Below are 55,666 nucleotides of genomic sequence, written 5' to 3'. Positions count from 1 at the left end.
CTGGCGCATATTCGGCGATGAAGAGGATGCGAGGCTTTTCGCCTGAGTTCGGCTTCAAGATCTGCGGGGCGAGCAGCGGTTTCATATGGTCGATAATTCCTAGTTATCGTCGAAATCCCCCCGTGGCCTTGAACAAAGCCTCTCGCAACCCTTGATCTGAGACATGTGTGTAGATCTCCGTCGTGGAGATACTTTGGTGCCCCAGCAGCTTTTGTACGTAGCGGATATCCATTCCAGCTTCAAGCCACTGCGTCGCACATGTGTGCCTCAACATGTGAGGCGTGACATGACGGACAATGCCTGCTGTTTTGCAAAGCCCTCTTAGCTCCTTCCGGATATTCACCGCGGAAACCGGCTTTCCTCTAGCAGACACTAACAGTCGATCGCTGGACGTCTGCACAGAACGTCGACATGCAAGATACTTTTCCACTTTGCGATACAGCGGTTTCTGCAAAAGATAGACGAGCCGCTGCCTATCGCCCTTACCTTGAACAAGCAAAGATTCGTTTGCAAGAGAGATGTCGCGAAGACAAATAGTCACGAGCTCGCCGACTCTGATGCCTGTATCGAGCAACAGGTGTATGGCGGTTTTGCTTCGGATCGTATTGAAGTCATCCGTGGTCGAACGCAGAACCAGCGCTTTTCTGAGGCACTCACGATCGCTTCGATCGAGTGCCCTCGGAAGACGCTTCGGCAGCCTTATTCGTTCACTAAGCGTATGGAACGGATCGTCACCAATAATCCTTTCTCTCACAGCCCATACGAACAGTAGCTTCAGGCTCGCCAGTCGGCGTTTTACAGTCGTCTCCTTCAAATGACGCTGCAGCCGCATGTGCTCGATGTACCCACGTAGATGCTCCGCCCGAATATCCTCCAGTTTTCTACGTTGACCAAGGTATCGATGTGCGTCATCGAGATCGCTGCCATACGCTCGTAATGTGTTCTGCGACAAATTAACAACCAGCCCGCAATGGCGCAGGAAGTTTCTTTTTGCTTCAGTCAAGGTCATAGGTGCCTCACGGTCAGATTGATGTCCTGGCGCTTTTTGAGCGCCAAAACGTGGCCCGACAACCTGTCGCATAGCTGTTTCTCAAATCCAGTTGAGGAAGAAAGAGGTCGTGCAAGCCAGCCGCGGTTTTCAGTGCCGGCGGCAATGGTAGCTATATGAACGCGGAAGACTCGGCGAGCGAGGCCGATGGCTCTAGCTCCCGGAAAGGTCGGCCCCCAGGAACGCTCGCCCGCCCTCACAAACGTTGAAGGATCAGGACTACGCTGACCGATCGCTGATCGATTAACTGCTCGATGCAAAGCAACCCGGACTTCGGCCCGTTCTACCGGCTCGACCTTCGCCATACAAAGGAACGTCCCAGCTCCGATGGCACACTCCGCGTATATGTCAGTTAATCAATTTGACTTATCGATGTTTGCATACGGAATAGCACCGCATTCTGAAATTTCGTCAATCAACGCAACCCATGCTCTACAATAAAACCGAGTTGCGGCAATTGTTCGAATCTAAAGCAGTCGATACGGAATACGCTTAAAGCTGTCTTTTCGCGAAACAAATCATTGATACCCCGAAAACCTTTGTGTTGATATCAATTCCCTTTGCACATCGACGGATTCGACATGACGACTCGAACACTCATTACGGGCGCCGCCGGGCTTATTGGCTCGCATCTCTGCGACCGCCTCGTTGCTGACGGACACGACGTGACCGCCCTCGACAACTTCTTTACGGGCAGCGAGAAAAATATCGCCCATCTTCTCGGAAACAAGCGTTTCAGGATGGTCCACCATGATGTGTCGCTCCCACTCGAGATCGACCGCGTCGACGAGATATATAACCTTGCATGTCCAGCCTCGCCGGGTCACTACCAGCGCGATCCGGTGCAGACGGTAAAGTCGAACGTCATGGGCGCGGTCAACATGCTTGACCTCGCGCGACGCATGAATGCGACCATCTTGCAGGCGTCGACGAGCGAGGTGTACGGCGATCCGACCGTTCATCCGCAAGCGGAGTCCTATTGTGGAAACGTTAATCCGATCGGTCCACGGGCCTGTTACGACGAGGGTAAGCGTTGTGCCGAGACTTTATTTTTCGATTATCACCGTCGATATGGCACACACATCAAGGTACCGCGCATTTTCAACACCTACGGCCCGCGCATGAGCCTTAACGATGGACGCGTCGTTTCGAACTTTATTGTGCAGGCGCTAAAAGATGACGACATCACGATTTATGGAAACGGTGGACAGACGCGTGCCTTCTGTTACGTGGACGATCTGATCGATGCCTTCGTGCTGTTGATGAAAACACCGGCAGATGTGACGGGCCCGGTGAACATCGGGAATCCAGATGAAGTGTCCGTGAAGACACTCGCCGAATGTATTGTCCGGATGACTGGATCCCGCTCCAGGCTGGTGTACACCGGTCTGCCTGCCGATGATCCCATGCAGCGCTGCCCCGATGTCTCTTTTGCGCGCAATATCATCGGGTGGGTACCGAAGGTATCGCTTGAAGATGGACTCGCCAGAACAATCGAGCACTTCAGGAAGACGCTATCCGTCCGGCTCTCACCCATCGTGGAGCAACCATCCGTCGCCCGGATGCGCGCCGGCTCGCACGCGACTCTTCGGGTCTGCAATTGACCCAAGCGGCAAGGTAATCAGACTTGTCGCTCCACTTGATTGACCACCCGGCGTCCTTTCTTTCGAAGGATGGCAACCTCTTGAGCGCAATGCCGCATCCCACCGCGCGGACCGTGTACCATCGAGCGGCCCGCAACGACCCGCGACCTGTCTGGCTATCGTTAGGGCCTCAGCCGCCACAGGCGCGTATGACTTCAACCGGAAACGCGTGCGAGTGCGGCGCTTCAATCACGCTCGCCACTCTCCTCGAGTGGCAACCCAACTCGGAAACCACGATGACCATCAAAATCAAGCTCTGGGGGTTCAACGGATCAACCTATGTGCGGACCGTGCGGATGTTGCTCGCCGAGAAGCAATTCACGGACTACGACCAGGTCCCCGTCAACGTATTGAAGGGTGAGCCGCGCGAAGACGAGCATCTGGCACGCCACTCGTTCGGCAAGGTCCCCGTCGTCGACGTGGACGGGTTTCGGATCATCGAGACGACGGCGATCATGCGCTATCTCGACACCGTGTTGCCCGGCCCGTCGCTCACCCCCGCGACGCCGAAGGATCGAGCCCGCATGGATATGGTGACCAGCATTGTTGACGCCTATGGCTATGATGCGCTGTTGGGCGTCGCCGGATACTACCTGTTCCCGGATTTCATCGGCGGCCAGCACGACGACGTGCTCAAAGCCGCGCTGGAAAGGAGTCGCCTCGTCCTGAACGAGATCATGCGTCTCAAAGGCGAAGCGCCGTATCTCGCCGGTAACGCGTTGAGCATCGCCGATCTTTACCTCGCGCCTATCATGGCCTACGTGGCGCTTACGCCGCATCGCGATGAAATGCTGGCGTTGGCTGGTGTCGGCGAATGGTGGGAGCGCGTCATCGCCCAGGAAAGCTTCCGGTCGACCGCCCCTTGATCAAGCGCCGCGTCTGAAAGGTGACGAATTCGGCGAGTACCCGCAAAAACGCGGCTCGCCGTACACGGTCGTTGCACTACTCGCCCTGCTCACGCGATGCATGCCGCGACGCCTTCTGTATGGCGTCGAGCAATTGCGCGGCGTCAAACGGTTTGCGTAACGCCGTCCACTCGAATCCAGCCGCCTCATCCTTTGAAATCGTATTTCCAGAGGCGAAGATAACGCCGATGCCGGCCCTTAAGCGAACCGCACGGCGGGCCAGTTCAGTTCCGGATACGCCCGGCAGCGCGAGGTCGGTCAACAGGACATCGAAGGATTGCTGCTGCAGCATGTCGAGTGCGGCCTGAGGGTCGTCGGCTCGGGTGGGTGTGTGCCCGTGTATCGTCAACAATTCGCAGACCGCCTCGAGCGAGTCGGCGTCGTCATCCACGACCAGAATCCGGCGCCGTTCATGCAACGGTGCCGCCTGGCCGCCGTGCTTCCGTGATGCGAGGAGGCCTGGTTTGCCATCGTCAGACGGGGGCTCTTCGCCCGGTCCGAGCATCTGACGTATTTTGACGGCGAGCTGCTCGCGGCTGTACGGCTTGCTCAGCAGTTCCACCCCAGGATCAAGCCGGCCACCGTGAACGATTGCATTCTGCGTATAGCCCGATGTGAAAAGCACCTTGAGGTGCGGCTGCAAGCGGGTGGCCTGGCGCGCCATCTCCGGACTGCGAACGGGACCGGGCATAACGACATCGGTGAACATGAGATCGATACGCACGCCGCTGGCAATCACAGCGAGTGCCTGTTGCGCATCGTTGGCTTTCAATACGGTGTAACCGAGCGTTGCAAGCATATCGATGACCGTCGACTGCACCTGGGGCTCATCCTCCACGACCAGGATCGTTTCGTTGCCACGCCGGACCTCGCCGGAGATCGCCGGAAGCAGGTCGTCCGCCGCCTCCGTCGAACGCGGTAGATAGATTTTCACGGTGGTCCCGTGACCCACTTCGCTGTAGATCCTGATATGGCCGCCACTCTGCTTGACGAACCCGTAGGCCATGCTCAGGCCGAGCCCTGTGCCCTCTCCCTCCGGTTTGGTGCTGAAGAACGGATCGAACGCGCGCGCCAGCACTTCCTGGGTCATGCCCGTGCCGGTGTCTGTCACCGCCACCAGCACGTATTGACCGGGCGGAACGTCGGGCACCGTCGCCACATATCCATCGTCGAGCATCGCGTTGGCGAGTTCGAGCGTCAGCTTGCCGCCATCGGGCATCGCATCGCGCGCGTTGATTGCGAGGTTCAGTATCACGTTCTCGAGCTGGTGCGGATCGATCATCGTGTTCCAGAGGCCGCCCGCCACGACCGTCTCGATCTCGACGGGTTCGCCCAACGCCCGGCGCAGCAGGTCGTCGATGCCACGCAGAAGACGCGCCGGATTGATGACCACCGGTTGCAGCGGCTGCTGGCGGCCAAATGCCAGCAGATGGGCCGCCAGCCTTGCACCCCGTTCGACCGCATCAATCGCCTTGCCGAGCCGGTCGCGCGTCCACGGGTCACGGCCGTGCCGGCCTTCGAGCAGCTCCAGGTTGCCGCGCATCACCTGCAGCACATTGTTGAAATCGTGTGCGACGCCGCCCGTCAGTTTGCCGAGCGCTTCCATCTTCTGCGACTGAACCAGCGCAATGCGCGTTTGCTCAAGCAGTTCGCCCGCCTTGCGACGCTCCGTGATATCGCGCGTCACCTTGGCGAAACCCACCAGTTCACCTTCGTTGCGGATTGCATCGATAACGACGTGGGCCCAGAACCGGCTGCCGTCGCGCCGCACGCGCCAGCCCTCTGCTTCGAACCGTCCCTCGCGTCTGGCGATCTCCAGTCCGCGCATCGGTACGCCTGAGGCGATGTCTTCGGGTGTGTAGAAACGTGAGAAGTGCGAACCGACGATCTGCTCTTCGGTGTATCCCTTGATGCGCCGGGCGCCCGCATTCCAGTTCGTCACATAGCCCTCGGGAGAGAGCATGAAAATCGCATAGTCGACCACGCCTTGCACGAGCAGCCGGAAGCGCCATTCGCTTTCGAGTACCGCGTCGTGCGCGGCCTTCGTGTCGCTGACGTCGCGGACCACTTTTCCAAAACCGAGCAGACGGCCGTCAGGGTCGCGCAGCGGAGTCATCACGACGTTCGCCCAGAATGGCTCACCGCTTTTGCGCAAGCGCCATCCTTCCGTGACATGGCGGCCTGCTTCGATCGCCGCGGCAAGGGCCGCTTCCGGTGCGCCGGCGCGCCGGTCGGCTTCGGGGTATAGCACGGAGAACGTCTGACCGATAATTTCTTCGCCCCGGTAACCATGGATCAGTTCACCGCCCCGGTTCCATGTCAGGATCCGTCCGTCTGGCGCGAGCGCAAAGATCGCGTAATCCTGCGTGGACTCGGCCCACAGGGCGAGCCATCCGGATGTGAAGTTGCCTGATCCTTCTTCGGTTTCGTTCATCATGATTCCGGCAATTCCCGGGAGGCCCACAACGGGTGCATCTCTGACGGGACAGATGAGGATCGGTTTCGATTGTGCGGACCGCTCTCGCCACACAAAACTTTACCGGAACGCAACGCGGCGCGGACCGGAACGCACTTTGCGCCCTTGTTGTACGCTCGATGCCGCAAAAATGGAAGCATCGAGCCCATGCTGGACACGTACCCGATACGTTGTGCATTTGCAGGAAGAGCCAGACCATCCGCAACGTCAGGATCGTGGTCCCGGTGTTGATGACGGCTGGCATCCGGCTCAATAGCGGACCACGTCGCGGTATGCTCGCAGCACCTGAAAGCAATGAAACTTTCGCTGTACAAAAACACAGAAACGGGTACGATGGGGGCGTCAGTCTTACTCAACCCTTCCCTCGACACGGGCGTCGCGTACTGCGTGGCGACGCCACTGCCGCAATGCAGCGCACCGCCTGCATGCCGGACCAGTCCAAACGATGTTGCGAGATCGTGGCCACAAAGGTAATCCATGATAGCCAGCGTCCACGTTTATCAAGGGCTGGAAGTTCATCCGCTCGTTTATCCGCGTCAGGCGACGAAGCCCGGGTTCGCTCATAGTTACGACGAAGGCTTCGATGCTGCCGTTCGTATCAAGGAACCCGATGCCGCTGACGGAGAGGGACGCAGCCGCGTCTTCGTGGTCGCCACGGGCGCGCCGTTCTGGTCATCAGGTGATGCGCGGCGTGCTTCGACCGCTTACGCCGAGCATCTGATCGATACCTGCCCACCCGGCAGAACCATCTGGGACTGCGACTAGCTGGCTCCTCGGTGCGTGCGCTTGCCCGGCAAGACGGCAGGAAGCGTTCGCGTCCGGCATCAGGCGGCGAGCCAGGTCGTGGCGCGTCTGAAGGCCGGATCAGGCATGTGAGCGGTCGTTGCGCTGCGCCACGTGACAGTGTGCCGGCAACCGGTATGGAGAAAGCAGATGCGCTTCAATTCCTCGATTTTCCAGATTGACGCGACCCCGCGCCGGGCGGATGGCGAATACATGGCTCACGCAAGAATCAGCTGTAATCGCGACGGCGAAGCTCGGCAGGATATTTACGTGAGTGGCGATCTGGCGGGCTTCGATATGCGCGAGGACGCCATCAGGTTCGCAACCGACTGGGCAATGGAATGGCTCGAACGACGCTACGGTTAGTGTGGAGCCGTCCACCCACCGTTATGCCAAAGCTTCGTGATGACGCTGGCGGGATGCCGCCAGTGCGATCGGATAACCGATCTATGGACATGACCGAAGGCGCACGGCGCACCCCGTACTACCTGGTCCTGCGCGCAGGACACGAATGCTACGTGCTCGACGTCAGGCGCGATCTGATCCGTCGGGGCGCCAGCCAGCTGTTAAAGGTTTTCGCGCGCCGACACAGCGTTGCACGGCCGCTCGATGAAGACGTCTGGGACGCGTTCTCGAGCATGCATGAGTTTTCGGCCGAGGAACGAGCGACGCGGTGCATGTTTTCATTGGTCGCCGGCAGGGAAACGCCACGTCAGCTCGACCTGTTGACCATGCTTTGAAGCAACGCATCGAAGCAACGCGCAATGATGTTCCTCGGGCCGATCCCGGCATGCGCTGCTACGCGAACAAATAGTGCAACGCACGCAGCGCGTACTGAAATCAGATTGAGACGCGGCGGTGAGCGGGCGAGATGATGCAGTGCACGCGGTCTAGCCGCGGGTGTCAATCCAGTTGCGCGCCCAACGGCTCGAATATCTGAGGGCTTCGTCTTCGCTCGCGAAGTAGTCGAGCGAATAAAATTCGTAAAGCGTAGACGCTACCTCAGCATTGAATCGCTCGAGCATCAGGTTCGAGGAAAAACAGCCATCAGGCATGCGATGGGCAGATGGACAGACCGCGTACCCGCGATACTGTCGGTCGACAGAAACGTTCATTGAAAGATGATAGTGATGTAGAAATTCGCGAGCCAACCGATCCGACCGCACAGTTAAACCGTGCACACGCCTGGATGGGCTTCGCGATTGGCGCGGACGGGGTCCGCGCCGCGACAGGTCTCCGCGGACCAGCCGATGCTGCCTGCCTGGAGAGGAGTATTCAGTACGGCCAGCGCAGGAGTCGCGACTTAAAGCGGCTTGATATTGGCGGCCTGCGGGCCTTTCGGACCGCGCTTCGTTTCGAAGCTGACCTTCTGGTTTTCGGTCAGCGTTTTGTGCCCTTGAGCCTGGATTTCCGAAAAGTGCGCAAATAGATCCGGTCCGCCCTCATCAGGAGTAATGAAGCCGAATCCTTTCTCTTCGTTGAACCACTTGACCGTGCCGGTGCTCATAATAAACCTCTCAAAATGACAAATAAGATGCCCGTTCCACGTGGCGACGGGGAAGCATCAAGAGAGGAATAGGGATAGTGAACACCGCGGGCCTGGCGCACATCGGCCAAGCCAATTGAACTTCCTGAGTACTTCAGCGACCAACAATACGCGGTTAGCGGGAGCCGGTCAATCAGTTTCTCCGGAAAGGGAACGGTAAAAACTTCATCGAGCGTTCTTCAGAGCGCGGATCGGACGCGTACAATAAGGAATTCGAATTTCCTGGCGTTCTGGTCCCATATCCCGCACGTCGAATGAACCCATAGCGTGCGCAGAACGATCTGCGATACCCTCAGCCCTGTGGCGCAGGCCAATAACGGGCATAAACAGAAGAATCCTTGCTGCAACGTTTGCCGGTCTGGCGCTCCGTTCAGCTTCATCAACCTCGACGGAAAGAAGGGCGCGCCGTTCGAGGTCTTCATGGATCCATCGCGCAACGGCAACGGGTAGACGGCACTCAACTTGCTCTCTACCTGATTGTCCGGATCGCAACCAGGAAACTGAATGACTACCGTAATCCCCAAGCCGAACGAACCGGTGGAGGTCGCGCTGCGGCGTTTTCGACGTTCTATTGAAAACACGGGCCTGCTGAAGGAACTGCGCGCGCGGTTAACGTACGAAACACCGAGTGCCGAGCGCAAGCGAAAGAAGGCCGCAGCCGTGGCAAGATTGCGCAAGCAGATACGGCGGTCCCTGCCGCCGAAAAAGCTGTACTGACAGAACAGCGACGGCAGCGTTCTGGCGGGCGAAGCGATGCGGACCGCCTGCCAGAAGCCGCGCCGGGCGGCCAAAACAGAAAAGGAGCAAGCATGAACAAACAAGACCTCATCAATCAGGTTTCAGCATCAACCAGCGAAAGCAAGACGAGTATTGCGCAGACCATCGACGCGATTCTCGATGCCGTCACGCAGGCGGTAACGCGCGGCGACACAGTTCAACTGATCGGCTTCGGCACGTTCTCGTCAGGCGAGCGCGCCGAACGCACGGGACGCAACCCGGCGACGGGCGCGGAAATGAAAATTCCGGCGGCGAAGACGGTTAAATTCTCAGCGGGAAAGGCGTTCAAGGATGCCGTCAATTCGTGACTCCCGCACTCAATGACGCTTTGTCGCAGTGCGTCGCATCTATCGGTTAGATGCGGAAAAGATTTAACCGGTTGCTGGCCCGCGGCGTCGCGACTGCGCAATTGACTGATGCGCGCCCCGCGTTAAAGTGAGCGCGCTCGCCGATATCGACGCTGCGCGCATGCACGCGATCAACGGCGCATGTTCGCCGTATCCGGGTCAAGCCGTCGGCCATTCACGAGTTCATCCGGTGCGAGGCAGTCGCTCATGCGCGCGTGGGTTGGCACATCGATCGGGCCTGCCACGCGTGCGCGACTGCCACGCTCACACGCTACCCGCGTCAGCATCATCAGCTTCGGCTGGTCCCAGCAGTACGTCAATCGCGGCCTGCCCAGCCACTTCGGCAATCAGGTAGGCCCATCGGCGCGTAAACGGGCCATTGCGGAGCGAGATCACTCGTCCCGTCTCTCCCGCGATGTTACGGTTCTCGCAGTCCTTTATCTGAAAGCGGACGTCGTACAGGTCTTTGGCAGATAGACTCAGTTCGACGTGAATCTCAAAGCCGCGATAGGAAATCATCCGGTACACGAGGCGCTCCGTTTGAATTGATGGCGCAATGCATTTTTCGACGGACGCCTGAAGGACGCTTAAGGGACAAGGGTCGAACAGATCCTGAGCGTGCAACTACTGGACCCGGACGCGACATTAGATGCCCGTCGGAATCAAAACACCGGACTCACTATCCTGTTGAAACGACGCGCAATTTGCATGCAGCCGTGGTCACTGTCGAGCGAGGCTGCCGCCGGATCTTCGAATAGCCCTGCCCCCAGCGCGCTACGAGAACTACGAGAAGCACATCGGGCTTGCCGGCTGACTTTTCCGGCTCGTCTACAACGATCAGGCTGAGGCGGTCGACAGATCGTCCCCGGACAACCATGCAACCAACGCGAATTTCTGCGACAGAATACCTTCGCAGGCGAGCTTCGTTTCAAAGAAACCACTCGATTCCGCAGTCGCGATACATGACGTGTAGATGTCGATTTCCTGAAGCGTCAGCGCACGCACGCTAGCCAGTTCATCAGGTTCATCATCGCCTGGCCGATCGGACTGCGCAGGCTGCATGTCTGCCGGAAGATTTGCATTGCCCAAGCGGGAGATGTGCCCTTCGCCTTCGATACGGTGCATGCAATCGACCAGCAGTCGTTGCTGATCGAGCGTCTGCTTCAGGCAGGCGTCGATCGTACTGGCGAGGGCAGCATGACGGACATGCCGATTGCCAAATCGCTCCAGTAAGCGCTCCACTTTCCGCGCCAGCGCATACGCGTCGCCGAGCAGATGGAGCAGATCTTGCCGTTGGTCAGTCATAGGGATGGGGCGAACAGTCGTCGCTTCGCGTCAGACGTCATGAAGCGAAGCCCTTGCCATCGCCAAACCACCTGACGATACCGTGATCCATCCAACTTCAGCTGGAGATGTGCTGACACTCCAGACGGAAACAGACGATGACGGCCAAGGAGAACGAGAACAACGCAACAAACAGTGTGCGAGAAGCGGTTGATGGATGAGTATCAAGCGGACTTCTCAGACTTCCTCGTTCAACATACGCACCACCTGGTACAGGGTCAAGCTATTTCTGGTAACACCTTGCGCCGTCAAAACCGGACAATCCGTTGCCTGATACGGTTGCCTGACACGCTCGTTCGCGTGACGCGAAAACGTGGGCAATTCGACAGGTCGACCGGCAAGCGGTGTATCGAATGTTCGCGGATGCAAGGCCGAAAGAAAACGGGCATTCAAGTATTCGCGTGTATAGTGGTGTGCATGGTGCGCTATGCCTGTTTGGCGCACCTAACGGAGATGAATATGCCTGAAAACACGTGGTACAGGATGCCGATGATTGGCCGGTTGATCGGCAACCGCAAATGCGACGTGGAAATGCGCAAGGACGAGTACGGTGTGATTGCCCGTTTTATTCCTGAAGGCGACCGTCCCGTGCAACTGGAAGGTTCGTTTGCAGATGAAAGAACCGCATATGGAGCGATAATCGCCGAGGCCGGTCGCTATTTTGACGGCGACTATCCGCGCACTCCGCTTGAAGACTATCCTCACTCCCCGCTTTCCTGGACCGTGCCCCGTTGACGTACATGCGCCGCGATATCCGCGGTCAGCCGTTCTGTCGCGTACGATCCCACGGATCAACCACGTCGTCCCGCACCAGTCCCGCGCTGTAGCACCCCGTTGCCTCCCGTTTGCTTTTAGCACGCACCGCGCATTGATGCGGCATTAGGCTATGCGAGCGCTTTTTCAGCGTACGCACGCATGTGCAAACGGCCGTATGCGGCCGAACCCGCAGCCCGTACTTTGACGGTTGTGTGCACAACGTTGTCGTCGAGCACCTTTTGCACGGTCGGCATACCGCCTGCGGGCTGGAAAGCAGCCGCGTCGCCCGACGCGGATACGTTGGAAAAGGCTGTGGGATAATTGCGCGTTTGCCCGGAATGCGGCTCGACAGAATGTCCGCACGGGCCAGCGGGTTTCCGTCTCCGGCCCGCTTCCTTTCCGCGACCTTTCTTCAATCAACACAATGCCCGCATACCGTTCCAAAACCTCGACCGCCGGCCGCAACATGGCAGGCGCGCGCTCGCTGTGGCGCGCGACCGGCATGAAGGACGAAGACTTCTCCAAGCCGATTATCGCGGTGGTCAATTCGTTTACCCAATTCGTGCCTGGACACGTGCACCTGAAAGACCTCGGCCAGCTCGTCGCGCGCGAGATCGAGGCCGCGGGTGGCGTCGCCAAGGAATTCAACACGATCGCGGTCGATGACGGCATTGCGATGGGCCACGACGGCATGCTGTATTCGCTGCCGAGCCGCGACATCATCGCGGACTCGGTGGAATACATGGTCAATGCGCACTGCGCCGACGCAATGGTGTGCATCTCGAACTGCGACAAGATCACGCCCGGCATGCTGATCGCCGCGATGCGGCTCAACATTCCGGTCATCTTCGTCTCCGGCGGCCCGATGGAAGCCGGCAAGACGCGCCTCGCGAATCCCGCCACAAAGGCCATCGAGATCAGGAAGGTCGATCTGATCGACGCGATGGTGATCGCCGCGGATCAAGCCTATTCCGACGCCGACGTGGCCGAAGTGGAACGCTCCGCGTGCCCGACCTGCGGTTCGTGCTCGGGCATGTTCACCGCCAATTCGATGAACTGCCTGACCGAAGCGCTCGGCCTGTCGCTACCCGGCAATGGCACGATCGTGGCGACGCATGCGGACCGCGAACAGCTGTTCAAGCGCGCCGGCCACCACATCGTCGAACTCGCCCGCCGCTACTACGAGCAGGAAGACGAACGCGTATTGCCGCGCTCGGTCGGCTTCAAGGCGTTCGAAAATGCGATGACGCTGGACATCGCCATGGGCGGCTCCACCAATACGATCCTGCATCTGCTGGCCATTGCACGCGAAGCGGAAATCGACTTCACGATGGCCGACATCGACCGGCTGTCGCGCGTCGTGCCGCAGTTGTGCAAGGTAGCGCCGAACACCAACAAGTACCACATCGAGGATGTGCATCGCGCGGGCGGCATCATGGCGATCCTCGGCGAGCTGGACCGCGCCGGCAAGCTGCACACGGATGTGCCCACCGTGCACGCGCCGACGCTCAAGGACGCGCTGGATCAGTGGGACATCGTCCGCACGCGGGACGAAGCCGTCAAAACCCTGTACCTGGCGGGCCCCGCCGGCATTCCGACACAAGTGGCGTTCAGCCAGAACACGCGTTGGCCGAGCCTCGACCTCGACCGCGCGGAAGGCTGCATCCGCTCTTACGAGCATGCGTTCTCCAAGGAAGGCGGCCTTGCGGTGCTGACCGGCAACATCGCGCTCGACGGCTGTGTGGTAAAGACCGCGGGCGTGGACGAAAGCATCCACGTGTTCGAGGGCACGGCACACGTCACCGAATCGCAGGACGAAGCCGTCGAGAACATTCTCAACGACAAGGTGAAAGCCGGCGATGTGGTGATCGTCCGCTATGAAGGTCCGCGCGGCGGCCCCGGCATGCAGGAGATGCTCTACCCGACGAGCTATATCAAGTCGAAGGGCCTCGGCAAAGCGTGCGCGCTGCTGACGGACGGCCGCTTCTCCGGCGGCACGTCCGGTCTGTCGATCGGTCATTGCTCGCCTGAGGCGGCGGCCGGCGGCGCGATCGGTCTCGTGCGCAATGGCGACCGAATCCGTATCGACATTCCGAACCGCTCGATCAACGTGCTGCTGTCCGACGAGGAATTGCAGCGCCGCCGCGAAGAACAGAACGCGAAGGGATGGAAGCCGGCGCAAGCGCGGCCGCGCAAGGTGTCGGGGGCATTGAAGGCCTACGCGAAACTGGTCATGTCGGCCGACAAGGGCGCAGTGCGCGACCTTTCGCTGCTCGACGACTGACGCTGTGGCGGGCCCGGCGGCCCGCTATCCGCACTTTGAAGCCGCTGCGCGCAGCGGCTTTTTCTATTTCCGAACATTGAATGCGGCGTTGCCTCGCGCTTCGTCCGGCAACATGGTTCGTCGGACTAGCGCGAGCTTCCGTGGAAGTACGATTTCACACCTCGAATCACATGCGAAGCCGGTTCACACGTCGAACACCTGGCGGTTCGCGGTCACGAACGCCTCGAGTGACTGCGGCGCCTTCCCTGTAATCTGTTCGATCACATCGTTCGTGCCGGCAAAAATGCCGTTCTGGTAATCGATCGCAACTTCAATGAAGTGCTGGATCGTGAAGGCGGGCAAGCCGTACTTCTCCACCTGCGCGGCATATTCGTCCATGCTCGTCGGGCTATAAACGATCTTGCGGCCGAGTACTTTGCTGACGATGTCGGCAATCTCCGGCTGACTCAGTTCGGTGGCGCCGTACAGCGGATAGATCTTGCCGATATGCGCGGCGGGCTTCGCAAGCAACGCGGCAATCACACGTGCCTGGTCCGGGGCCGAGATCGGCGCGTGGCGGCCGTTACCGAACGGAAGCGTGATCTTTCCTTCCTTCACGATCGTGTCGCGCACCCACGGAGCAATCAGCCATTCCGCAAAGAACGTCGGGCGAATATGGATGGTTCGCACCCCAGACCACTCGAGCACACGTTCCGAGATCCAGTGGTCTCGGGCGGCGTGGCTTTTCGAGTCTTCGCGTGCGGAAATCTGCGACATGTTGACGACGACCTCGAGCTTCGCGCGACGCGCGGCGTCCGCGAAGTACGCGGTCGCCTGGATCAACCCGGGGCGCACCGGATAGCACAGGTAGGCGCCCGACACGCCGTCGGTCGCGCGAATCGCATCGTCGTGGTCAAGCAGGTTGCCCACGACGACTTCCGCGCCAAGTTTGCGCAGCGCCTCGCTTCGCGCATCGTCGCGATGGACCAGCGCGCGAACCGCATGGCCATCGTCCAGCAGATTTCGAACCGTATGCACGCCCGTCTTGCCGGCTGCGGCGGTAACCAGAAATTTACGTTGTTGCATGATGTCGATACTCCCTCTCAAGTGATTCGCACTCGGCCCGAGTGCCGGGTTTCCCTATCGATGCCTGGTATCTTTTTGTGCATATACACAGTTTCAAATGAAGCGACATAGCCCGTGTCAAACCGTTCGTGTCGCCTAAAGCGTGTTGAGATGCTCTTTTACCAGCTGCAGAATGCGCATCGAAGCATCGCGGTCCACGATGATCCGCGACATCGTGACGGCCCCGATCATCGCGGCGAGCGCGAACGCGGCCTCGGCGCGCGCCGCTTCCGACTGTGGATCATCGAGGCGCTTCGCCAGAACCTCGATCAGTTCGTCAAAGCCTTCAGACGCCACAGCGCGCGTGCTTTCGTCGGCGCGTGCCAACTCGCTTCCCATGGCTGCGAACGGGCAACCGCCGGTGGACGTGTCGCGGTGAAAAGTCGACACATAGTGGTCGGCGATCGCCCGAAAGCCGTCTTTGCCCTCTTTTTCGCCCGCCGCATTTTCCAGAGAAGCGACGATCCTCGTCACGCCTTCGGCGCATGCCTCGGCAATCAACTGGTCTTTAGACTCGAAGTGCCGATAAAACCCGCCGCGCGTCAGTCCAGCCTTGGACATCAGGTCGTTCAGCCCTGTCGCATGGATGCCGTTGAGCCGAAACTCGCGAGCCGCCACATCGATGATGCGCCGACGCGTTTCAACCGTTTCCACCTTCGACTTCTTCATGGCTTCCGGCACCCCATGCCTACACGCTTGTTTAGATGATAGTCTGAATCTAAACGAAGATCAAGGACGCGCTGCGCCGCAATCGATAGGCAGGCGGCGTGCCTGGTGCAAGGCGAGATTACGATTGGACAACGCAAGCGCTAACGCGAACGGCAGCGCGTAACGCAGCGGATGAACGTCTTACGCCTCCACGCTGCTAAAATCCGTCGAAACACGCGGGGGAGACAGTGGGATATCTAGCCGTTCTGGTAGTGGGATTGATGGCCGGCGTACTGAGCGGCGTGATCGGCACCGGCTCGTCTATCCTGCTAATGCCGGTGCTGGTCATTCTCTACGGCCCGCAGCAAGCGGTCCCGATCATGGCCATCGCTGCCATCCTGGGCAACCTTGGAAAGGTGCTGTCATGGTGGCGCGAGATCGACTGGAAGGCATGCGCCGCCTACTGCGTGACGGCCATACCCGGTGCGATGCTAGGCGTGCGCACGCTGCTTGCGTTGCCGCCGCGCGTGATCGATATCGCACTCGGCGTCTTCTTCGTCGCGATGATCCCGGCGCGCCGCTGGCTTGCACGGCGACCCATCCGCTTTTCATTGATTCATCTGTCGTTCATCGGTGCGTTCGTCGGCTTTTTGACGGGCATCGTCGTCTCGACCGGACCGATTACCGTGCCGGTGTTCATCGGATATGGACTCGTCAAGGGCGCGTTTCTCGCAACCGAAGCTGCAGGCTCGCTGGCCGTGTATGGCGCCAAGGTATCGGTCTTCGAGCACTTCGGCGCGCTGCCTGTAAGCGTGATTGTCAATGGACTGATCACCGGCACATCGATCATGCTCGGAACGTTTGCGGCTCGGCGCGTCGTGACGCGGATGTCGCCGAACACCTTCAGGCTGGTGGTGGATGGATTGATGCTTTCGTCGGGGTTGTCGCTTCTGTTCGCTGCAAGCCGCTGAAACGGCTCGCCGCCGCGCGGACCTATCCGCCCTCGCGGGTACATCACAATTGTCGAAAACAATCGTGCTAGTGACGCGCGCAATAGCGCGGGCCTTTACGCCGTTAGCCTGATCACGAACCGACCGTATTCCGTTAGTGCCCGAGCGTCTCTATAGCGAATAAAGCTCGCTTCTAGGATGTTCTATGTGAGCATCGATCGCCCAACCCGTCCAACCATCCGGGACGTCGTCAACGCCCTCAAGCCACTGACCGACATCCCGCGCCCCGGCACCGACAACGACAACACGCGCGGTTGATAAACCTTCCGACATCCAGCGTAGCGAGCCTCGCGCGACTCAGATAGAACGCGATCGTTTTTCCCGAAAACGCTCGCAAACCGCGACCGCATCGCGTCTTTCGCCCGACAACCCTTTCGCACCGTAAGCAAATCTTCAAACAATCAACGGTGCAAATAATATTGATTCGCATTATCATGCCGCCTCCAACACATCCGAAAGGTTGTAAGGATTTTGTTGCCTCGAGGCCGCGCTGCGAGGGGAACGCAATAAACACGGGAACAGGAAATGATCGAACGCGGACTGAGCCGCCACGCACTGGCTCGGACGAAAACACGTTGGGCGAGCGTCGTACTCGCGACGAGCCTGATCGGCACTGCCGCTCAGGCTGCGGACCTGACGACGCCGGAAACCGACACGCGCAAGCAGGACGCTGAGCCGGCGGCGGATGCCGCGGACACGAATCAGCTCGCGCCCGTGAAGGTGACCAGCGACAAAACGAAGGGCTTCGCACCGGCATCGGTCGAAACCGGACCGTACAAGGGCATGGATGCGCTCGACGTGCCTGCCACGATCAACGTCGTGACGCGCGACGTGATGGACGCGCAAGGCGACACCGGACTCTACGACGCGCTGCGCAACGTCCCCGGCGTCGTGCGTCAGCAGTTGAACGGCCTTGCGTACGACAACCTGTCGGTGCGCGGCATTGCGCTCGACAACCGCTCGAGCTTTCTGATCGACGGCGTATTGCCGATCGACAACAACATCTGGATGCCGATGGAAGACAAGGAGCGCGTCGAAGTGCTGAAAGGCGCCTCCGCGCTGTACTACGGTTTCACGGTGCCGGCCGGCATCGTCAACATGGTGATGAAGCGCGCGGGCAGCGAGCCCGTGACGAGCCTCACCGCGCTCGGCGATTCGAACGGCTCGATCGGCGCAGCCGTGGACATCGCGCGGCGCTTCGGCCCGGACGATCAGTTCGGTATCCGCGTGAACGCGATGGACGAGCACGTCGAGACGCCAATCGACGGCGACCGCGGCTATCGCAAGTTCATCAGCGCGGCGCTCGACTGGAAAGTCACGAACCGGCTGAAGCTGCAATACGACCTCGAGCATATCGAAACGAGCGTGGTCGAACAGGCCGGCATCGCGCCGCTCGCAGCGGGGAAAAACGGCCTGATTGCGCTGCCTGCGCTGCCCGATCCGTCGAAGCTGCTGGTCAGCAACGCGCATCCGACCAACGCGACCGCAACCTCGCAACTGGTGCGCGCCGACTACGCGATATCGGACAACTGGAGCGCGAACTTCACGCTTGGCCAGTCGATCACGCGACGCGACCGCTGGGCATGGGTATTCCAGAAGTACAACGTGGCGACCGGCGCGGGCAGCTTGCAGGCCAGCGAGCAGAATGGTCAGATGTACGAAAACAAGAACGTGCGGCTCGAAGTGGTCGGCGCGTTCCATACCGCGTCGATCGCTCATACACTGACCGTCGGCCTCACGCAGGACTGGCTGTTCCAGCCGGACTTCACGACTTTCTTCTTTACCGCGCCGCAGAACCTCTACAACCCGATCCCGGTGAATACGCTCACGCCGAGCGGCTCGCCGAAAGCGTTCTTCGCGCAGCATATCCGCAACGGCGGCGCGTATGCGTTCGACCAGATCGACCTCACGTCGCGCCTGCAGGTCGTGGCGGGCGTACGCCGTTCGGAATACATCGCCTCGCAGGCAGGCACGCCGAATCAGGACATCAGCCGCACGTCGCCGTCGGGCAGCATCAGCTATCGCATCACACCGAATACGAGCGTGTATGCGAGTTACGTCGAAGCGCTCGAATCGGCCGGCAGCGCGCCGGCCACCGCGGCCAACGCAAACCAGATCCTGCCGGCAGCGGTGAGCCATCAGGAGGAAGTCGGCGTGCGCACGCGCCTCGCCGATCGCGCGCTGGTGTCGCTCGCGCTCTTCAACCTGCGCCAGCCCGCCGCCGAAACCAACGCGGACAACGTCTATCTGCTCGACGGCAATGCGCGCTATCGCGGCATCGAATTCTCGGTGCAAGGCGACGTGACGAAGGACGTGTCGCTGATCGCGTCGGCCGTGTACCTCGACGCGACGCAGGTCGATTCGTCCGACCCGACGCTGATCGGCAAGACGCCGGAAAACACGCCGCACGTGACGGCGAGCCTGTTCGCCGAGTATCGCGTGCCGGTGCTCGCAGGTCTCTCGGTCAACGGCGGCGTGTATTACGTCGGACCGCGGCCGGTGAATAGCGCCGACCAGGCGAGCATCGGCGGCTACACGCTGCTCACCGCCGGGCTGCGCTATACGCGGCGTGTCTACGGCAAACGTGTGTCGTTCCAGGCCAATCTGGAGAACGCGGCCAACCGCCGCTACTGGAGCGCGGCCGGATCGAATCAGCTCGGCGTCGGTCTCGGCCGCACGCTCGAACTCGAGTCGACGCTCGAGTTCTGAACAAGGGGAAACCTCAAATGAATACTTCGACCACCACCACGCGCATCGCATCGCAGACCGAAGTGAACGTGTCGCGCAACGCGGGCAACACGACACGCTCGCGGCGCAGCCAGTTCCTCAAGTGGCTGCGCAAGATCCACGGCTGGGTCGGACTGTGGGGCGCGGTGATGGGGCTGCTGTTCGGCGTCACCGGCTTTCTGCAGAATCATCGCGCGACGATGAAGATCAACGCAGGCGGCCCGGTCGTGTCGTCCGTGCAATTGCCGGTCGCAGCGGACGCGTTCCACTCGCCGCGCGACTTCTCGAACTGGGTGCATGACACGCTGAAGCTCGAGCGGCCCGCGGCGCGCGTGCAACGTGAAAAGGCGCAGCCGGTCACGTGGGGCGATCAGTCGGTGATGCAACCGGAGCACTGGACTGTGCGTTACGTCACGCCGCGCTATCTGCTCGATGCGGACTACTGGAAGGGTGGCACCTTCGTGCACGTGGAGCGGCGCGAACAGGGCGTCGTCGGCGTACTCGAAGCGCTGCATCGCTCGCAGGGCGCCAATATCGGCTGGATATTGCTGGCGGATTCGATCGCCGGCAGCCTGATCCTGCTGTCGCTGACCGGCGTGATTCTGTGGACCGAACTGAACCGCAAACGCGCGATCGGCGCATCCATTTTTATCGTCTCGATGCTGACGATTATCGTGTTGGCGCTTGATTCGATCGGTTAATGCTCGATCTCGAAAGAATCGCCGTTACGCGCCGGCCCCGACTGCGATCGAGAAACCATCGCGGCTTCGGGCGTCCTTCAGCCAGCGCATCACGGAAGGCATCGCCGGCTCCGCGTCCAGCACCTCCGGGAAGCGCTCGGCAAGCTCATACCAGCGGTGCGTCGCGAGCGCGACCACGATATCCGCAAGCGTGAAGCGCTCGAGCACAATAAACGTGCGCGCTTGCAGATGTCCATCGAGAACGCGCAGCAACCGCGCGGCTTCCTTGAACGCCGCGCGAATTGCGGCATAGTCGCGCTGCGGCTCCGGTGTGCGCGTGAGACCCAGAAAAGTGATGCGCAGCCTCGCCCACAACGTGCCCAGTTGCCAGTCCATCCAGCGCTCGACTTCCGAGCGCTCGCCCGCCTCCGACGGAAGCAATGCGCTGCCGCCCGCGCGCGTCGCCGCCACGTAGCGCAAGATCGTGTTCGACTCCCAGATCGCCCGTTCGCCGTCGACCAGCGTCGGCACGAGGCCATTCGGGTTCATCGCGAGAAACGCCGGCGTGTCGATGACGCCGAATTCCAGTCCCGCATCGATGCGCCGATAGTCGCGTCCATCGACAAGACCCAGTTCCGCCAGGCTCCAGACCACCTTCTGTACGTTGATCGAACTGCGTCTTCCGTAAAGCTGCATCCTCACACTCCGTCGTTTAAAGATTCCTGTGCTGGCCACCCCGTTCACGCGCCCCGGCGCCAGACAGAATATTGAATGGATCGATACTTCGGCCGCGCGAAAGGCGCGCCGACCGCGCTGCGCGCGAGGCCCAGATTATCCACGCAGACGACGCCGCGCGCAGCAGCGGTGAGCGCGTCATCGCGCCGGCACACGCCGATCGCGGCCGAAACAGAACCGCGGGAGCGCCGCCCGACGCGGCAACGAGACGCGCAATGGTACCCAACCAGACATACACGTCAGGGCTATCAGGTGGACGTCGAAAACGATCGGCACACAGGAATATCTATTTCATCCGGGTGTTCTTTCAACTGAAACCCTTTTAAAAAGCGCTGGTTCCCGCGGGACGCACCCAACGGATGGAACAGCCGCCTTCTCTTATCTGGTGAGTGTTATGACACAGCGTTCCCCTCGCATCGGCATGATCGGCAGCGGCGCGATCGGCGGCTACTTCGGCTATCACCTCGCTCGCGCGGGATTCGACGTCCACTTTCTGCTGCGCAGCGAATACGACGCGGTCGCGAGCCGCGGTCTTGCGATTGTCGGCAAGAAGTTCGCCGATGCGGCGCCCATCGCCGTCAACGCCTACCGCAGCATCGACGAGATGCCGAAGTGCGACTGGCTGATGTTAGGCGCCAAGGCGACCAGCAACGACGCACTGGCGCCGCTCATCGCGCGTGCGGCGGCGGACGGCGCGAAAGTCATCTGCATGCAGAACGGGCTTGGTGTCGAAGATGCGCTGCGCCCGATGCTGCCCGAGTCCGTCCATCTGCTCGGAGGGCTGGGCTGGATCGGCGTGCACCGCGAAGCGCCGGGCGTCGTCAGGCATATCGCGCTCGGCGATATCCATCTCGGCTACCACTCCGGACCGCAAGACGGCCAGTCGCCGCAAAGCATCCTCGACGAGGGCGTGGCCATATTCACGGCATCCGGCGTCGGCTCGCAGGCGATTCCGAATCTCGTCTCAGCGCGCTGGAGAAAGCTGGTCTGGAACGTGCCGTACAACGGCCTCTCCGCGTTGCTGAAAGTGAACACCAAAGTCCTCTCCGAGGATCCGGACAGCCGTGAGCTGGTGATCTCGATCATGGAAGAAGTCCGGCAAGGCGCCGCTGCGTGCGGCTGTCCGTTGCCCAAAGGTCTGTCACAAGAACTGGTGGAATTGACTGTGACATCAATAGGCGACTATCTGCCGAGCATGTACTTCGACGCGATGCTGCACCGGCCAATGGAACTCGACGTGATGTACGCGGAACCGCTTGCCGCCGCACGCGCAGGCGGATGCGTGCTGCCGCGCATCGATGCGCTGTATCACGCATTGCGTGTGCTCGACAGGCAGAGCGACGCGAACGCCGTTGCGGCGGCGTAGTTGCAGCGTAGCGGCCGCGTCGGCGAGCGTGCCCCGGTCCTGTGCAGAGCTGACGGCCCGCATGCACGCCCGCGGGCCGCAAGGCCGCATGCGCCGCATGCGACACGAAATGCCGGCCTCCGCCAGCATCGCCGGATGCGGGCCGCGCGCTAACTTTCCGCTCATAGTCCGGCCCTACGATACCCACCAACGACGCTCGACAATCCCGACCGGCCAAGGCCGCCGTCGACGTCGCAGCGATCGCCTCGCCTCGGCCGCGATCGACATTCACACAGCGACGTACGACTGAAACCCGACTGGAGACTTCGATGATTGCCTACCTTCTGATCAAGCTGAGCGACTGGATCGAACACGCGGAGCAGGATCGCCGCGACGCCTACATCGCGATGGCGAAAGACCTGGCGGAGATCGAACGCAGGATGGTTCACCTCGACGCGAACGCGTGAACGCATACGGTTCGAAAAAAGATAGCAATGCGATATAGTCGCCGTCGTCTTAGCGGAGTAGCCTGCTTCGCCGTATCAGGCGAAGCGTCGTCGTCAACATAATTGGCAGACTTGCCATGGCGTCGGCAGCCGTTTCCGCGGCCTGGCGAGACCTATGACGTTTCCCTTCTTTCATGGCGTCGAATGCGTCGGCCGGAAACTCAACCTGACCCAGACAGCTACCGGCACCATCCTCGCGGCGTTCGGAACGGCGCTGCCCGAAAGCGTCGTCACGCTGGTAGCGGTGCGCGGTTTTAGCCGGTGTCCCTGCCGCGCATCACACTCATCTTCCTGGACGCTTTACCTCATACTGCGACGGGCAAGATACGCAAACTGGAGTTAAGGCAGCAGTTTTGCCATTACCTCGTGTGCAAATCCGCCAGCGGCGGTTAACTTTGCGTCTGGCTTCATCTCGCCGCCACGTTTTCCGGTAGCGCAAGCATCGACTCCATCGGTGGCTTCGTTCTGCAGGACGCCATTGCGTTTCCCGATGCAATTGACGAACGCTCAATTCTCCTGACCAGCAGAAAATAGCTCGTGCCGATGAGGACACCCCCAGCGGCCTGATCATGGAGAATGCAATGAATGGATGGAGATTGAACCGAAGCGTCTATCAGCGCCTCGCTCGCGCGGTGCTCGTGAGCGTCGGCATGTTCACCGCCGGCGCGCTGCAGGCGGCGCCGCTGCACGGCTATGGCGCGGACGCGACGCATACTTCGGTTTCGGGGCTGTCTTCAGGCGCATTCATGGCCGCACAGTTCGACGTCGCGTGGTCGAAACATCTGGTGGGCGCCGGCATCGTCGCAGGCGGTCCGTTCTACTGCGCGGGCCTGTTCCCGCTTGCGAATCCCGCCAGCGCCGCGCAGACCCACTGCATGAATCCGACCGGCGACACCGGGCCGCGCGCGCAAGACGCTCTGGCGGCGGCCCGCAAGTTCGCAGACGAGCGACGCATCGACGACGTGAGCGGGCTCGCCTCGCAGCGTATTTATGTTTTCAGCGGCACCCAGGACCATGTCGTCGCGACCCGTGTGGTTGCGCAGGTACCGCTCTTCTACAAGCTCGCCGGCGCGCCCGACGATCACATCCGGTATGTCGATAACGTGGCGGCAGGTCATGGGCTCATCACGAATGACAGCGCAAATACCGGATGCGCACAATCACAGGCGCCGTTCATCAATAATTGCGGCTTCGAACAATCGCAGGACATCCTGCGCTGGATTTACGGTACGTTGAACGCACCGGCGGTTGCGCCCAGCGGCAACCTGCTGAGTTTCGATCAGCGCCCGTTCGACCCCGACGACAAGGCTTCCCTGGGTCCGACCGGCTATGTCTATGTGCCGACCGGCTGCGCGCAGGCGGGCAGCGCGTGCCGCATTCACGTCGCATTTCACGGCTGCCTGCAGAACGCGCAGAAGATCGGCGATCTCTACGCGCGCAGAACCGGCTACAACGAAATCGCGGAGAGCAATCACATCATCATTCTTTATCCGCAGGCCGCAACGTCGACGAAGAATCCGCTCGGCTGTTGGGATTTCTGGGGCTACACGAGCGCCGACCCGCAGAAGCCCGACTTCTACTCGAAAAACGCACCGCAGATTGCCGCTGTGATGCGCATGGTCAAGCGCCTTTCCGATCCCGCGCACTGAACGACCAAAAGAAAATGCTCGTTACGCCCAAACGGGCACTGTCACTCGATGACAGAACAGGTTGCCCGGAAAAGTTTATTCACCGAGACCGGATGACCTTTCCGTCGGCAACCTCTGGCGAGCGCATCAACACATGAGCGCGGGCAAACCGTCGACCAGCACCACTGTGAACACGATACCGAGCACGGCGCCCAGCAGGCGTTGCGAATTGCACTTGAGCACTGAGTTGCACGGTAATGCATCGAGAAGAAGCGCACCGGCGAGTGCCATCGGGATGGCTATGATGAAATCACAAACTGTGAAGTAGGACATGATCGTCTCCTTCAGCAATACTTATCGTCTGGCCCGATAGGCCGTGCATGTATTTAGAATGCTTTGGCGAAAAACGACTTCGCCATGTGGCCGGGAGCCGGGAAAAGTAGGGAAATGGTCGATACGGACTTCAAGGTCCTGGGAGCGAAAGAGCTTCTGGCAAACGTCAACCATGTCGCACGGCGACGCTCATCCAAAGGAGGACGAGTGAAGACCACCTGGTCAGGCGCCTGAGCGCCTGAGTCATCTGCACTTCGTCATTCGACGGCGGGAAAATCGATCACTGTGTCATTGATCCGGTTTGCCAGATTGGTAAACGTGATGACGGCGACGGCTAATGCGATTTCCATGAGCTGTCGTTCCGTGTAGCCCGCGTCTCGCACAAGATCGACTTCTGCTGCGTCGACGGTACCTCTGGTCTTGATCAGCAAACGCACGAAGCGCACCAATGCGTCACGTTTAGCGTCGCCGGTTGCATCGCCCGCGCGAATCTTGCGCATGGTTTCCGGCGTCAGGCCGGCCATCTTGCCGACCACCGTGTGGCCGGCGACACAGTAATCGCATCCGCCAAGCTCGCTGACGATCAGCTTGACCGTTTCCTGGTCGGCGCGCGGCAGACTGCCCTTCGACAGTACCCGGTCAGCGCCGAGAATAGCGGTGAGCGCTGCCGGTGCATGCGTACCGATCATTGCAAAGGAGTTGGGAACGCGGCCGACGGACTTCTTGATGGCGGCGAACAGTTCAGCAGATTCGCCGGTGGCGGCTTCGGGCTGGATTGAGGAAAGGCGTGGCATGATGAATTCCTGGTTGCGATTGCCGTCGGCGACGGCATGAGTAGACTTTAGTTTTCCGCCGCGCCGATGTTGAAGTTCGCCCTATTCAATTTCATGCTCAAACGGCTCATATGGATCGGGCCTCGCTCGCAGTCCTGCTGATCGCACAAAAGGATTCCGCCTCTGAGATCGGGCACAGCGGTTGCGCTCGCTTATGTTGAACACAACGACGTTGGTGATCAACCTTTTGGACTTCAAACTACATCCGAGGCCTATTCATGAAACTCCTAGCCACCCAAAGCGGACTCCCTCGCGTATCGTGGGGCTCCGTGATCGCGGGCGTCATTCTCTCGCTGATCACCTACCTCATCCTGAGCGTACTCGGCACGGCGATCGGAATGACCGCTCTCGCGCCTCTTTCGCGACCCAATCCACTGCAGGGATTCGGCTTTAGCTCGGGCGCCTATCTGATCGTGATGACGGTCATTGCGGTTTTTGTCGGCTCCTACTTCGCGGGCCGGTGTGCCCCGATGCTCGGATGGCTGCACGGGTTGCTGGCCTGGGCGGTCATGATTCTGATGGTCCTTTACGGCGCCACATCTCTGCTCGGCAGCGCGGTGAGCGTCGCCGGAAACGTAGCATCGGCGGGCGCAGTCGCCGGCGCGACCATGGAGCGATCGGGTGCCGCAGATACGACTGCAAGCATATTGGCGCAACGCGTGCAGGGCGCGATCGCGTCGGCCACTGCCGAAGCGTCAAGCCCGCAGGCGCAGACCGACGCACGTCAGGCAGCCGATACCGCAGCGCGCAATGTCGCGCGCGCTTCCTGGTTTTCGTTTGCGGCCCTCATCGTGGGCGTGATCATTGCCATCGTGTCGGGACATGCGGGCTTTCGCCACCAGCCTCCGTTCGAGGAAGCCGCGGGCGTCTCGACCGGTAACATCCCGCCTGGACGCGATACGACTCGCGGGGCGATTCCGGGCCGCACCGTCTCTTGAGATGCCTCATCGATCGTCTGCCGCTCCGGAAGCAGTGAACCGCTGACCGCATATCGGTCGCGGAGTGCGCAAGACGTTCAATATGTCGTGCCTGCCGCGGTGGCCGGTCGAAGGATAATGCCGCCGGCGAGGACGCCGGATCACGAAAAGCGCATAGGGCATTCGCGCAGATCAGACGGCGCCGGGCGCCGACGTTTGGAGAACAACATGGCATTGCGCACGATTACTCACATCACGTGTCCATGCGGACACGAAGGGTCGATCGTCGAGAGCACATACGACGATTCCCGATCGCACTGGTATCTGGCGACGCTGCGAGGACTGTCGCACAACGGACGTTATGACGGGCTCGACGCCCTCTTTTCCGAAACCACACCGTCGTGCCCGACGTGCGGGCGCTCATTGGGACCGGAGCATACGACGCGACACGAGCCGCACAATTTAACCAGTGCGACCGTCTCCTGAACGGAACGGTGAAATTCCTTTTGGGTAAGCTGTCTGTCTGGTTCATGCTCAGGTTTGATTACGTGCAAATAATAAGGACCGTGCTGAGCCGGCAAATCGCGCTCCGAAGACAGCATTCGCCGACGTGAAGTCGCGCGAAGCATACAGCGGTGTGGCCGCAGTATCCGGCCGGACGCTCGAAGAAATGGTTGTTGCGCCAAAGGAGTAGTACAGTCAGCTGAATGCCGTGCTTTAAAAGCGATTCGCTCATTGCAATAACAATTCCGCATGCAACGTTTTGCGTAACCGTTACACTGAGATAAAACAGCGTACGCCACCTTTCCACATGAACGATTCAAGTAGCCCCACATTCACACGGCCGAAGCCTGTGGCCGCGCGTATCGTTGCCATTGGTGGGTCTGCCGGCGCTTTGCACGCGCTCGCACAGTTCTTCGCGGCAGCGTCGGAGGTGCCGCACAACGTCGCTTTTGTGGTCGTGGTTCATCTGTCGCCGGACTCCGAAAGCCATCTGGCCGAATTGCTCGCGGGCGCCACCTCTTTTGCGGTGTCGGCCATCGAAGACAACGCACCCATCGTCGGCGCGCATGTCTATGTCATTCCGCCGAAAGTCTCCGTGACGGTTTCGCAGGGCGTGTTCAAACTGACGCCCGCGGTCGGGCGGCCCGAGGTCCCGATGCCGATAGACCGGCTGTTTGCGTCACTGGCAGCCGACCAGCACGAGCGCGCAATCGGGATCGTGCTCACCGGAGCCAACGCCGACGGCTCCGCGGGCCTGCGCGCCATCAAGGCCGAGGGTGGCATGGTGATGGCGCAGGATCCTGAAACGGCCGAGCACAGCACGATGCCGAGGCAGGCCATCGCCACAGGGCTGGTCGACTATGTGCTGCCTGTCGAGCAGATGGCGACGGCACTCGTCGACTACATCGACGGCTCGAAGAACGTAATCTTGTCCGAATCCGATGCTGGCGGGCATTCGCCCGACCTCGAACCGGTGCTCAGAGCGCTGGCGGCCGCGGGCTCGGAATTCAGGGGCTACAAGCGGGGCACACTGGAACGTCGCATCGCCCGCCGTATGGCCGTGAATCGGGTCAGCAGTCTCGACGCCTACTGCGACATACTCAGAGAACATGCCGAAGAAGCCGAGGCGCTGAGCCTCGACATGATGATCGGCGTGACGGAATTTTTCCGCGACCCCGAGGCGTGGCAGATGCTCTCCGAGCGTGTCCTCGCCAGCCTGCTGGCGGAGCCCGAAGGTGACCAGCCGCTGCGCGTGTGGGTGCCGGGGTGCGCGACCGGCGAAGAAGCCTACTCGATGGCGATGTTGCTCAGCGAGGAGATCGAGCGACGCAAGGTATCGCGCAAGTTCATGATCGTTGCGTCCGACGTCAATCGCACCGCGCTGGCACGGGCCCGCGCGGGCGTCTATGCTCCGGGCGTTGCACTGCCGCTCGGCGACGCGCGCCTTCAGCGCTTTTTCCATGTGCACAGCGACGGATATCAGGTCCGGCAGGATCTGCGCGAGACGATTCTCTTCACGCCACAAAACCTGATTGCGGACCCACCCTTCTCCCGGGTCGATCTCATCAGTTGCCGGAACCTGCTGATTTACCTCGAACCGGAAGCGCAGCAGCGCGTGTTCGAGCTGTTCCATTTTTCGCTGAACCCGAAGCGGTATCTGTTTCTCGGCCGTTCGGAGAGCACCGATCCGGATTCCATCCAGTTCGAGGAAATATCCAAGGCCTGGCGCATCTACCGGCGCAGTCCGGCCGCCGCTAGCGGTATTCCCGGTCACCGCTTCCCGGCACGCGCGGTTCGCCGCGAGGAATTCCAGCCGGCCGGCCGCACGGGCGCCCGAAACAAGGGATACGCGGAACTCGTCAACGCAACCCTGCTCGCCGAGCAGCACGCCGCGTCCATCCTGGTCAATCCGGCGCACCAGGTCCTGTACATAAGCGGCGCCGCGGACGAGTACCTCGGGCAGCCCGCGGGTGAGCCGACAGGCAATATTCTCGACATGGCGCGCGAAGGTCTGCGGCTGAAGCTGCGAATCGCGCTGCGCCGGGCTGTCGAGAACGACAACACGGCGCCGGTCAGCGAGATTGTGTCGAACGGCGGCGCCCCTGCCGTCAGGATTACCGTGACGCGGCCTTTCGACACGACACACTCCGGCAAGGCATTGCTCGTTATCTTTGTCCGCTTGCCCGTCGTCGATCGTCCGGGCTCGCTTGCCCCCACCGGCGCCGACTCGGACCTCTGGCACCTCGAGAGCGAACTTCGCACGACGCAGGCAACACTTGGCAGCACGATCGAGGAACTGGAGGAAAGCAATAGCGAATTGAGGGTGTCGAACGAAGAAATCCTGTCGATGAACGAGGAGCTGCGCTCGGCCAACGAAGAGCTCGAAACGTCGAAAGAAGAATTGCAGGCAGTCAACGAGCAGTTGAACCAGGTGAATTCACAGCTCGAACAGAAAGTCGACGAGCTGGAGGCGCTGACCGGGGATGTGACGAATCTCCTCGCCAGTACCGAAATCGCGACGCTGCTTCTCGATCAGCAGGGCCTCATCAAGCGATTCACCCCCAGTGCGGGCAGGACCTTTGGCCTCGCCGCTGCCGATACCGGGCGTGCCATTGCGGACGTACTCGGCGCGCCACTGGGCGATGCGCTGATGCCCGACGTGGAGCAGGTGCTTTCCGGTGCGACCGCCTATGCAGAGAGGGAAATCGAGACTCCTGCCGGGCAATGGTATGTGCGCCGCATCACGCCCTATGTGGCGGCTCATGGCAAGCCGGCCGCCGGCGCGGTCCTGACATGGACGGACATCACTCACGTCAAGCGTTCGGACGAGCGCGCCCGACATCTTGCAGCAGTCGTTCAGGATTCAAACGACGCCGTCACCGTATTCGACCGGGACGGTCGTTTCCTCGCGTGGAACCGCGCGGCCACGACGATATACGGATACAGCGAGGCGCAAGCCCTGCGGATGTCGGTTTCCGACCTGGTGCCGCCTGGCGCCAGACAGGACCACCTCGACTTCATCCAGCAAGCGTTACACAACGAAGCGTTGCATTCGTACGAGACGCAGCGAGTCGCCAAAGACGGGCGCGTGGTGGACATCTGGCTGACGATGTCGATCCTGAGGGATGACCGTGGAACCCTGGTGGGCGTCGTGTCGACCGAGCGCGACCTCACTGAGCGCAGCATGAGCAATGCCTACCTTCGCGAGCGGGCCGAGCAACTGGCACTCGCCGACCGGCGCAAGAACGAGTTTCTGGCAATGCTTGGCCACGAGCTGCGCAATCCGCTTGCGGCGCTGCTGTCGGCTGCGGACCTGCTCACGTCGAAAGCGGCTGGAGAGTCGAAAAAAACATGGGCCGCCGAAGTCGTGGAGCGACAGGGCAAGGCCATGATGCACCTGGTGAATGAGATGCTCGACATCACGCGTATCACGAGCGGCAGCATCGAACTGAACCGTCAGGCCGTCACGCTGAAGGCAGTCGTCCAGAGCGCGATCGAGGTCTGCCAGCCGATTGTCGATGAACGTCGGCACAGCCTGTCTGTCCTGCTTCCGGACGAGCCCGTCTTCCTGTACGCGGATGCGACCCGCCTGTCGCAGGTGATCGAGAACATCGTCATCAATGCGGCGAAGTTCACTGCGCCTCGCGGATCGATCACGTTGCGTGCCTCCGTTGCGGCGGATCGGCTCGCGCTCAGCGTCAAGGACAACGGACGCGGCATCCCACCCGCGATGCTCGGCAGCCTGTTCGACATGTTCGTTCAGGGGCCGCCATCCGGCGGCCAGCGTAACAGCGGTTTGGGCGTGGGACTGTCCGTGGTCAGGCGTCTGGTGGAATTGCACGGCGGCTCGGTCAGGGCGCTCAGCGACGGCAAGACCGGCAGCGAGTTTATTGTCGACCTGCCGATTGGCGCGCCCCCTCATGCCACGAACGGCGGCGATGCAGCGTCACCCGTGACCGCCTCCGCTCCGGCACGGGTTCTTGTCATCGATGACAACACTGACGCGGCAGCAGCGCTCGCCATGCTGCTCGCGATCAGAGGGCACGAGGTCGAGACACGTCCTGACGGAATGTCAGGCATCGCTGCGGTGGCGCACTTCAAGCCGACCGTCGTCCTGCTAGACATCGGTTTGCCCGACGTCGATGGTTATGAGGTCGCACGGCAACTGCGCGCATCGGCGGACGGTCGTGACGTGACACTCGTCGCGGTCACCGGATATGGTCTGCCCGCGGATCGCATCCGCTCCGCCGAAGCGGGATTCGACCATCACCTGACGAAGCCGGTCAATCCCGAAGAGCTGGCCCGGCTGATGAGTGTGCGGACGGGATGACAAACACGACGCGCGGGTCCGACACCTGGGCCGGACGGGTATCGATTGCGCCCAGGTCTCGCGCCAACGATTCGCGTGAATCGGATGAAACCGGAGTACTTCGCATGGCCCGTCCCGGTGTCACCGGCGTTCGACAACCCAGACCTCTATCGCTTTACCGTTGCCCGCCGCTACTCTGCGGATAGATTCCCTGATACTTCCCGAATGCATACGGCCCATACTGCACCGCCGGAAACACCTTATCCGACGAGCCGATATCGAGCGGCACCACCCAGGTGTCATAGTCGGGCTGAAAGAAGAACGGCAGCGAGATTCTTTCCTCGCTCGTGCTCACCCGATGCCGGGTTGCCACATAGCGGTCGCGTGTCCAGTACTGAAGCATGTCGCCAATGTTGCACACGTACGCACCCGGCAATGTCGGCGCATCGATCCAGTGTCCCGCGCGCGTCAGAATTTCGAGCCCCGGGTAGTCCGCCAGCAAGATCGTCAGGCAACCGTAGTCGGTGTGCGCCCCGCAGCTGTGGTCGCCGATTTCCGTCTGCGCCAACGGACCCTGCCGCGGCAACGCGGCCGCCATTCGCGCCAGTTCGTCAGGGGCCGGATAATGCGCGGTACGGAACTGCCAGAACGGGCGATCGTTGAACGCAAGCCGGAAGAAATCCTCCCGTAACCCAAGGCTGATCGCGATGCCGCGCATCAGATCGAAGCCGAGACCGATCATCTGCTCGATGTACTGCGTGATGGCCGCGCGATAGCCGGGCAGCGCGGGCCACAGGTTCGGTCCGTGCATCGGCTTGCCGGCGCGCACATCCGGATGGTCCGCGGCGAATTCGACGCTGAACTCCATCAGTTCATACGCATTGCGCTTGCCGTCCGCAAGCTCCGATAGCACCGGCGCATAACCGCGAAAACAGTCGCTGTAGTGCTCCAGTGACAGCATCATTTTCTGTTCGACCGGCAACGCGAAAAAAGACTTCGCATGCTGAAAGGCCGCGTCGATCACCGGTTGCGGCACACCGTGACCGACCACGCAAAAGAAGCCGGTGTCACTGCACGCGCGCTCGAGCTGCGCGGCGATGCGCCGGCTGCCGGCGGCATCCCCGCGCCTGAGCGCACCGATGTCGATGATCGGGATATACGTATCGTCCATTGCCGTGCTCCCTGGGATAAACGGGACATGCGCCGTTAAAAGGCGGCCGGATGCGAATCGCGTGTCGGCACGTCTGCCGTGTTGTGCGGCGGCGGTCGCAGAGGTGCGCTGGACTGCCGCGCTCGCTCGCGTGCCGGCTTGCGCACGCGTTGTCGCGTCGGAAGCCCAACGCCCATCACGCGTGCAAGGCGATCAGCCGGCAGAAATACGCCCGTGAGCACTAACCATGCGGCGAGCGCCGCATACCACCGCACATCGGTCGCCACCCGTTCCGATTCGGCAAAACGCGGATCGAGCAGCGCCCGGCTCAAGCTCGCGGGTGTCGTCAGACGTAAATACTCGAAGCCTGTCTGACCGGAAAGCGACTGCAAATAGGGGTCGCGCAATTGCGATAATTCTTCGTGACTCGGTGCGCCAGCCTGTGCGCCCGACAGTTCATTCGTCTGCACGACGTCACTCGCGCTCCAGAAGCCATCCGGATTGCCTTCGCTGTCGGACTTCGGAATGCGCTGCGGCTGGTCGCCGCCCACGCCGATCAACCACCCTTTCACCGCGCCGGGCGTGACGCCCAGTATCGACGTCTCGGATGCAGGGCGCGGCGGCGCTTCCTGTCCGTCGGTGATAAAGACCACCGCGGTGTGCTCGCCAATCTGTCTGGCCTGCTGGATGGCCGAATAGATTCCTCCGGTGGCAATACGGCTGGCGTTCGCCCAGCGCATGCGGCCGTCGATGCCGTCGAGCGACGCGAGCAGCGCATCGTAGTGTTCGCAGACTTCGATCGGCTGCAACAGCAACAGCGCGCGCGAACCGGTGAAAACGCTCCAACCCACCCTCGAGCCGCACGGCATGCGGCGCACTGCGTCGCGCGTCGCCGCAAGCGCATAGCGCAGACGGCTGATGTGTTCACCGTTCAGTGTCATGTCCTCGACGTTCATGCTTTGCGTGATGTCGAACGTCACGACATAGGTGAAGCGCTGATGCATCAATGCCAGCTTCGGCATCCACAGCGCGGCGCCCAATAACACGAGGACCGCGACCAGCGCCCACTGCGTCTTGCCGAATGATTGCAGCCCAACCAGCAGTCGCCGTACGGTCCGGTTCACGGCAGATCCCCTGATGGAAAGTCGCGCACATTGACGCTGCGGCGCATGACCGGCGTTCTGTCGCTATCGTCGAACGCGTCTGCGGTTTCGGGCTGCAGCCACAACGCGCGCTCCAGGTTGTAGCGCGCGCCCCAGTCGCCGGGATCCGCGCGCAGCAGGTCGCGATAACGCGCCTTGGCGAGCTCGATCAGCGGCCCCGACTTGATCGCATCGTGTGTGCCCGCCGCGATGGCTTCGCGCAGATACAGATTGGCGAGATTGAACTGCGCGGCACGGCTGATATCGTCGCGGCTGGCGTTGCTGATCAGTTCGTTATAGAGCTTCGTGGCTTCATTGTCCGCCCCCGCCTTCGACAACGCCGCGGCGCGCGCCAGTCTGATCCGCGCGGACTGACCCGTATGCGCCGGGTTGCGCGCGGCATCGGCCGAGGCGCTGACGCGCGCGATCGTCGCGTTGGTTCGCAGTGCGTCCGCCAGACGCCAGCCCTGAAATGCCGCCCATGCCACGCAGCCCAGAGCGAGTATCGCGAAGCCCCGGTGCACCGTGCGCCGCCTCATATCCATCTCCGCATCAGCGCAAGCCTTAGCGCAAGCAGCAGTGCGCTGCACAGCAGCGCGGCTGCGAAGCACGGCGTGCTGCGGCTGCGCGCCGGCATGCGCTCGGTATACGCCATCGGGAAGTTCTGTTGTGCGCCGATGTCGGTCATGGCCGCCGCGATCGCGCCGGCGTCGTCGACCTGATAAAGCCGGTACGGTGTTTTCAACGACAGAAAATAGCGATGCAATTCAGTTTCCTCGGATGACTCGTCCTGCGGCTTGATCGCGTTCAGATCAGTACTGTTTGCGCTGCTGCGCAAGTAGACGAAATACAGCGTGATGTGGTTACGAGCAAGGCCGTCCGCGATGCGCCTGCGCATCTGCGCGTCCAGACGTGCGCCGCCGTCGGAGATCAGCACGATCACGCGGCTGCCTTTGTAGTCGCCCTCGCTGAACTGTCCGATCGCGGCTTGCAGGCCCCGGTCGAGACGGGTGTCCTGCATCCCGCGGCCGATCCCGGTGCTCGCGATCGCACTTTGGATCGCGCCTTTGTCGCGAGTGAGCGGCAGCGAAAGCAACGAACTCGTCCCGAACATCATCAACGCGACCCGGTCGCCGCCGCGCTTCGCGATAAACCGTGCCAACACATCGCGCGCCTCCTGATTCTTCGACAGACCTTCGGACAACGCGCCCGCCGCCAGGACGCCCGGCGGCGGAACAATCGCGTCCATGCTGGAGCTGCGATCCATCAACAGGACGATCTCGGCGCCACGCGCGATGTGCACGACCTGTCTTTCGGCCTGCCGCGGCTCGGCGAGGCCGATGACGATCGACAGCAACGCCGATACCGCGAGCACCCGCAGCGCGATACGCGCGGCGCGGCCGAGCCGGTCGGTCGGCAACCATGCGACCGCCGGAAACACCAGCGTGTCGCTGCGACGCTCCAGCAGCGGCAACAGCGCCAGCGGCAGCAGCGCGAGCATCCAGGGGGAGGCAAAGTCGAACGGAGCAGTCATCGGTTATGGCGTCTCTCCGCGTGGCGTAGATCCCGGCACAGTTCGAGCAACGCATAGCGTTCGCTGACCGCGGCGGGCGCAAAGAAGCGCTGTTCCGACTGCGCGTAGAAACATTCGACGCGCTCGCTCAACGGCCTGAGATACGGCGCCCGTTCGAACAGCGGCTCGAGCGATCCCGCGTGTACGGTCTGCCCTGCGGTCCGGTTGAGCGCGTGGTGCACGTGGCGCCAGGCCTGCGGCTCGTCGTCGACCCGTGCCGCGTCGAGCCGTGCCAGTTCGGCGTAGGCGCGGGCAAACGGCAAGCGGTGGGCGTCGCGGCGATTGCGCCACAGCCACCATCCACACCATGCACACAAGACCAGTGCGACTGCCGCAAGCGACATGAGCAGTTGTTGCCGCAGACGCAGCGTCGGTAACGGAGCGGCTGCGCGGTCAGGCTGCAGGTCGCCGAGGTCGCCCTTCTCGACTGGCCGCTGCGGCGTGATCGGCGCGATGCTGACGGGCCACGCGGCAACCGTGAGCAACGGGCCCGCTGCGGAATGCGCACGCAACGTCAACGCGGGCAATGCGATGACCGTGAGCGCCGGCGGCGCGTTGATCACCTGATACTCGAGCGACAGCCAGCGCTGACCGTTTGCATCGGTTTCGATCTTCGCCGCGCGGCGCTCCAGCCACGCGCCGGTCCGTTCGAGCGGCGGCAGCGTCGCCGGCTCGAACGGGTCGCCATCGGCACGCAGCGCGATGCGCTGGGTCATCACATCGCCGATCAGATAGCCGAAGCCGCGCGGCTGCTCGATGGTGGCGGCGACGCGCTCCACTGCGTCGGCGGACGCGCACAGCAACGCCGCCGCGATAATCAGCGCGGCGCACCGGCCCGGGCGGCTTCGACAGCCCCGCATCACACGAACACCTCGAAAAAATAGCGCGACAGCGCCTGTGGATCGAATGCACCGATCAGATAGAAAGGCCGCACACCGTGCGCGGCACAGAGTGCGTCGATCTCGGCCCGCCGCCGCGCAATCGCCGCATGCCACTGCGCGCGAACCTTGGGCCTCATCCATAGCGCGTGCCGCTGCGGCGATTCCGCGTCACGCAGCATCAACAACGCGTCGCGAGCGGGCGCTTCGACTTCGACCGGATCCCATACGACCACCGGCACGATATGCGCGGGAGCGAGGTGATCGAAAGAGGCACGCAGCGTGTCGAGAGGCCAATGAAAATCCGACACCACGAACACCAGGCCTTGCCGGCCGCCCAACCGCTGCGCCGCATCGCGCAAGCCGGTTGCGCCGTCGGCAGAATGCGCCCGGTTCGTTCCGTTCGGCTGGTTTGCCGTCGCCTTGGTGCGGCGCCGCGCGCTGTCGCAGCAGGTGCGCAGCATCGCGCGCATCGCCGCGCCGACGCCCCGATGATGCCGCGGCGGCAGCAGCAGATCGTCGCGCAAAGCGGTATCGAAGCCGAGCATGCCGACCGGATCGCCGACCCGAAACGCGCTGCGACCCAGCGAATCGAGAAAGTCGCCGATCACCTCGAGTTTCGGGCGGTGCGAACCGAAGTTCATCGAAGCCGACACGTCGACGACCGCCTGCACGGTCACCGCAGCATGCTGGCGATGCATGCGCACCAGCCAGTCGCGGCTCGTGTGCCGCAAACTCGCACGCAGGTCGAGACGTCGTACGTCGGGGTGATCGAACAGGCGCGCGTGCGCAGCGAACATCTGACCGTCGCCGACGCTCGAACCCCGATGCGAACCCGGACGGTAGCCGCCGATTCGCGACGGCATCCGATAGTGGAATTCGTGGATCACGCTCATCGTTTCGTCCTACGGCGTAGCGACGCGCTGCATGATGCCTTGCACCAGCGCCTGCGCGAGTTCCGCACGGCGCAGCTCATAGATCGGCGTGAAAAACACCCGATGCGCGAGTGCCGCCGGCAGCACGCCATGGATATCCGCGGGCACCAGATAATGGCGCCCGGCTATCCATGCCGCCACCCGCGCCGCGCGCAGCAGTGCGCTCACGCCGCGCGGGCTCGCGCCCGCCAGCACCAGCCGCTCCATATCGACGTCGTCGAGCTGGATATCGTAATGGGCCGGACGCTCGGTCGCGTCCCACACTTCCTGCACATAGCGTTCGATCGCTTCGCTCGCGCTCACGTAGCGCTGGATCGATGCCGCGACCGTGTTCAGTTCGCGCCACGGGAGCAGACCCTTGGCAACCTGTTCGAGCACCTCATCGACGTCATGGAAGGCCGGGTCGAATACCAGCCGCTTGCGCACCGCGAGATCCGTCGGGGTCGGCATATTCAGTTCGAACATAAAGCGATCGCGCGCGGCGGAAGCGAGTTCGAAAGTCTCTTCTTTTTCGACCTTGTTGCGGTCGGCAAACACCGTCATGTGCGGAAAGTGATATTCGCGGTTGAACGCCGAAACGGACCGCTCGGCCATCGCCCTCAGCAACAGCGATTGAACCTGAGGCCGCGCCCGATTGATCTCGTTGAAGAAGAACGTGGAGAGCTTTTCGCCGTGCCGCAGCAGCGGGCCGGGGTCGATGCGCGGCGCGCCTTGCGCATCCACATAGGTGTGGTAGACGAGATCGCCGGGCATCAGGTCGATGGTTCCTTCGACCCGTTCGAATTCGCCGCCGATCGCGCGCGCGAACGCGCGCAGAATCGTGGTCTTGCCGACGCCGACATCGCCTTCGAGCAGCACATGGCCGCGCGCAAACAGCGCGATAGTGATCAGGCGGATCACGGGCTGCTGCCCGATCACCGCCGCTGCGACGCTGTTCTCCAGTTCCAGTGCGTTGCTGCGCCAGTCCTGCAACGCTTCTTCAGAAAGCATCTGGCTTCTCCGACAAACTGCGGTTGGGACGCTGGCGTCGCGGCTTACGCGGCGAGGTGCTTCGCAATGCGCGGCGCGGTAAACACCGCGCCGAACGCGAAGCGCATCACGGGGCCGAAACTCGTTGCCGCGATCGGGCCGACAAAGTACAGCCCGCGCCGCGACGATTCAAAGTGAGCCGACAGGCGCGGTGTTTGCCCGATCATGGCGAGGTCGTCCACGAGATGCGCGCCAAGGAACGGCAAACGGCGCACGTCGCTGCGATACCCGGTTGCCGCGATGACGTGATCCGCATTCACCGTGCGCCGCTCGCCGTCACTGCCGCGCAACAGGAGTTCGACCTGGCTGTCGTTCGCATGGGCCTGCTCGATCTGGTAGCCGAGCATCTGCCGCACGGCCTCCGCGCGTTCGCGCATGAACCATCCAACTGACGGACCCAGAAAATCGCGCACCGTGCGCAGCCTGAAATCGTCCGGCAGATATCGATAAAGCCTGGGCCATACGTCGGTGCACGCGCGTTGTTTCCATCCGGGGCCGACACCGGACATCGGCCTTGCGATCCGTTTCAGCATCGGCCGGGCGAGCGGTTCTTCGAAATTGAACTTGACGCTCGGGCGCCGTGCAATCAATTGCACGCTTGCGCCGGCGTCTTCCAGCAGCACCGCCAGATCGAATGCCGACGCGCCGGCGCCGAGCACGATCACGCGCTGGCCTTTGAAGCGGTCCAACTCATGATGTTCGGCGCTATGCGTGAGCCGCTGCGGCGGCAAATGGGCCAGCACCTCGGGCAAATGCCGGAAGTAGTCGATACCGACTGCGACGACGACCTTGCGTGCGGTGAACGTCTCGCCATTGGCGAGCTGCAACAGGAAGCCGGCGTCGCACGGTTCAATCGCGGCCACCTGCACGTTTTCCAGTTCCGGCGCGAACCGCTGCTGGAAGGCGAGGCCGAATGCGGAGAATGTGTCGAGCCGCACCGGCAGGCCGACGTCGTGATACGGAATGCCTTCTTGCCGGCAATAGTGACGCAGCGTGAAGGATCGTTCAGGATCGCTGATCGTCGAAGAAAATCCTGCGGACTTCAGCATCATGCCTTGCGGCATGTGTCTGCGCCAGATCTGCATCGGATTGCCGAAAATCCGCATCGACTTGCCGCAGCCGCGCAGATGCGCCGCGATCGACAGACCAAACGGCCCTGCGCCGACAATCGCGATATCTACGTTCCGTTGCATGCATCACTCCGGGGTCGTGAGAGGCGTGCCGGCGAGACCCGGCGAGCGGTCGGGCTCGCGGTCCACGGCGCCGGACGGGTCGTAGCGATAGCCGGACGCGAACGTGAATGGCTGTCCGGCGCGAGCCGCGGCGAGAAAGCGCTCGACGGTCGGCGACGCGAGGCCTGTGGCGCCGTTGCGGATGGCCGTGGCGGACACCTGGTCCGAGCGCACCACCGCATACGGGTAGACCCAGCCGCTGTCGTCGAACAGATTCCTGACCCACATGCCGCCGGTATCGCTGCCATGCAAGCCGTGGAGCGGCTGCCCGGCATGCCGGCGCCGGACCTCGCGCAACACGCCGATAAACCCGTCGCGCTCGTAGATTTCCGGCAAATCCAGCACGTCGACACGCCCCGTGAGACCCGCATCGTCGCACGCGGCTCTGAGCAGTTCCTTGCGGACCTCGTATTCGTAGAAGCAGTTGCCGGTCGGAAAGTAGTTCTTGCCCGGATCGGCGAGCGCGGTGCGGTGGTACACGCGCATCCCGGCATCGCGCGAAATTCCGATCTCACCGCGTTCGAGCGCCTGACGATGCAGCTTGGGGACGGTCGTGCAATGCACGTAGATCTTGTCGAGCCGGCGCTTATCCAGCGCATCGCGGATGATGCGCAGGTGCGAGTTGTGCGCCGGGTTGAACGAGCCAAAAAACACGCCGACGCCGGCATGCGGATGCCACCACGAACGCAGGTCGGCCAGCGCTCCGATGACCAAGTCCAGCACGTACGCGGTCGCGCAGAGCGCGGCCGCGTAGGCGCTTTGCGGTTCGACCACGCACGCCGCAACGAGCCACGCGGACATCGCAATCGCCAGCACGAGGTTGGTCTTGCGTTCGCCGACGCCGCGGTACGCGCACCGGAACGCCAGCGCATGCAGCCCGCCGGCGGCGCCGCATAGCAGGCAGAACATCGGCACATCGGTCCAGGGCCGTCCCGTGGCCGCGCCCACGAAGGTCGATACGACGAGCACCAGCGGCGCGTTCAGAACCAGTCGGGCAAGCCGGCCCGGTACGACGCGTGCAACGCGCGAGCCGATCGCGTCTTCAATCTGGATCATCCGGGCAACGCTTGCGGGTATGAGCGCCGCACACGCGGCAAGGCCGAAACTCGACGCGAGCATCACCTCGGTCAGCGCCGCGCCATTCGCCCAAACAACGGCAATCGGAACCGCCACAGCCAGCCACGCATAGAGGCGCGACTTGCTGCGAATCACGATGCTCGCGCGCAATACGTTCGCCGTTTTCATGAGACGGCTCCCTGCCGGCATAGGCCGCGGACCATTTCGATATGCAGAATCCGGTCTTCGATATAAGGCTCGCCGTTCGAGACGAAGCCGAACGATCGATAGAAGTTTTCCAGGTAGAGCTGCGACGAAATCTTGATCGGCGTATTGCCCCTGATCTCGTCCAGATGATCGAGAACGCGTGTCACCAGCTCCCGGCCGATGCCCACGCGACGATGCGCAGGATGGACCACCACGCGGCCGAAACTGAAGAAGCCCGGTTCGAACAGATCTTTCGGCAGCGTGCGCGAATACGCAATGAGCTGGCCGTCGGCAAAGCCCGTCAGATGCCGGCAGTGCGGATCGCGTCCATCGGCATCCAGGTACGGCACGTCCTGTTCGACGACAAAAATGCTTTCCCGCAAATTCAGCGCTGCGTACAGATGGTCGACCGGCAATTGCGCGAAGCTCGACCAGGCCCACGTCACGCTGGAGGTCCGAGACGGTTCGTCGTGAGGCGCCGTCTGCTGACCGGACGTAGCGCGCGACGCGAGCACCGGATGGGCGGCGCTGACCCGACCGAGGTCGTCACGGGCGCCGGACATGATCGGACTCAGCGCTATACAACAGGTTGGCCGTTGCGCCGTAGTGAGCGACGGCGGTGCATTGAAACGCGAGATTGACGACTGCCCGGCGACTGCCCGCATGCACCAGCGGCGACACGCGATGCAGATTCACATCCGCGCGCAGCAGGTAGGCGTCGCCGGCCTGATGATAGTGCCGGTCGACCAGTCCGTTCTCTTCGGCCCATGAGATCAGATCGTCGATCGCCTGATCCGGCTTGCGGTTCTTGCGGCGGCACAGGTCGGTCCAGTTCGCCACCACCTCGAGCGCGCCGCCGTCGTTTTCGCCTGGAATCTCGGCGAATATCACAAGCGCGTACGGCGGATCATCCAGATGCCAGCCGTGCGTGTCATCCTGGTGGTGCAGGAAATTCGCCACCATATATTCTTCCGGATGCGTACACGAATAGACGGTGCGGCCGACGATATTCTCCACGCAGCGGCGCAGTGCGTAGTGGTGGTAAAGGCTGTATAAAAACGGCGAGTGCGCCTTGATCATGGAACCGCTCAGCACCGACAGGCTGCGAGGCGTCGCATAACCCGGCATGATGAAGTCGCGGCGTCTGGATAGACGTGCCAATTCGTCGAGTTCGTTTTTTATCAATTGCAGCGCGGCGGCGGAAATGAATCCCGGCAGTTTCACGTAGCCGAATCTCAAAAACTGCTCGCGCATGTGCTGCTGGGCGTTCCAGTCATAGTCCAGAGGCGTGACGAGGTCATACAACGCTGCGGCCCAGTTCATCGTCGCGCTTTCGCGAGCGAGGCGATTTCCGGGCGAGCCGGCTTCGGAACGATCCACGGGGTAGCCTCCCATCGCGTTGCGGGGATAATGTCTGGCTTTTCGGATACGACAGCGGAACTAGGCGGCGAGGTGCGGAAACTGGTTTGTAAACTTGGACAGCAAGTCCTGCGCCAATTATGTTGATATGGATTGGATGACCGGATGTTATGCGTAGTAGCCTTGATTCAGGGTGAACCGGGGATATCCGGATTGAATTATTCGTACTGGATAATATCGCAGAGTGTCACTATCGCATTACACAGTGTCCAGACATTCGGATTATGAACTGAACACCGGATAATCGATCCGTTAATGCTGCGTTGCGAAATTCAACTAAACACGAGAAAATCCGAATTTTTTCGTCTTAAAGAAAATCAGTATGCCGGCTGAATTCACGGCGCGTTTTAAAATGCGGATCAATTCAAATTCCGGTAAATGCACCGGGTATTTAAAAGTTTTTCCAAGGGACGATATTCCGTTCCCCTGCCGTAGCGCGCCGCGTCGCGCGGCAACGACACCGCGTGACACCTGTATGTTTGTACAGTATCCTATGCGACAGCCTGAACGTGACATCGAACGTGAGCTGTTGCAGTCACCCCGAAAGGTCGTGTGCCGTGAACGCCCCATTCGCACCGCCGCCGGTGGCGTTCGCGCCGCCCGCGTCTCATCCGATGCCGGAAATCGCCGCCTTCGTCGCGAGCCTGAAAAGCGCGTTCGGCGCGGCCGTTATCGACGATGCGATCCGGCGCGGCAAAGCCGGCGAGCCCACATTTCACGCTCGCGAAAACGGCCGGTCGATCGGCACCGCGAGTGCGGCCCCGTACAATGCATGGCGCGCCGACAGCACGACGTTACGCGACAGGCACTTCTGCGCCGGATGCGACGGGTCATGCGTCGGCCAGAGCTTGAGCTGCCGGTCAACCGGTCAGCGCAATGGAGATTGACATGCTGCGACCTCTGATGTTCGCCACCACGTTGTTCGCCGCGGCTTTGCTCGCCGTGGCGCCCGCTGCTTTCGCCGGCGAACGCATCATCGAGATCTGGAACCCGCCTGAAGCACGGCAAGGCGCTCATCTGATCGGCAAGACCGCAAGGCCGCCGCATCACCGGAAGGTGCTCGCGCATCGCAGCGCACCGGCGCCGCGCGCCCATCAAACCGCGCAACAGCCTTCGCCGGCGGCGGCCCATTCGGCGATGAACCAGGCGGCAAACGAGGCCGCCGACCGGCCCACCAACCGTGCCACCGACCGGGCCGCGGATCAGACCGCAGCCCAACCGGCCGCAGACGCCGCGAGCCATGCAAGCGCCGCTGTCGTGGACGCGGGCCGGCTCAAACACAACGAAGTCCCGCCGCCGAAGCACGACATCAGCCGCTTCGACGACATTCCGCGCATTGTCACGCCGGAGGGCAACGTGCTGCGCGTCAGCACCGACAGCGTGACGGCGCAGGTCACGCACTAATGCAAGCGCGGTATTACAAGGGCTATTCGATCTGGGGACACGCAATCCTCCAGCCGGACGGCTACGCGGCAAGCGGCACGATCACTTCCGGCACGAAGGTCGTCGAAGCGTCCGGCATCCTCGCGCACTTCAGTACGGAACTCGAAGCGGAAACCATGGGCCTCGACTGGGCCAAAGCATGGGTCGATAGCCGCAGCTGATGCGATCGACGGCGCGGGTCATCGCACCGCATGCGGCGGCGCTCACGCCGTCGGCAATGGTCCACAACAACTGAGCCGCTGCAGGCCACGCGTATGTCGCAATCGACAGCGACGTTATTGCTCATGCTGTCGTTTGTGCCGCCAGCAATTGGGTCAATCGCGCGGACGGAACAGACCGTCGATCTGAGCGCCGCCGGGCGTATCGGGGAAACCGTCGAAACGGCCTTCAGCGAGCGCCTGCGCGGTATGCATCACGCCAGCCCATGCGGCGCGCGCCAACGCGCCGCCGATACTCACGCGCCGCACGCCGAGCGCCTCGACCTCCTGCAGCGTGAATGCGGCATTCCAGCCGATCAGCAGATTCACAGGCTTCGGCGCGACCGCCGCGACCACCGCCTCGATCTGCTCGCGCGTGCGGATGGCCGGTACATACAGACAATCGGCGCCGGCCGCCGCATACGCTTTGATACGAGCCAGCGCGTCGCCAAGATCCGGCACGCCGGCGAAGAAGTTCTCGGCGCGGCCGACCAGCAGGGTATCGCCGCCCGCCTGATCGATCGCGCGACGCGCGGCGGCGACACGCTCGACGGCCACGTCGATTGGAAAGAGCGGTGCATCCGGGCGCCCGGTCGAATCTTCGATCGACAGACCCGCGACGCCGGTTTCGACCGCCAGCGCAACGCTTTGCGCGACCTCGTCGGGATGCGCGCCGAAGCCGTTTTCGAAGTCCGCATTGACCGGTAGATCGGTGGCTTCGACCATCTCGCGCAGATGCGCCAGAATCGCTTCGCGCGGCAGGTTGTTATCCGGGCGCCCGGTCGACCACGCGAAGGCCGCACTGGAGGTCGCGAGCGCCTTGAAGCCGAGCGTTTGCAGGTAGCGTGCGCCGCCGGCATCCCAGGGGTTCGGCAGGATGAAGCAGCCGGATGCGTGCAGCGCACGGAAAGCAGCGCGCTTTTCTGCGGTAGTGACGGGCATCGGATGTCTCCTTCGGCTAGAGAAAGGAGGGAAGCGGACGCTTCCCGGGACATCGGCGCGGACCGCTCATAGCGCGTCGACGCAATAACGGCGCCGCACGCGCCTGCAATGAGCCGCGCGCGCGGTCAGATAAGCGAAGGCTGCGTGACCCTCGATTCGATTGCGATCAAGGTCGCCTTGGCTTGCATCCCGCCCGCAAAACCGGTCAGGTCGCCGGACGCGCCGATCACGCGATGGCATGGCGCGATAATCGAAATCGGATTGCGCCCGTTCGCCGCGCCGACCGCACGGCACGCGCTCGCCTGGCCGATCTGCTCGGCAATCTCGCGGTAGCTGCGCGTTTCGCCGAACGGAATGGTCAGGAGCGCGTTCCACACTTTCTTCTGGAATTCGGTGCCGACGAACTCGGTCGCGATGTCGAACGTGGTCCGCTCACCGGCGAAATATTCAGACAACTGGCGCGCGGTGTCGACGAGCACCGGGTGGTTAGCGGCCTCGTGCATCTCGCCGAGCTTCACGCGGCCCGGACGGTCGTTCTCCCACAGAATCGCCACCAGCCGGTCGCCGCGCGCGACCAGTTTCAACTGGCCGACCGGCGACCCGACGATCTTGTATGCGTACGACATCCCGTCCTCCTTTCCTGCGGATCATGCGCGTCAACCTGTGAAGGATAAGCGCAATCCTGCCGGAACGTTACACGTCGACGTGAAATGTCGCGACGACCTCCTCCATCTTCAGCGCCTGCTCTTTCAACGACGCGCTCGCCGCGGCCGCCTGCTCGACGAGCGCCGCATTCTGCTGCGTCGTGCGGTCGAGCTGCGTGATCGCGATGTTGACCTGCTCGATGCCTTCGCCCTGTTGCAGCGATGCACCGGCAATCTCGTTGACGATCGCATCGACATTCGTCACCGCGTCGATCACGCTGCGAATCGCCGACTGAGCGTCGTGGAAAAGCCGCGTGCCGCCTTCGACACTCGCCGACGACCGTTCGATCATCTCCTTCACGTCCTTCGCCGCGGTCGCGGTGCGATGCGCGAGCGTGCGCACCTCGCCGGCGACCACCGCGAAACCTTTGCCCTGCTCGCCCGCGCGCGCCGCTTCGACGGCCGCATTCAGCGCGAGGATGTTGGTCTGAAACGCGATCCCTTCGATGGTCGAGATCATCGCGGCCATATCGGCCGAGCGCTTACCGATCTCGTTCATCACACCGACCGCGTGCGCAATCACTTCGCCGCTCGCGGACGCGCGGCTCGATGCTTCGCGGCTCAACACACCGGCCTGCTTCGCGTTCTCCGCGTTGTGCCGCACGGTCGCGGTCAACTGTTCCATGCTCGCCGCGGTCTCTTCGAGCGATGCGGCCTGCTCCTCGGTGCGCCGCGACAGATCGAGATTGCCGGAGGCGATTTCCTGGCTGCCGGTCAGCACCGATTCGGCACTGGCACGGGTCGTCATGATCGTGCGGTTGAGCGACGCGAGCAGCTCATTCAGGCGCAGCCGGATCGACGCGAGCTCGTCGCGGCCGCTCACATCGAGCCGGCCGCGCAAGTCGCCCGCGCTCGCCTGCGTCATGCGGCCCGCGATGTCGTTCACATCGGCGCCGGTACGGCGCGCAAATGCGACGAACAGATACAGCGCGACCCCGACCGACACGACGCTCAGCAACGCCAGCACCGCGATATGCACAGCCTGCGCATGCGCACGCTCGGCCAGTAGCGATTCCAGCAGCGCGGAGAGTTGGCCATGCGCACGGTACACCGCATCCACCGCACGCGTGCCGGACGCGAAGTACGCGTTCGAGTCGGGCGCCGGCGCATCCGGATCCGACGCAAGGCCGGCCACGATCTTGCCGAATGCGTCGAAGTCGTCGAAATTCAGGTTTTGCACGCGCGTTGCGCCATCGCCTTCACCGAGGGCGTTCTGCACGCGCTTCAGGTCGCGGCGCACGGTGTCGATCTGGTCGCGCAGAAACGCGGCATGCACGCCGAGTGCGCTGCGGTCCGCCGCGCCCAATTGTCCCTCGCCCGCCTGGCTCAGCGCCGCCGCGCCTTTGCCGCGCGCGATCGCAGCCATCTCCGCCGCGCTCGGCAGCGACAGCACCACCGAATTCGCCAGATAGTACGTTGCCGCTTGCGGATCGAGCGCAAGCTGCGATGCGTCCGCGAGGTCCGCGGTGAACGCGAAGATCGCATGCACGAGCGCCGTGTGCGCATCGAAGACGTCCTTCACCGGTCCCGTCAGCGGCATCTGCGCGAGCTGCGCGTATTGCGCGGACAACGCGTCCGTTTGCGCGGTGAGATCGAATCTTTTGGTCGTCGCGGCCTCGTCGCGCAGCGTGGCGACCAGCCGTTGCGCGTCGGCGTTCGCCGCGTCGAACGCGGGCCGGATCGACGGATTGCCGGCCATCAGCGACGCGCTCGCGCCGCGGCGTTTCTGCACCGCCTTCAGCAAGGCCTGACTCGTCTCCAGCAAGCGAACGCCATCGAGCTCATCGCGCGTCGAGATATAGAAACTCGCTTCGTCGCTCAAGATCGCATACAGGCAGACCGACAGCGGCAGTAAAAACAGCAATGCCAGCACCGCCAGCTTGCGCGACATCTTCAACCGGCCCATCAGGGCCATTCCCGGAGCAAACAAACGCATCGTGTACATCCTGTCTTTCAAGTTCGAGTGACGCCGGCAAGGCGCGCGAAGAGCGTCTTCGGCGCGTCGCCGTCATCCGCTATTTACGGCGAGCGGACCGTGAACTGAAACGATGCGAAGTGGATTTTTCGGCAAGCACCACGCCGGGGCGACGCGCGCATTACGTTGGTGCGACATGCGCTATCGAGGCCCATAAAAAGCGCTCAAATGGGGCGTCGAACCTGGGTCAAGCAGTTCACGCCGTGTCGCACCAGCGCGCCCAGGCGCTGCGATAAGCGGTCTCGATCTGCGCGGCGAAACGCGCGCCGTCCATCAGCGGCGACGCGCTGATGCGCGCGCGCAAGCCTTCGCGCAAGCGCGCAATGCGCGGTCTGTCGTGCGCGAGCCGCACCGCGATATCGACGAATTGCGCATCGCTGTGCGCAGCGAGTTCGCTCAAACCCAGGTTCATCGACTGGCTCAAGCCCGCACGGCCGACCGCGGTCGCACCGACCCGCGTTACCACCGGCACGCCCATCCAGCACGCGTCGAGGCTGGTCGTATGGCCGTTGTACGGGAAAGTGTCGAGCCCGATATCGATCTGGTGATAGGTGCGCAAGTAATCGGCGCGCGACTGGAACGGCACGAAGCGCACGCGCTCACTGTCGACGCCGTGCGACGCGAGCCGCTCGATGAGCCGCGCGCGGGCCGAGCCGTGCGGCGCCATCAGGAGCAGGCGCGCGTCGCCGGTTTCGTGCAGTACGCCGCGCCACAGTTGCAGTGCATGGTCGGTGAGCTTGCATGGGTTGTTGAGGCAGCCGAACGTGACGTAGCCGTTTTGCAGCATAGGGAGTGCGTCGACGGCCAATGACCCAGCGCTTGCGTCGCTTGCATCGATCAGCGGGTCGTAGCACCAGAACGAATCCGCGAGACGGATCGACTGCTCGCTGTAGTGATGATCGGTGCCGGGCGGGTCGAGCCATGGGTCGGTCAACCGGTAGTCGATCGCGCCGATGCCGGTCGTACCCGGATACGCGAGCCACGCAATCTGCACCGGTGCCGGCTTGCGCGCAAACAGCAACGGACGCGCATCCGCCATATGCATCGTCAGATCGACCAGAATATCGATGCGGTCGTCGCGAATCTGTTGTGCGAGCCGCTCGTCGTCGAGCGCGCGTACGTCGCGCCAACCGTCGGCATGGCTCGCCAGACGCGTCGTGATGTCGTCGGGACGCGCGACGCTTGCGTAGCAGTAGATTTCGAAGCGCGCATGATCGTGATGCGACAGCAGCGGCATCATGAAAAGCGCCTGGCAATGGTTGCGGAAATCCGGCGACACATAGCCGATACGCAGACGCCGCGTGCGGTCGTGCAGACCGGGCTGCGCGTGCGGCCGGCGCGCTTCGCGGTAGCGCGCTTCGTGTCGCGCGGACCAGCGGCGGCATTCGTCGAGCGGCGTCTGCGCATCTTCGGCGCTGAAGGTCAGCGAATACGCGAGATTGCTGTGCGCGACGACATTCTCCGGATCGCAGCGCAGCGCTTCGCGATAGCATGCGATGCCATCATCGATACGACCTGCGTCCTTCAATACTGTCGCGAGATTGTTGTACGTGACCGAGTGATGCGGATCGATCTCGAGTGCGCGCTGCAAACGCGTTTCGGCTTCATCGATGCGGCCAAGCGTGCGCATCAGCATAGCCGCGTTGTTATGCGCGGCAACCAGGTCCGGGCGCAGCGCGATTGCCTGGTCGAATGCAGCGGCGGCGCCTGCCGTGTCGTTCAGTTCCTTGAGCACGTTGCCGAGATTGTTATACGCATCCGCATGGGCGGGGTCGCGCGCGACCGCGCGTTGGTAGCATCCCGACGCCTCATGTGTTTTGCCGAGTGCGTGCAGCGCGATGCCGAGGTTATAGGCGGCTTCGGGAAAATCGGCATCGAGTTCCAGCACGCGCGCAAGCAGCGCGGCGGCCGTCGTGAAATCGCGGCGCTCGAGCAGCGCGACGCCGAGATTCAGTAACGCATAGGGTGAAGCGGGCGCCGCGCGCACGGCTGCGTCGAGCAGTGGAATGGCGGTGTCGACGCGTCCGCGTATCTGCAACAGCGCGCCGAGGTTGGTCAGCGCGTTTGCGTTGTGCGGCTGGATCTCGAGCGCGCGGCGGTAGGCGTTTTCCGCGGCGTCGTGCGCATCTTGCTGCTTGTAGCAATTGCCGAGGTTGATGAATGCATCGACGTGCGCCGGTTCGAGTTCGACCGCGCGTGTATAAGCGTCGATCGCGCGAGGATAGTCCGCCAGCGACTGCAACGCATTGCCGATTGCGAGCAGCAGATCGGCGGACGGCGCGTCGAGCGCCAGCACGCGCTCGTATGCACGCAGTGCATCGGCAAAGCGTTGCGCGGCCGCGAGCGCATGGCCGCGCGCGAAATGCAGGCGCGCGACATCGGGCGCGCGTGCGATTGCATCGTCGAGGCACGCAAGCGCGGCATCGTACGCGCCGCATTGCAGTTCGAGTATGCCCAGACGCAGCAGGATATCCACGTCGTCCGGCCGGCTCACGAGCCCATGCTGATAAAGCGCACGCGCGGCGGGCAAATCGCCGGCGAGATGCCGCTCCTTCGCTGTCGCCAGCGTCTGATCGACCGTCATCCTCCACCCCGTTTATCGCGCGCGACGTGCACGCAGGCCTGTTCGTCAGTCGGTGCCGTCACCGGTCCTGGCCCGATCGATTCGCCCGCGATCCGCATCATTCGCATGCGGCAATCACGCGTCGAAGCCATGGCCCATTCGAGACGAACCGCGATGGTAGGTGACCGGCGCGCGTCGTAGGTTATAGAAGATGACAGGGGCTTACGGGTCGCGAAAAAAGCGGAAAGGCCGCCGTAAACGCATTCGTATCCTGGCCGCCGGTAAGCGGGCTGCCGCCGGTCTACGGTTCAATCGCCCCGCGCCATCCAGGTCCGGATATCCGCCGTCTGCCCCGCGGCATGACCGAACCATTCAGCCAGAAAATCGACGAACGCGCCGACCTTCGCGGACACGTTGAGCCGCTCGCCGTACACCGCGTGCACATCGGCGCCCGGCAGCGACCAGTCCGGCAGCACCACTTGCAACGCGCCCGAGCGCAAATGCGGATAGACGTCCCACTCCGAGCGCATCAGCACGCCATGACCGTCCAGCGCCCAGACCAATGCGGTCTCGCCGTCGTTGCTGCTCAGCGCACCGCGCACTTTGATGGTTTCCTGCTTGCGGCCGCGCGTCAGATGCCATGTGCCATAGGCGGCGTCGTTTTCGCGCAGCACGATGCACTGATGCGCGTGCAGATCGCGCGGCGCGAGCGGCAGGCCGGCCCGCTCGAGATACGCCGGCGATGCGCACAGGAAGCGCCGGTTCGGCGCGATCCTGCGCGCAACGAGCCGCGAGTCGGGCACGTCGCCGAACCAGATGCCGACGTCGTACGCCTCGTCCGCGAGACGGATCGACCGATCGGTGAGCGTCAATTGCACTTCGACTTCCGCGTAACGCCGCGCAAACGCGGACACCGCGGGCGCGATATGACGCCGTCCGAAGCCGAAGGTCGCATTCACGCGCAGCAGCCCCTTCGGCACCGCGCGCGCGCTCGACACCATCCGGTCGAGTTCCTCGAATTCGAGCAGCAGCCGCGAACCATGCGACAGATACAGCTCGCCTTCCTGCGTGACGCTGATGCGTCGCGTCGTGCGATTCAGCAGGCGCACGCCCAGACGCGCTTCCATTCGTGCGAGCCGCGCGGTGACCGCGGGCGGCGTCACGCCGAGTTCGCGCGCAAGCGCGGACAGGCTGCCGTGCTTGACGAGCTGCACGAAAAACGCGAGATCGGAAATGGTGTCCACGTGCCGGCCTCCGCTGCCGCCCACTTATAAAACGAAGTTAAAAATAGATTAAAAGAGAATGCATTATATGCACCAACCATCTCTATAGACTGTTCCCGTAACGAAGCTGTCTGATCTTTCGGGAATTCTTCCAGCCTCGTCGACCTATCCCCCTCTCGACTCTCGGCCCCACACCATCGGAGGAGATGTGCCGCGCACGTTGTATCAGAAGCTCGTCGAGTCGCACACCGTGACCCGCCTCGACGCGGAGCACGTCCTGCTTTACGCGGACCTGCACATCATGAATGAATACACCAGCCCGCAGGCGTTCAACGGCCTCGTCGAGCGCGGTGTCGGCGTACTGCGGCCGCAGCAGCAGATGAGCGTCGTCGATCACGTGATTCCCACCAAACCGGATCCGGTCGGCAAGCGTGTGATCGCCATCGATGCGGCCGCGCGCCAGGCCGCGAACTTCACGCGCAACTGCACGCGCTACGGCATCAAACTGTTCGACGTGAACGATCCGTTACAAGGCATCGAGCACGTCGTCGCGCCCGAATCCGGACTGATCCGCCCAGGCATGGTAGTGCTGTGCGGCGACAGCCACACCACCACCTACGGCGCGTTCGGCGCACTCGGCTTCGGCATCGGCACATCGGAAATCGAACATGTGCTCGCAACGCAGACGCTGTCGTACCGCCTCGCGCGCACGATGCGAATTCATATTGACGGCGATCTGCCTGCCGGCACGACCTCGAAAGACCTTGTGCTGCGCGTGATCGCGAAGATCAGTGCGCAAGGCGCGCGCGGCTACGCGGTGGAGTACACCGGCGCCGCGATTCGCGCGATGTCGATCGAAGCGCGCATGACGTTATGCAATATGACCGTCGAAGCCGGCGCACGCGCCTCGCTGGTCGAACCGGACGACATCACCTTCGCGTATCTGCGCGCGCATCGCGGCAATCTGAGCGAAGCGCACATGGAAAACGCGATCGCGACATGGCGCACGCTGCGCACGGACCCGGACGCGCGGTTCGACAGCACCATCACGATCGCCGCCGCCGAGGTCGCGCCGTATGTGACGTGGGGCACGAGCCCCGACCAGGCGATACCGGTCGACGGCGTGATTCCCGCACCGGCCGACGGCGTCGATCACATCCAAAGCGCGGCCACCGCGCGGGCGCTCGACTACATCGGTCTCGCGGCGGGCGCGCGCATCGAAGGCACGCCGATCGACCGCGTCTTTATCGGCTCGTGCACGAACGGCCGCATCGAAGATTTGCGCGCGGTCGCCGCGATGCTGCGCGAAGGCATGCATGTCGCGCCGAACGTGCGCGCGATGATCGTGCCGGGCTCGGGCGCGGTGCGTCAGCAGGCGGAACGGGAAGGCTTGTCCGAAGTCTTTATCAAGGCGGGCTTCGAATGGCGCCAGCCCGGCTGTTCGATGTGCCTCGCGATGAACGACGATGTATTGCGCCCCGGCGAACGCTGCGCGTCGACCACCAACCGCAACTTCGAAGGCCGCCAGGGCCGCGACAGCCGCACGCATCTGATGAGTCCCGCGATGGCGGCCGCCGCGGCAATTTCCGGCCGCATCACCGATATCCGCAACTGGGAGCACCACGATGCCTGATTTCTCGCGCATAGAGGGCGTCGCGGCGCCGTTGCCGATCGCGAATCTCGACACCGACCAGATCATGCCGAAGCAGTTTCTGCTCGGCACCGATAAATCCGGCCTCGCCGCGGGCCTGCTGTACGACCTGCGTTTTCATCCGGACGGCAGCAAGCGTGCCGATTTCGTGCTGAACACGCCCGCGTACAGCGGCGCGAAGGTGCTGATCGGCGGCCCGAACTTCGGCTGCGGCTCGAGCCGCGAGCACGCGGTGTGGGGCCTGCTGCAAAGCGGTATCGAAGCGGTGCTCGCACCGAGCTACGGCGAGATCTTCTACTACAACGCGGCGAACAACCGGCTGCTGGCGATCGTGCTGCAGCCGCAAGAGATCGACGAGATCACGGTTGAAGTGTCGAACCCGGCGGCGAGCCGCATCGAGATCGACGTCGCCGCGCAACGCGTGCGCACCGCGTCGAGCCGCACCTACGCGTTCCGGATGGACGAGCGCCACCGGCAGATGTTCCTCGAAGGCCTCGACGTGCTCGGCGCATCGCTGAAACTGCTGCCGCAAATCGAAGCGTTCGAAAAGCGCCATCGCGCGGAAAACCCGTGGGCGATCGTGCTGCCGTTGCCGGAAAACGCGACGTGAGTCACCTGAGCGGCAGCCCGCTGTCTACCTGCTAGAAACCACATGGAGAACACCGCAATGAAACCTCTGATTGGCTTGATGCTCGGCGACGTCACCGGGATCGGCCCGGAGCTGGTCGTCAAACTGCTGTCGCTGCCCGAGACGCGTAAAAAGGCGAATGTCGTGATCATCGGCGACGAGCGCGTGCTCGAACTCGGCATGAAGGACGCCGGCCAGCGCATTCCGTACGCGAAGATCGCCAGCCTGAAGGACGCGGCGCACGATGCGGCCGCGGTGCCGCTGATCGACCTGCACAACGTCGATCCGGCGCTCTACCCGCGCGGCGAGTTGAATGCCGAATCAGGCCGCCTCACCGGCGAAACGCTCAAATACATGACGGACCTCGCGCTCGCAGGCGAACTCGACGGCATCTGCTTTGCGCCGCTGAACAAGGCCGCGCTGCATCGCGGCGGCTGGAACTTCCACGACGAGCATCAGATGTTCGCCGCATGGACAAAGCACGAAGGCTACTTCGGCGAAGTCAACATCATTCCGCAGTTCTCGACCTTCCGCGTGACCTCGCACGTCGCACTGCGCCAGGCCGTCGACATGGTCAAGCCGGATCGCATCGAAGGCGCGCTCACGCTCGCGCACGACACGATGCGCGCATTCGGCAAGACCGCGCCGCGTATCGGCGTCGCCGCGCTCAATCCGCATGGCGGCGAGAACGGCCTGTTCGGCGATGAAGAGATCAAGATCATTCGCCCGACGCTCGAGGCGCTGCGCGCCAGGGGTCTCGCAAGCGAAGGCCCGTTTCCGTCGGACACCGTATTTATCAAGGCACGCCGCGGCGACTTCGACGCGGTCGTGATCATGTACCACGACCAGGGGCAAATCGCGACCAAGCTGCTCGGCTTTTCACAGGGCGTCACGCTGACGGGCGGCCTGAAGACCGTCTATGCGACGCCCGCGCATGGCGTCGCCTACGACATCGTGGGTCAAGGCAGCGCGGACGTCGGCGCGACCGCCGCCGCCTTCGACGTCGCGACGCGCACCGCCACCGCCCGCAAAGCCGCGCGCGAAGCCGTCGCGCACTGAAACAGCCGGCGCCGCGCGCGAGCACGCAGCGCAGTATTCGCGGCGCCCGGCAACCTCGCGCATCGATCAGCGTCAGCCCGCATCGAACACCGCTGCGCCGCCTGGAGACGGCGCGCGCAGCGGATCTGCAACAGGAAGACACGCAATAGTCTGGAGCCAGCCATGCCCATGTTTGAGAATTTCACTAAAACCACCATTAAAACGAGCGGCGCCGAGATCGTCACGGTCAAAGGCGGCGAAGGCCCGCCGCTGTTGCTGATGCACGGCAACCCGTTCAACCATCTGTCATGGCACAAGATTGCGCCGCGCCTCGCGAAGGAATTCACGGTGGTGTGCACCGACCTGCGCGGCTATGGCGACAGCTCGAAGCCGCCCGGCGGCGGCGATCACTCGAACTACTCGTTCCGCGCGATGGCGCAGGACCAGGTCGAGGTGATGGAGACGCTCGGCTTTACGAAGTTCTACGCGGCCGGTCACGATCGCGGCGCGCGCGTGCTGCACCGGATGTGCCTCGATCATTCGGCCAAGGTGCTGAAGGCCGGCTTTATGGACATGCTGCCGCAACACCATCTGCTGAACAATGTGACGCGCCAGTGGGGCAAGTTCTCGTGGCACTGGTTCTTCATGGTCCAGGACTACCCGACGCCGGAAACGATGATGGGCGCGGACCCTGAGTTCTTTATCCGCCGCAAGCTGTCCAAGACCGATCAGGGCACGAGCTTCTTCGGCCCCGAAGCGCTGCAGGATTACATCCGCTGTATCAGGAACCCGGAGGTGATTCATGCGATGTGCGAGGACTACCGCGCGACCTTCGGCGTCGACCTCGACATGGACACCGCCGACTTCGACGCAGGTAAGCGCGTGAGCACGCCGTCGCTCATTCTATGGGGCGCGAAAGGCGGCGTCGGTCGCAATCACGATGCGGCGCAAGTGTGGAGCCGCTATGCGACGAACATCGTGAAAACCGCGACCGTGCCGTCGGGCCACTACCTGCAGGAAGAGTGCCCCGATGAAACCTATGAAGCGTTGAGCAGCTTCTTCCGGCCATAGCGGTCGGCCCGCCGTCACCCAACCTCTCGCAGCAGCACCCGCGCGACGCCGAACCGCCTGTTGCATCACGCGACGGCGCCGCGTCAGCCGACCGCCTTATAAGAAAATGGAGGAAGACATGTCCCCTTCGCAGCCGCGAAGCAGGGCAAGGATCACGTTCGTCCTGCTTTGCATCATGGCCTTCATCATGTACGTCGATCGCACGAATATTTCGGTCGCCGCGCCGGTGATGAGCAAAGAGCTGGGTTTCAGCAACACCCACCTCGGTTTTATCTTTTCCGCTTTCGCGCTCGCTTATAGCTGCTTCATGATTCCGGGCGGGTGGCACAGCGACCGCATCGGTTCCCGCAAGGGCCTGTTGCTGTACGGCTCGCTGTGGGCAATCGCGACGATCGTCACCGGCCTCGTCGGCAGCCTGTTCG

The 55,666-nt window shown here is 62.5% G+C and carries 52 protein-coding genes and 1 riboswitch (1 of these 53 cut by a window edge); of the genes, 25 read left to right on the top strand and 27 right to left on the bottom strand.

Translation table 11 applies throughout. The features are described from left to right. Positions 1–103 precede the first annotated feature (103 nt). On the bottom strand, positions 104–1,009 hold the full coding sequence (locus tag HV675_RS16145; protein WP_175111919.1) for a tyrosine-type recombinase/integrase: 906 nt from the start codon (positions 1,007–1,009) through the stop codon (positions 104–106). 620 nt (positions 1,010–1,629) lie between these two features. On the opposite strand from HV675_RS16145, the gene HV675_RS16140 reads away from it, so the two are divergent. Then, positions 1,630–2,652 (top strand): UDP-glucuronic acid decarboxylase family protein, encoded by a 1,023-nt coding sequence (locus HV675_RS16140; RefSeq protein ID WP_175111918.1) that lies wholly within the window; start codon positions 1,630–1,632, stop codon positions 2,650–2,652. Between the two features lie 275 nt (positions 2,653–2,927). Then, a complete protein-coding gene (locus HV675_RS16135) occupies positions 2,928–3,557 on the top strand; it encodes a glutathione S-transferase family protein (protein ID WP_175111917.1) in 630 nt (209 codons plus the stop codon). Between the two features lie 76 nt (positions 3,558–3,633). Here the strand turns inward: HV675_RS16135 and HV675_RS16130 are convergent, their stop codons facing one another. Further along, positions 3,634–6,030 (bottom strand): hybrid sensor histidine kinase/response regulator, encoded by a 2,397-nt coding sequence (locus HV675_RS16130; RefSeq protein WP_175111930.1) that lies wholly within the window; start codon positions 6,028–6,030, stop codon positions 3,634–3,636. A gap of 519 nt (positions 6,031–6,549) precedes the next feature. Between HV675_RS16130 and HV675_RS16125 the strand changes: the two genes are divergently transcribed. The 3 genes from HV675_RS16125 (at position 6,550) to HV675_RS16115 (ending at position 7,595) form a co-directional block, all read left to right on the top strand. After that, positions 6,550–6,837 carry a hypothetical protein gene (locus HV675_RS16125; RefSeq protein WP_175111916.1) on the top strand — a complete coding sequence of 96 codons (288 nt, stop codon included), beginning with the start codon at positions 6,550–6,552 and terminating at the stop codon, positions 6,835–6,837. A gap of 168 nt (positions 6,838–7,005) precedes the next feature. After that, positions 7,006–7,221 (top strand): hypothetical protein, encoded by a 216-nt coding sequence (locus tag HV675_RS16120; protein WP_175111915.1) that lies wholly within the window; start codon positions 7,006–7,008, stop codon positions 7,219–7,221. Between the two features lie 83 nt (positions 7,222–7,304). Beyond that, positions 7,305–7,595 (top strand): hypothetical protein, encoded by a 291-nt coding sequence (locus HV675_RS16115; RefSeq protein ID WP_246270316.1) that lies wholly within the window; start codon positions 7,305–7,307, stop codon positions 7,593–7,595. A gap of 150 nt (positions 7,596–7,745) precedes the next feature. Here HV675_RS16115 and HV675_RS32495 read toward each other — a convergent pair whose 3' ends face one another. Together HV675_RS32495 and HV675_RS16110 are read right to left on the bottom strand one after the other, a co-directional pair. Continuing rightward, a complete protein-coding gene (locus tag HV675_RS32495) occupies positions 7,746–7,970 on the bottom strand; it encodes a hypothetical protein (protein ID WP_246270315.1) in 225 nt (74 codons plus the stop codon). A gap of 188 nt (positions 7,971–8,158) precedes the next feature. Further along, positions 8,159–8,362 (bottom strand): cold-shock protein, encoded by a 204-nt coding sequence (locus HV675_RS16110; RefSeq protein WP_175111914.1) that lies wholly within the window; start codon positions 8,360–8,362, stop codon positions 8,159–8,161. Positions 8,363–8,905: 543 nt separating this feature from the next. Between HV675_RS16110 and rpsU the strand changes: the two genes are divergently transcribed. Both rpsU and HV675_RS16100 read left to right on the top strand, forming a co-directional pair. Further along, entirely contained in the window at positions 8,906–9,118 is a 213-nt protein-coding gene (gene rpsU / locus HV675_RS16105) for a 30S ribosomal protein S21 (RefSeq protein WP_175111913.1), read from the top strand. 92 nt (positions 9,119–9,210) lie between these two features. After that, positions 9,211–9,486, top strand: coding sequence for an HU family DNA-binding protein (locus HV675_RS16100; protein ID WP_175111912.1), 276 nt, complete (start codon positions 9,211–9,213; stop codon positions 9,484–9,486). A 303-nt stretch (positions 9,487–9,789) separates the two neighbouring features. Here HV675_RS16100 and HV675_RS16095 read toward each other — a convergent pair whose 3' ends face one another. Beyond that, the gene (locus tag HV675_RS16095) at positions 9,790–10,053 is read right to left on the bottom strand and encodes a hypothetical protein (protein ID WP_175111911.1); all 264 of its coding nucleotides are present in this window, start codon (positions 10,051–10,053) and stop codon (positions 9,790–9,792) included. Positions 10,054–10,362: 309 nt separating this feature from the next. Beyond that, positions 10,363–10,830 (bottom strand): DUF892 family protein, encoded by a 468-nt coding sequence (locus HV675_RS16090; protein WP_175111910.1) that lies wholly within the window; start codon positions 10,828–10,830, stop codon positions 10,363–10,365. Between the two features lie 192 nt (positions 10,831–11,022). Here HV675_RS16090 and HV675_RS16085 point away from each other — a divergent pair, with 192 nt between their 5' ends. Both HV675_RS16085 and ilvD read left to right on the top strand, forming a co-directional pair. Then, positions 11,023–11,604 (top strand): hypothetical protein, encoded by a 582-nt coding sequence (locus HV675_RS16085; RefSeq protein ID WP_175111909.1) that lies wholly within the window; start codon positions 11,023–11,025, stop codon positions 11,602–11,604. A 445-nt stretch (positions 11,605–12,049) separates the two neighbouring features. Continuing rightward, positions 12,050–13,909: a dihydroxy-acid dehydratase gene (ilvD, locus tag HV675_RS16080; RefSeq protein WP_175111908.1), complete on the top strand. Its 1,860-nt coding sequence runs from the start codon at positions 12,050–12,052 to the stop codon at positions 13,907–13,909. A 183-nt stretch (positions 13,910–14,092) separates the two neighbouring features. Here the strand turns inward: ilvD and HV675_RS16075 are convergent, their stop codons facing one another. Both HV675_RS16075 and HV675_RS16070 read right to left on the bottom strand, forming a co-directional pair. Continuing rightward, entirely contained in the window at positions 14,093–14,974 is an 882-nt protein-coding gene (locus HV675_RS16075) for an NmrA family NAD(P)-binding protein (protein ID WP_175111907.1), read from the bottom strand. Positions 14,975–15,109: 135 nt separating this feature from the next. Continuing rightward, positions 15,110–15,682, bottom strand: a complete 573-nt coding sequence (locus tag HV675_RS16070) for a TetR/AcrR family transcriptional regulator (RefSeq protein ID WP_175111906.1) — start codon at positions 15,680–15,682, stop codon at positions 15,110–15,112. 227 nt (positions 15,683–15,909) lie between these two features. Between HV675_RS16070 and HV675_RS16065 the strand changes: the two genes are divergently transcribed. From HV675_RS16065 to HV675_RS16055, 3 genes are all read left to right on the top strand, one after another. After that, positions 15,910–16,632: a sulfite exporter TauE/SafE family protein gene (locus HV675_RS16065; protein ID WP_175111905.1), complete on the top strand. Its 723-nt coding sequence runs from the start codon at positions 15,910–15,912 to the stop codon at positions 16,630–16,632. Positions 16,633–17,196: 564 nt separating this feature from the next. Continuing rightward, positions 17,197–19,380 (top strand): TonB-dependent siderophore receptor, encoded by a 2,184-nt coding sequence (locus HV675_RS16060; RefSeq protein WP_175111904.1) that lies wholly within the window; start codon positions 17,197–17,199, stop codon positions 19,378–19,380. Between the two features lie 17 nt (positions 19,381–19,397). Continuing rightward, the gene (locus HV675_RS16055) at positions 19,398–20,099 is read left to right on the top strand and encodes a PepSY-associated TM helix domain-containing protein (protein WP_175111903.1); all 702 of its coding nucleotides are present in this window, start codon (positions 19,398–19,400) and stop codon (positions 20,097–20,099) included. 24 nt (positions 20,100–20,123) lie between these two features. Here the strand turns inward: HV675_RS16055 and HV675_RS16050 are convergent, their stop codons facing one another. After that, positions 20,124–20,774, bottom strand: coding sequence for a glutathione S-transferase family protein (locus HV675_RS16050; protein WP_175111902.1), 651 nt, complete (start codon positions 20,772–20,774; stop codon positions 20,124–20,126). A 433-nt stretch (positions 20,775–21,207) separates the two neighbouring features. Between HV675_RS16050 and HV675_RS16045 the strand changes: the two genes are divergently transcribed. The 3 genes from HV675_RS16045 to HV675_RS16035 all read left to right on the top strand — a co-directional run bounded on the left by HV675_RS16045 (position 21,208) and on the right by HV675_RS16035 (position 24,313). After that, a complete protein-coding gene (locus HV675_RS16045; RefSeq protein ID WP_175111901.1) occupies positions 21,208–22,179 on the top strand; it encodes a putative 2-dehydropantoate 2-reductase in 972 nt (323 codons plus the stop codon). 308 nt (positions 22,180–22,487) lie between these two features. After that, entirely contained in the window at positions 22,488–22,625 is a 138-nt protein-coding gene (locus HV675_RS16040) for a DUF3563 family protein (protein ID WP_175111900.1), read from the top strand. A 40-nt stretch (positions 22,626–22,665) separates the two neighbouring features. Beyond that, positions 22,666–22,845: riboswitch (yybP-ykoY riboswitch) on the top strand. A gap of 415 nt (positions 22,846–23,260) precedes the next feature. Further along, the gene (locus tag HV675_RS16035; RefSeq protein ID WP_377700501.1) at positions 23,261–24,313 is read left to right on the top strand and encodes an extracellular catalytic domain type 2 short-chain-length polyhydroxyalkanoate depolymerase; all 1,053 of its coding nucleotides are present in this window, start codon (positions 23,261–23,263) and stop codon (positions 24,311–24,313) included. A 126-nt stretch (positions 24,314–24,439) separates the two neighbouring features. Here HV675_RS16035 and HV675_RS16030 read toward each other — a convergent pair whose 3' ends face one another. Continuing rightward, positions 24,440–24,625, bottom strand: coding sequence for a hypothetical protein (locus tag HV675_RS16030; protein ID WP_377700500.1), 186 nt, complete (start codon positions 24,623–24,625; stop codon positions 24,440–24,442). Positions 24,626–24,882: 257 nt separating this feature from the next. Then, on the bottom strand, positions 24,883–25,419 hold the full coding sequence (locus tag HV675_RS16025; RefSeq protein ID WP_175111898.1) for a carboxymuconolactone decarboxylase family protein: 537 nt from the start codon (positions 25,417–25,419) through the stop codon (positions 24,883–24,885). A 257-nt stretch (positions 25,420–25,676) separates the two neighbouring features. On the opposite strand from HV675_RS16025, the gene HV675_RS16020 reads away from it, so the two are divergent. Continuing rightward, complete coding sequence (locus tag HV675_RS16020) at positions 25,677–26,396, top strand: TIGR04086 family membrane protein (protein WP_175111897.1); 720 nt, start codon at positions 25,677–25,679, stop codon at positions 26,394–26,396. Positions 26,397–27,228: 832 nt separating this feature from the next. Beyond that, the gene (locus HV675_RS16015; RefSeq protein ID WP_246270314.1) at positions 27,229–31,209 is read left to right on the top strand and encodes a CheR family methyltransferase; all 3,981 of its coding nucleotides are present in this window, start codon (positions 27,229–27,231) and stop codon (positions 31,207–31,209) included. A gap of 154 nt (positions 31,210–31,363) precedes the next feature. Here the strand turns inward: HV675_RS16015 and HV675_RS16010 are convergent, their stop codons facing one another. From HV675_RS16010 to HV675_RS15960, 11 genes are read right to left on the bottom strand one after another with little or no spacing between them, the layout of a single operon-like run. Next, the gene (locus HV675_RS16010) at positions 31,364–32,359 is read right to left on the bottom strand and encodes an isopenicillin N synthase family dioxygenase (RefSeq protein ID WP_175111895.1); all 996 of its coding nucleotides are present in this window, start codon (positions 32,357–32,359) and stop codon (positions 31,364–31,366) included. Positions 32,360–32,394: 35 nt separating this feature from the next. Beyond that, complete coding sequence (locus HV675_RS16005) at positions 32,395–33,462, bottom strand: VWA domain-containing protein (protein WP_175111894.1); 1,068 nt, start codon at positions 33,460–33,462, stop codon at positions 32,395–32,397. After that, positions 33,459–34,019 (bottom strand): hypothetical protein, encoded by a 561-nt coding sequence (locus HV675_RS16000; protein WP_175111893.1) that lies wholly within the window; start codon positions 34,017–34,019, stop codon positions 33,459–33,461. The genes HV675_RS16005 and HV675_RS16000 overlap by 4 nt, the downstream gene beginning before the upstream one ends. Beyond that, the gene (locus HV675_RS15995) at positions 34,016–35,014 is read right to left on the bottom strand and encodes a vWA domain-containing protein (protein WP_175111892.1); all 999 of its coding nucleotides are present in this window, start codon (positions 35,012–35,014) and stop codon (positions 34,016–34,018) included. Before HV675_RS15995 ends, HV675_RS16000 begins: the two co-directional genes overlap by 4 nt. Next, positions 35,011–35,913 (bottom strand): calcium incorporation protein MxaA, encoded by a 903-nt coding sequence (locus HV675_RS15990; protein WP_175111891.1) that lies wholly within the window; start codon positions 35,911–35,913, stop codon positions 35,011–35,013. The genes HV675_RS15995 and HV675_RS15990 overlap by 4 nt, the downstream gene beginning before the upstream one ends. Continuing rightward, entirely contained in the window at positions 35,913–36,827 is a 915-nt protein-coding gene (locus HV675_RS15985; RefSeq protein WP_175111890.1) for a DUF58 domain-containing protein, read from the bottom strand. The genes HV675_RS15990 and HV675_RS15985 overlap by 1 nt, the downstream gene beginning before the upstream one ends. 9 nt (positions 36,828–36,836) lie before the next feature. Further along, complete coding sequence (locus tag HV675_RS15980; RefSeq protein ID WP_175111889.1) at positions 36,837–37,856, bottom strand: AAA family ATPase; 1,020 nt, start codon at positions 37,854–37,856, stop codon at positions 36,837–36,839. Between the two features lie 44 nt (positions 37,857–37,900). Continuing rightward, on the bottom strand, positions 37,901–39,088 hold the full coding sequence (locus HV675_RS15975; protein ID WP_175111888.1) for an NAD(P)-binding domain-containing protein: 1,188 nt from the start codon (positions 39,086–39,088) through the stop codon (positions 37,901–37,903). 3 nt (positions 39,089–39,091) lie between these two features. Further along, positions 39,092–40,372 carry a nucleotidyl transferase family protein gene (locus HV675_RS15970; protein WP_175111887.1) on the bottom strand — a complete coding sequence of 427 codons (1,281 nt, stop codon included), beginning with the start codon at positions 40,370–40,372 and terminating at the stop codon, positions 39,092–39,094. Then, entirely contained in the window at positions 40,369–40,953 is a 585-nt protein-coding gene (locus HV675_RS15965; RefSeq protein ID WP_175111886.1) for a GNAT family N-acetyltransferase, read from the bottom strand. The genes HV675_RS15970 and HV675_RS15965 overlap by 4 nt, the downstream gene beginning before the upstream one ends. Further along, the gene (locus tag HV675_RS15960; protein ID WP_175111885.1) at positions 40,937–41,770 is read right to left on the bottom strand and encodes a HalD/BesD family halogenase; all 834 of its coding nucleotides are present in this window, start codon (positions 41,768–41,770) and stop codon (positions 40,937–40,939) included. The genes HV675_RS15965 and HV675_RS15960 overlap by 17 nt, the downstream gene beginning before the upstream one ends. Before the next feature lie 653 nt (positions 41,771–42,423). Here HV675_RS15960 and HV675_RS15955 point away from each other — a divergent pair. From HV675_RS15955 to HV675_RS15945, 3 genes are read left to right on the top strand one after another with little or no spacing between them, the layout of a single operon-like run. Beyond that, a complete protein-coding gene (locus HV675_RS15955) occupies positions 42,424–42,696 on the top strand; it encodes a hypothetical protein (protein WP_175111927.1) in 273 nt (90 codons plus the stop codon). Between the two features lies 1 nt (position 42,697). Beyond that, positions 42,698–43,213, top strand: a complete 516-nt coding sequence (locus HV675_RS15950) for a hypothetical protein (RefSeq protein ID WP_175111884.1) — start codon at positions 42,698–42,700, stop codon at positions 43,211–43,213. Beyond that, positions 43,213–43,413 (top strand): hypothetical protein, encoded by a 201-nt coding sequence (locus HV675_RS15945; RefSeq protein WP_175111883.1) that lies wholly within the window; start codon positions 43,213–43,215, stop codon positions 43,411–43,413. Before HV675_RS15950 ends, HV675_RS15945 begins: the two co-directional genes overlap by 1 nt. A gap of 153 nt (positions 43,414–43,566) precedes the next feature. Here the strand turns inward: HV675_RS15945 and HV675_RS15940 are convergent, their stop codons facing one another. From HV675_RS15940 to HV675_RS15920, 5 genes are all read right to left on the bottom strand, one after another. Beyond that, positions 43,567–44,391, bottom strand: coding sequence for an isocitrate lyase/PEP mutase family protein (locus HV675_RS15940; protein ID WP_175111882.1), 825 nt, complete (start codon positions 44,389–44,391; stop codon positions 43,567–43,569). Positions 44,392–44,516: 125 nt separating this feature from the next. Beyond that, positions 44,517–45,017, bottom strand: a complete 501-nt coding sequence (locus HV675_RS15935) for a methylated-DNA--[protein]-cysteine S-methyltransferase (RefSeq protein ID WP_175111881.1) — start codon at positions 45,015–45,017, stop codon at positions 44,517–44,519. A gap of 67 nt (positions 45,018–45,084) precedes the next feature. Beyond that, complete coding sequence (locus HV675_RS15930) at positions 45,085–47,031, bottom strand: methyl-accepting chemotaxis protein (RefSeq protein ID WP_246270313.1); 1,947 nt, start codon at positions 47,029–47,031, stop codon at positions 45,085–45,087. Positions 47,032–47,266: 235 nt separating this feature from the next. Further along, positions 47,267–49,654 carry a tetratricopeptide repeat protein gene (locus HV675_RS15925; protein WP_175111880.1) on the bottom strand — a complete coding sequence of 796 codons (2,388 nt, stop codon included), beginning with the start codon at positions 49,652–49,654 and terminating at the stop codon, positions 47,267–47,269. Positions 49,655–49,941: 287 nt separating this feature from the next. Beyond that, complete coding sequence (locus HV675_RS15920) at positions 49,942–50,877, bottom strand: LysR family transcriptional regulator (protein ID WP_175111879.1); 936 nt, start codon at positions 50,875–50,877, stop codon at positions 49,942–49,944. 187 nt (positions 50,878–51,064) lie between these two features. On the opposite strand from HV675_RS15920, the gene leuC reads away from it, so the two are divergent. From leuC to HV675_RS15895, 5 genes are all read left to right on the top strand, one after another. After that, positions 51,065–52,489 carry a 3-isopropylmalate dehydratase large subunit gene (gene leuC / locus HV675_RS15915; RefSeq protein WP_175111878.1) on the top strand — a complete coding sequence of 475 codons (1,425 nt, stop codon included), beginning with the start codon at positions 51,065–51,067 and terminating at the stop codon, positions 52,487–52,489. Further along, the gene (leuD, locus tag HV675_RS15910; RefSeq protein WP_175111877.1) at positions 52,482–53,117 is read left to right on the top strand and encodes a 3-isopropylmalate dehydratase small subunit; all 636 of its coding nucleotides are present in this window, start codon (positions 52,482–52,484) and stop codon (positions 53,115–53,117) included. The genes leuC and leuD overlap by 8 nt, the downstream gene beginning before the upstream one ends. Before the next feature lie 57 nt (positions 53,118–53,174). After that, positions 53,175–54,194 carry a 4-hydroxythreonine-4-phosphate dehydrogenase PdxA gene (locus HV675_RS15905; RefSeq protein WP_175111876.1) on the top strand — a complete coding sequence of 340 codons (1,020 nt, stop codon included), beginning with the start codon at positions 53,175–53,177 and terminating at the stop codon, positions 54,192–54,194. A gap of 162 nt (positions 54,195–54,356) precedes the next feature. Then, a complete protein-coding gene (locus HV675_RS15900; RefSeq protein ID WP_217478136.1) occupies positions 54,357–55,244 on the top strand; it encodes an alpha/beta fold hydrolase in 888 nt (295 codons plus the stop codon). Positions 55,245–55,362: 118 nt separating this feature from the next. Next, on the top strand, positions 55,363–55,666 hold the beginning of the coding sequence (locus HV675_RS15895) for an MFS transporter (protein WP_175111875.1). The gene runs 998 nt beyond the window's last position; the window shows 304 of its 1,302 coding nt (coding positions 1–304); the start codon lies at positions 55,363–55,365; the stop codon falls past the right edge of the window.

Source organism: Paraburkholderia solisilvae (genome assembly GCF_902859875.1).
Lineage (GTDB): Bacteria > Pseudomonadota > Gammaproteobacteria > Burkholderiales > Burkholderiaceae > Paraburkholderia > Paraburkholderia solisilvae.
The sequence above is the reverse complement of the archived record's forward strand: the minus strand, read 5'-3'. Positions and strand labels throughout refer to the sequence as shown.

Excerpts from the sequence above, each read along its gene's own strand:
- HV675_RS16145 (WP_175111919.1), bottom strand. The coding sequence starts at position 1,009 with ATGACCTTGACTGAAGCAAAAAGAAACTTCCTGCGCCATTGCGGGCTG.
- HV675_RS16140 (WP_175111918.1), top strand. The coding sequence starts at position 1,630 with ATGACGACTCGAACACTCATTACGGGCGCCGCCGGGCTTATTGGCTCG.
- HV675_RS16135 (WP_175111917.1), top strand. The coding sequence starts at position 2,928 with ATGACCATCAAAATCAAGCTCTGGGGGTTCAACGGATCAACCTATGTG.
- HV675_RS16130 (WP_175111930.1), bottom strand. The coding sequence starts at position 6,030 with ATGAACGAAACCGAAGAAGGATCAGGCAACTTCACATCCGGATGGCTC.
- HV675_RS16125 (WP_175111916.1), top strand. The coding sequence starts at position 6,550 with ATGATAGCCAGCGTCCACGTTTATCAAGGGCTGGAAGTTCATCCGCTC.
- HV675_RS16120 (WP_175111915.1), top strand. The coding sequence starts at position 7,006 with ATGCGCTTCAATTCCTCGATTTTCCAGATTGACGCGACCCCGCGCCGG.
- HV675_RS16115 (WP_246270316.1), top strand. The coding sequence starts at position 7,305 with ATGGACATGACCGAAGGCGCACGGCGCACCCCGTACTACCTGGTCCTG.
- HV675_RS32495 (WP_246270315.1), bottom strand. The coding sequence starts at position 7,970 with ATGAACGTTTCTGTCGACCGACAGTATCGCGGGTACGCGGTCTGTCCA.
- HV675_RS16110 (WP_175111914.1), bottom strand. The coding sequence starts at position 8,362 with ATGAGCACCGGCACGGTCAAGTGGTTCAACGAAGAGAAAGGATTCGGC.
- rpsU (WP_175111913.1), top strand. The coding sequence starts at position 8,906 with ATGACTACCGTAATCCCCAAGCCGAACGAACCGGTGGAGGTCGCGCTG.
- HV675_RS16100 (WP_175111912.1), top strand. The coding sequence starts at position 9,211 with ATGAACAAACAAGACCTCATCAATCAGGTTTCAGCATCAACCAGCGAA.
- HV675_RS16090 (WP_175111910.1), bottom strand. The coding sequence starts at position 10,830 with ATGACTGACCAACGGCAAGATCTGCTCCATCTGCTCGGCGACGCGTAT.
- HV675_RS16085 (WP_175111909.1), top strand. The coding sequence starts at position 11,023 with ATGGATGAGTATCAAGCGGACTTCTCAGACTTCCTCGTTCAACATACG.
- ilvD (WP_175111908.1), top strand. The coding sequence starts at position 12,050 with ATGCCCGCATACCGTTCCAAAACCTCGACCGCCGGCCGCAACATGGCA.
- HV675_RS16075 (WP_175111907.1), bottom strand. The coding sequence starts at position 14,974 with ATGCAACAACGTAAATTTCTGGTTACCGCCGCAGCCGGCAAGACGGGC.
- HV675_RS16070 (WP_175111906.1), bottom strand. The coding sequence starts at position 15,682 with ATGAAGAAGTCGAAGGTGGAAACGGTTGAAACGCGTCGGCGCATCATC.
- HV675_RS16060 (WP_175111904.1), top strand. The coding sequence starts at position 17,197 with ATGATCGAACGCGGACTGAGCCGCCACGCACTGGCTCGGACGAAAACA.
- HV675_RS16055 (WP_175111903.1), top strand. The coding sequence starts at position 19,398 with ATGAATACTTCGACCACCACCACGCGCATCGCATCGCAGACCGAAGTG.
- HV675_RS16050 (WP_175111902.1), bottom strand. The coding sequence starts at position 20,774 with ATGCAGCTTTACGGAAGACGCAGTTCGATCAACGTACAGAAGGTGGTC.
- HV675_RS16045 (WP_175111901.1), top strand. The coding sequence starts at position 21,208 with ATGACACAGCGTTCCCCTCGCATCGGCATGATCGGCAGCGGCGCGATC.
- HV675_RS16040 (WP_175111900.1), top strand. The coding sequence starts at position 22,488 with ATGATTGCCTACCTTCTGATCAAGCTGAGCGACTGGATCGAACACGCG.
- HV675_RS16030 (WP_377700500.1), bottom strand. The coding sequence starts at position 24,625 with ATGTCCTACTTCACAGTTTGTGATTTCATCATAGCCATCCCGATGGCA.
- HV675_RS16025 (WP_175111898.1), bottom strand. The coding sequence starts at position 25,419 with ATGCCACGCCTTTCCTCAATCCAGCCCGAAGCCGCCACCGGCGAATCT.
- HV675_RS16020 (WP_175111897.1), top strand. The coding sequence starts at position 25,677 with ATGAAACTCCTAGCCACCCAAAGCGGACTCCCTCGCGTATCGTGGGGC.
- HV675_RS16010 (WP_175111895.1), bottom strand. The coding sequence starts at position 32,359 with ATGGACGATACGTATATCCCGATCATCGACATCGGTGCGCTCAGGCGC.
- HV675_RS16000 (WP_175111893.1), bottom strand. The coding sequence starts at position 34,019 with ATGAGGCGGCGCACGGTGCACCGGGGCTTCGCGATACTCGCTCTGGGC.
- HV675_RS15995 (WP_175111892.1), bottom strand. The coding sequence starts at position 35,014 with ATGACTGCTCCGTTCGACTTTGCCTCCCCCTGGATGCTCGCGCTGCTG.
- HV675_RS15990 (WP_175111891.1), bottom strand. The coding sequence starts at position 35,913 with ATGCGGGGCTGTCGAAGCCGCCCGGGCCGGTGCGCCGCGCTGATTATC.
- HV675_RS15985 (WP_175111890.1), bottom strand. The coding sequence starts at position 36,827 with ATGAGCGTGATCCACGAATTCCACTATCGGATGCCGTCGCGAATCGGC.
- HV675_RS15980 (WP_175111889.1), bottom strand. The coding sequence starts at position 37,856 with ATGCTTTCTGAAGAAGCGTTGCAGGACTGGCGCAGCAACGCACTGGAA.
- HV675_RS15975 (WP_175111888.1), bottom strand. The coding sequence starts at position 39,088 with ATGCAACGGAACGTAGATATCGCGATTGTCGGCGCAGGGCCGTTTGGT.
- HV675_RS15970 (WP_175111887.1), bottom strand. The coding sequence starts at position 40,372 with ATGAAAACGGCGAACGTATTGCGCGCGAGCATCGTGATTCGCAGCAAG.
- HV675_RS15965 (WP_175111886.1), bottom strand. The coding sequence starts at position 40,953 with ATGTCCGGCGCCCGTGACGACCTCGGTCGGGTCAGCGCCGCCCATCCG.
- HV675_RS15955 (WP_175111927.1), top strand. The coding sequence starts at position 42,424 with ATGCCGGAAATCGCCGCCTTCGTCGCGAGCCTGAAAAGCGCGTTCGGC.
- HV675_RS15950 (WP_175111884.1), top strand. The coding sequence starts at position 42,698 with ATGCTGCGACCTCTGATGTTCGCCACCACGTTGTTCGCCGCGGCTTTG.
- HV675_RS15945 (WP_175111883.1), top strand. The coding sequence starts at position 43,213 with ATGCAAGCGCGGTATTACAAGGGCTATTCGATCTGGGGACACGCAATC.
- HV675_RS15940 (WP_175111882.1), bottom strand. The coding sequence starts at position 44,391 with ATGCCCGTCACTACCGCAGAAAAGCGCGCTGCTTTCCGTGCGCTGCAC.
- HV675_RS15935 (WP_175111881.1), bottom strand. The coding sequence starts at position 45,017 with ATGTCGTACGCATACAAGATCGTCGGGTCGCCGGTCGGCCAGTTGAAA.
- HV675_RS15930 (WP_246270313.1), bottom strand. The coding sequence starts at position 47,031 with ATGCGTTTGTTTGCTCCGGGAATGGCCCTGATGGGCCGGTTGAAGATG.
- HV675_RS15925 (WP_175111880.1), bottom strand. The coding sequence starts at position 49,654 with ATGACGGTCGATCAGACGCTGGCGACAGCGAAGGAGCGGCATCTCGCC.
- leuD (WP_175111877.1), top strand. The coding sequence starts at position 52,482 with ATGCCTGATTTCTCGCGCATAGAGGGCGTCGCGGCGCCGTTGCCGATC.
- HV675_RS15905 (WP_175111876.1), top strand. The coding sequence starts at position 53,175 with ATGAAACCTCTGATTGGCTTGATGCTCGGCGACGTCACCGGGATCGGC.
- HV675_RS15900 (WP_217478136.1), top strand. The coding sequence starts at position 54,357 with ATGCCCATGTTTGAGAATTTCACTAAAACCACCATTAAAACGAGCGGC.